Origin of the sequence: Loktanella gaetbuli (genome assembly GCF_020531945.1) — a bacterium.
GTDB lineage: Bacteria > Pseudomonadota > Alphaproteobacteria > Rhodobacterales > Rhodobacteraceae > Loktanella > Loktanella gaetbuli.
Genome location: NZ_JAJATZ010000003.1, coordinates 220,916 through 277,698, shown reverse-complemented (window position 1 = coordinate 277,698; position 56,783 = coordinate 220,916). Strand labels below are relative to the sequence as shown.

Genomic DNA, 56,783 nt, shown 5'->3' with positions numbered 1-56,783 from the left:
CTGTCGATCGGCGGATACGAGGTGGCATTGAGCGCGCTTCAGATGGTCGTTGCCTTGGTGGCGCTGGTCGTGCTGGTCTGGATCGGGCTGAAACTGATCAAGCTCTTGGTTGCCGTGTTCCGTTTCCTTAACGGCGATCAGACCGCAATTTCGCGCCATTTCGATCGTAACCGCGAACGCAAGGGGTTCGAGGCCCTGTCAGAAGGTCTGTTCGCGCTGGCAGGCGGCGAAGGCCACTTGGCGATGACCAAGGCCAAACGTGCGGACAAATACCTGAACCGTCCCGACCTGACCACGCTTCTCAAGGCGCAGGCCGCCGAGATGACAGGTGACACCCGCACCGCAGAAGAAAGCTATCGCGCGCTGGTGGCAAAGGACGAAACCCGGTTTGTCGGTGTGCGCGGGTTGATGCAGCAAAAGCTGGCGGCAGGCGATACCGATACCGCCCTGGGTCTTGCCCGCAAGGCGTTTGAGATCAAACCGCAGCACGAGGGGGTTCAGGACACCCTGCTGAGGTTGCAGGCCGAAAAGGCGGATTGGGCCGGTGCCCGCGAAACGCTGGGGGCCAAACTGAAATCGGGTGCGCTGCCGCGTGATGTGCACAAGCGCCGTGATGCCGTTCTGGCCCTGTCAGAGGCCAAGGACATCATGGACGAAGGCCAGGACATGAAAGCACGTGAGGCGGCGATCGAGGCCAACCGCCTGTCGCCCGATCTGGTGCCCGCTGCGATCATGGCCGCACAGGCGCATCTGGAAAAATCAGAGCCGCGCAAGGCCGCCAAGATCCTGACAAAAACATGGGGTGTGACACCGCATCCCGATATCGCTGCCGCATTTGCCGAAATCGCGCCGGACGAAACACCGCAAGAACGTCTGAAACGTTTCCGTGCCCTGACCAAGCAGAAACCGGATCATCCCGAAACGCGGATGCTGTTGGCCGAGCTGAACATCGCGGCAGAGGATTTTCCGGCCGCCAAGCGCGCCTTGGGCCATCTGGTAACCGATGATCCGACCGGGCGCAGCCTGACACTGATGGCCGCAATCGAACGCGGACAGGGGTCCGACGACGCGGTGGTGCGCGGTTGGCTGACACGTGCGCTGACGGCACCGCGCGGGCCGCAGTGGATTTGCGAAAACTGTCAGCATATCCATGCGTCCTGGGGTCCGGTCTGTGACAACTGCGCCGCCTTTGATACGCTGGCCTGGAAACGCCCGCCAGCGGGCGAGGTCGCCATGCCGACAGGTACGGAAATGCTGCCGCTGATCGTTGGGCAAAAGCCGGCAGAAGCCAACCAGGTCGCGGTCAGCGAAGCAGAAGTGCTCGACCCGTTGCCTGCACCTGCCTCGGACAAAAAATAGGTCTTTCCTGACCGCCCATGGGGTGCTAGATCGCACCCCGGATGCCGCATTAGCTCAGTCGGTAGAGCACATCATTCGTAATGATGGGGTCGGGGGTTCGAATCCCTCATGCGGCACCACATCCCTGCATTTCAGATCGACGGCAACCGCCTTAGACGGTCTTGGCGCTGATGGAACCCTTGCGAAGTAGCTGTGCCGCCCATCTGACGGGTTGCGTCAGCCGCATGGATTTGCTGCGCATGACTGCGATGTATCGGGCGCGCAGTCGGCTGACCTGAGCTTGGCAATTTGATATGGCACCTCCCGGCGACATACGCCTCCTTTGGTCAGCCTGTCTTCATCCAGATATTCACGATTTCAACCCGCCCGTAAAAATGAAAGCGACGGCAAAGTGCATCGCGCCATGCGGGTTGCTGCCGATGTACGCAGATTGCTATCGCATAACTGCAGCCTTGTGATCTAAGAGGTCGGCAGAACCAGCAGGAGCCTTGCGGATGCGTCGGACTGTCATTTCATTCTTGGTGTTCATGTCTGCCACGCCCACGATCGCGGAAACCTACGCGATGATGCTGGGCAGTCGGCAGATCGGGACGCTGGAAACCAATGGGGCCAGCCTGCAGTCAACGCTGAACAACACGCCGCTGGGTGTTGCTGACGGCACGTTTCAGGCGTCGGTGACCAAGGTGCAACTGCCCGACGGCAGTACCGCCGAGCAGTATCTGGGCGTGAACCGTGGTGGCAAGACGCGTGATATCTCTGTCATCCGGCAGAATGGCCGCGTGGCAAATGTAACGATTGTGCCTGCCAATGACGCCACTGACCTGAGCGCGCCTGAAACGGTGCCTGCGGATGTTCTGTTTCCGTCAGAGCTGTTCGCCCGGCTGGAACGGGCAGGTGGCTGTCCTGCCCCGCTACAGATGTATGACGGGCGCCGTCTGGTGGCGATTTCCACGGCAAGTACCGAGACCGAAAACGGCCAGACAGTCTGCGACATGGATTACCGCGTCGCGGCTGGCAAAGGACATTTGTCACCGTTCAACTTCAAATCGCTGAACATGCAGCTGGCGTATGCGGGCGGCACGCTGGCGCGGGTGACGGTGTCGGCAGGTGGGTTCGACGTGTCGATGGTCCGGCAGTAGTTACAGACTGCGGCCGTCCAGATCTTCGACCAGTTCGAAAAATTCGAACACCAGCGGCATGTCGTCGGACCAGCCGCCGTTGCGCTTGAAATAATGGGTCTTTTCCGCGCGCCAGCCGTCCAGGGTGTAGCTGCTGCTTTCGGCCTCGGCCATGTCCAGGGTGACGTCACAGAACCGCACGTGTTCGACCCGAGTGGTGCGCAGGACCAGCGCGGGTGACCCGCCCCAGTTTGCTGCAATGTCGCAACGGCCCACGACGGGCATGGCATCTGGATCGTCCTTGAACTCGCGAAAGGGCGCGCAATTCGCCGATTTCTCGCCGCGTCGGACCAGGTCGATCTGTTGCTGGCATTCCGCCTTGGAATTGCCGAACCGAAACGTGCCCGCACCGGGGTAAATGTCGTTGAGGTCGACAATGGCGTCGTAGTCGTCGTCGGTCATGGCAGTCCTGACTATTTCAAAACGAGGGGAAAGCGCCGGGCAACGCGGATGTCGTTACCGGCTCAACCCGCCCCGCAGGGTCGGCACGTCGAGGGCTGAGAAACCGTAGTGGCGCAGCCAGCGCAGGTCGGAATCAAAGAACGCGCGCAGGTCGGGGATTCCGTATTTCAGCATTGCGATGCGGTCGATTCCCATGCCGAATGCAAAGCCCTGCCACTGGGTCGGGTCGACGCCAGCGGCCTGCAGCACCTTGGGGTGGACCATGCCGGACCCGAGGATTTCAAGCCAGTCATCGCCCTCACCGACCTTGAGCGTGCCGCCTTCCCAAGAGCAGCGGATGTCGACCTCTGCCGAGGGTTCGGTGAACGGAAAGTGCGAGGCGCGGAACCGGATATCGACGTGGTCGACCTCGAAATAGGCCTTCACGAATTCCTCGAGCACCCATTTCAGGTTCGCCATGGAAATGTCCTTGTCGATGGCGAGGCCTTCGATCTGGTGGAACATCGGCGTGTGCGTCTGGTCGTAATCGGCACGGTACACGCGGCCAGGGCAGATGATGCGCGTGGGGGCGCCTGATGCCTCCATGCTGCGGATCTGTACGGGGCTGGTGTGGGTGCGCAGCACGGCGGGCGGGCGGTCATCGCCTTCGGCGCGGGACATATAGAACGTGTCCATTTCGGCGCGGGCGGGGTGATGGCCGGGGATGTTCAGCGCGTCAAAGTTATACCAGTCGGATTCGACCTGCGGACCTTCGGCAACGGCAAAACCCATGTCCGCGAAAATCGCGGTGACCTCTTCGGTGACCTGGCTGATGGGGTGGATGGTGCCCTGGCGCTGGTACCGGGTGGGCAGTGTCACATCCAGCCATTCGGTCTGTAGCCGAGCGTTCAGGGCCGCATCGCCGAGGGCGGCCTTTTTCGCGATCAGGGCGCTGTTGATTTCATCCTTGAGGGCGTTCAGCGCGGGACCAGCTGTCTGGCGTTCCTCTGGCGTCATCTTGCCCAGTTCGCGCATCTGAAGGCTGATTTCACCCTTTTTGCCAAGCGCCTGCACACGCAATGCTTCGAGCGTGGATTCATCACCTGCACCGGAAATAAGGTCCAGGTATTTCGCTTTCAGATCGGTCATGTTCGGTCCTTCCGGTGGTGGGCCTGTGCTATATCCTGCCAAGGCATGACGCAAGGTGGCCGAAAATCACCGGTTGGAAATTGTCGTCGCGCTAGCGCGTGGGCGGTTTGGTCGTTTCCGTGTACCGACTCGACTTGATCCTGCGCAGCGCGCGGGGCCTCGCGTCTGTCGGACGCTTTGGGGTTGGCTTGCACTTGGGCGGGCCGGCCAGAATGTTGCACAAGACGCGCCCTTCGAACGCGCGCAGGCTCGGTAGGCTTGTCTGGTATCCTGTGGGTGCCAGGTCGCTGGACCGAAGTTCCGGAAAAACCAGTGCCATCTCTTGCCGGAGTGCGGGACGCATGCTGGTGGACAAAAGATCGCCCAGAAACAGGCTTTCGGCCTCTACACCGTTTGCCAACAGGGTGATGTGCTCTTTGCACAGGATGTGGTGATAGGTCACCGTCGTCAGGTCGGTCGCAAAGTTTGCCATGTAGCCGACAAGTGAAACGGCAGGAACGAAACAATCGACATGGCCGTACAGCAATTCGGTTGCGGGGTGGCGGATCGCGACGCGATGTTGCTGTGACACGATCAAGTCACGAAACGGGGCCCTGCCGCCCATGGCCTCGCTGCTGATCCGAACGGGCACCAGTTTCTGGTAATGCGCTTCGCACAGGGCGTCGAGGTGAATGGTTTTGGCACCTGTCCACAGCACCGTGTGGTTTCTACCCTGCGTATCCAGAACGGTGTCGCCTGGCTGAATATTCTCGATCGCCCGGTTGCCGCTGGGCGTGGTGATCCGCGTACCCGCTAGGAAGCAGGGCACAAAGTCGGGCAGGATAAGGTCGGCTTCCGGATCGATGTTGAATGAAACATTGACCAGGGAAAGTGGCGGCAATCCTTCGGGTACGTAGAAATAGATCTGCCCATCGACTTCGAAGATCGAAATGGGCCGCGGAAAGAGTTCGATCCCCAGTGCGCTGATCAGTGAGACGCTGCCGCTGCCAATGTAATTGATCGTCGATTCCGTGGTCGATCCGTCCAGGATAAATCGTGCGATGCCATCGTCGGCGGAATTCAGAATGCCGTCTGCATCGTTGATGGTTGCACCCTGTGGTGGTCCGACCCCGTTCAGGACGTTGACGTTGGTGATACCGCCCAGGTTGAGTGATGCCAGAGTCCCGTCGTAGGGACGTACGGTGATTGCAGAAGCACCCATGACCATTCTCCTTACAATGTCGTTGATCACGACCCGGGGGAAGTCTAGCGCGCTTGGGGCAAGGTCTGTCCAGACACAACTTTGACGCGATTAATCCATAAATTTTAACTAATCGTAGAAATCATTGCATGGCGGTTGGTTAGGTCATTGTTTCCCAAATGGAAACTGATCACAATTTGTCGATGACAATTTCCCTGCCTAAAATGAATGCAGAAAAAGCGTCATTCCTTGTTGCCCGGTTGGGAAAACGAATCTTTTGAAAGAATTCCGATTATTGAAATCAGACATCGAAAACGAACAAAGCCGCCCCGATTTGGGGCGGCTTTGTCGCGTGCATCGGATGTATTGGCTTAGGCGGCCAATGCGTCCTTGGCTTTGTTCACGATCGCTTCGAATGCCTGCGGCTCGTTCACGGCCAGATCGGCCAGAACCTTGCGGTCGACTTCGATGCCAGCCAGCGACAGGCCGTTGATGAAACGCGAATAGGTCATCTGTTCGTCGATCGCGCGCACGCCGGCGTTGATACGCTGGATCCACAGGCTGCGGAAATTGCGCTTGCGGTTGTGACGGTCGCGGGTTGCATACTGCTGCGCCTTGTCGACAGCCTGCGTCGCGACCTTGAAGGTCGTGGAACGGCGGTCGTAATAACCCTTGGCTTTATCAAGGATTTTCTTGTGGCGACGGTGGGTGACGGGTCCGGATTTAACGCGCATGGTTGGTCCTCCTGATCAGCGTGCGTAGGGCATCATTGGCTTGATGATCTTTTCATCAGCCTTCGCGAGAACCGTGGTGCCACGGGCGTCGCGGATGAACTTCGTGCTCCGCTTGATCATGCCGTGGCGCTTGCCAGCCTGACCTGCCTTGATCCGGCCAGAGGCCGTGATCTTGAACCGCTTCTTGCAGCTCGATTTCGTCTTCATCTTCGGCATTTCCATCTCCTCATCGGGTGGTTGGACGCGCGACTCGGCATGCCATTCGGGCCGGACGCGCGGTAAGAGCGGGCCTTGTAGGACGGTGTTCAGGGTTTGGCAAGCGGGTTTAGAGGCCGAAACCCGCCAGAACCCGCATCACCACATCAGGCAAGGTTTCAAAGGTGTAGGCCCCGGGGCGATGACGTACCGCGTATCCAATCATGACAGCGGCAAGCATAATGATTATGGCAGGTGCACGCGGCACCCGCCCATCAACCATCGCCGAGATAATTGCCGGGATCGACAAGACTCCGAAAACGACGCCGCCCAGAAAAATCAGGTCGGTATCCATGTTTCATCCTCAATAAAATAACTGCAATGCCGCAGCCTATTCTGTATCGGAGCTGTGAATCAATCTTTCCTGGCAGGGGGCGACGCGCAGGATGTTCGTGGAACCCGGCGTATTGAAGGGCACACCGGCCGTAACGACGATCATGTCGTCTTCGGTTGCCATGCCCTCGCGCAGCGATGCGCGCACCGCTTCGATGACGGCATCCTTGAACCGGTCGACCTGACCGCTCAGCACGCTGTTGATCCCCCACATCAGGCACAGCTGACGCGCGGTGGTGATGTGATTGGTCAGGGCCAGGATCGGGACGCGGGGGCGTTCGCGTGCCACCAATGCTGCCGTGCTGCCCGTCTGCGAATAGCAGCAGATCGCCTTGATGTCGGATTTTTCCGCAATTTCGCGTGCGGCGGCCACGATTCCGTCAGCGACAGAGCTGCCAGAGGTTTTACGGCTGCTTTCGATGATTTCGGTATAGGTGGGGTCGGCCTCGACCTCAATTGCGACGTTGTCCATCGTGGTCACAGCCTCGATCGGGAACGAACCTGCGGCGGATTCGGCGGACAACATGATTGCGTCGGACCCTTCGTAGATGGCCGTTGCCACGTCGGATACCTCGGCGCGGGTCGGCATCGGGGAATCGATCATCGATTCCAGCATCTGCGTCGCGACGATCACCGGCTTGGCTGCGGCGCGGCATTTGCGAACCAGCTGTTTCTGGATCGGCGGCACGTTCTGCACGGGCAGTTCAACCCCCAGATCGCCACGGGCGACCATGATGCCGTCGCTGACGGCAAGGATATCGTCAAAGTTTTTGACGGCAGCGGGCTTTTCGATCTTGGACAGGATCTTGGCCCGGCCCTTGCACAGCGCGCGCGCCTCTTCCACGTCAGAGGGCCGCTGGACGAACGACAGGGCCAGCCAGTCAACGCCCAGATCGCAGACGAATTCCAGATCCTTGCGATCCTTGTCCGACAGCGCGGCCAGAGGCAGCACCACGTCAGGCACGTTCACGCCCTTGCGGTTGGAAATCATACCGCCAACCAGAACCTCGGTATCAGCGAAATCACGGCCACAGTCCTTGACCCGCAGTTTGATCTTGCCGTCGTTGACCAGCAAATGGCTGCCGGGTTCCAGCGCGTCAAAGATTTCCTTGTGCGGCAGCTTTACGCGTGTCGCATCGCCTTCCTCATCCTTGAGATCCAGACGGAAGGATGCGCCGACCTCCAGCATTTCTTCGCCGTTCGCAAAAACGCCGACCCGCAATTTCGGACCCTGAAGGTCAGCGAGGATACCGATGGGGGAGCCCATGTCCTTTTCGATCTTGCGGATCGTGGCGTGACGCACGCGAATCTCGTCGTGGCTGCCGTGCGACATGTTCAGGCGGAACACGTCGGCACCGGCCTCGTGCAGCTTGCGGATCATTTCATAGTCGTCCGACGCAGGCCCGAGGGTGGCGACGATCTTGACGTTGCGATTACGTTTCATGTGTTGGTCCTTTTCACCGGCGGTGAGACGGGCGTTAGCGGTAACGCACTAGTTGGGCCGGTTATTGCGCAATTCCCTTCGCGCTACAACTAGACTAGGTGGGGTGACGAAAAAATGACGGTGCACATGACACAAGAATCCTACGATATCGTCGGTGCGGACCGGCCCGGACGCTGGATCGTGACCTGCGACCACGCAACCAACATCGTCCCCGACTGGATCCATGGCGGTGACCTGGGTCTGCCGGCGGCGGATATGAACCGGCATATCGCCTATGATATCGGGGCCGAAGGCGTCGCGAATGGTCTGGCGGCAGCGCTGGACAGTCCGATGATCGCAACTCGGTTTTCGCGACTGGTCATCGACCCCAACCGGGGCGAACAGGATCCCACGCTGCTGATGCGGCTGTATGACGGGACGGTTATCCCGGCCAACCGTGCCGCGGATAGCGCCGATCTGACCCAGCGGCTGGAACGGCTCTATCGGCCCTATCATGCGGCGGTGGCAGATCTGGTGGCTCAGCGCGACAATCCCGTGTTCTGCGCCATCCACAGTTTCACACCACAGCTCAAGGGGCGCGCGCCGCGACCTTGGGAAGTTGCGATCCTGTATGCCGATGACGCGCGGTTGGCGGCCCCATTGGTGCAGGCCTGCCGCGACGCCGGTTGGGTCACCGGTGACAACCAGCCCTATTCGGGCAATCTGCCGGGCGACAGCGTTGATCGCCATGCCCACCAGCATGGCATTCCCAACATTCTGATCGAGCTGCGGCACGATCTGATTACCACGCCGCAGGATCAGGCGTTGTGGGCCGGACGCCTCGCCCCCATCTTGAAACAGGTATTGGCCGACACCGGCCTATGACAGGAGGATTGATGATGGATGACGCAACCCGCACCGAAATCGAAGCGGCTGCCTTTCGGCGATTGCAGCAACACCTGATGCAGGACCGGCCTGACGCGCAGAACATCGACATGATGAATTTGGCTGGATTTTGCCGAAACTGCCTGTCCCGCTGGTATCAGGAGGCCGCGAACGAACGAGGTATCCCGATGACCAAGGACGAAGGCCGCGAGGCATTTTACGGGATGCCGTTCGATGAGTGGAAAGCGAAACACCAGACAGAGGCAAGCCCGGCGGCGCAGGCGGCCTTTGCAGACAGCCACAAGGACTGAACGTGAAAAGGGCGGCCACTATGGCCGCCCTTTTTTCGCGATGGTCGGGGGATCAGTCCTTGGACTTGTCCGCGCCCTCTTCGTTCTTCAGCTCGTGATGAACCGCCTCTTCGGGGCGTTCCTTCTGACGCTCGGTCGCCTCGACGGCCTTGTTGTCACCGGTCAGGTTGCTGTTCGTCGCACTCATGTCATTCTCCTCTTGTTGTTCGTTGGCTCAACGCAGGGGAACGGTTCAGGGTTCCATCCTGGTCGGACGCGGACCGGCAAATGGTTTGTTTGATTGGTGCTGCGGCGACATTCACGACCCGTGGCAGGGCGACGACATCCGGCATCAGACAGGGACAATCGACTGTCCACTGCAACATGCCATGGTGCGATTGCCTGCAAATTTTATGATCTGGTCGGGCTGAGAGGATTCGAACCTCCGACCCCCTGCTCCCGAAGCAGGTGCGCTACCAGGCTGCGCTACAGCCCGACCGTGGCGGCGTCGTAAACCCGCCACGGCGGTTTGACAAGACTATTCCGTGTCCTTGCGCCGCGGTTCCGCAACGGGCGGAACACGGCCCGGCAATCCGCGCAGATGGGGTTTGGGCCGGGCCGAAGGTGCATTGGGCGGCACCACCCGCGGGGACTCCTGGTGCGGTTCCATCTCGCGCGGGCGCGGTCGCAGGAATGTGCCCGTCTCGAACCGCAGGCGCATCCGCAGGTTCGGCGTTCCGCTGTTGTCGGACCGGCTTTCGCGCAGGACGATATACAGGCCACTGGCAATGATGATCGCCGCACCCAAAACGGTGCCGCCATCCGGCACCTCGTCAAAGAACAGCGCACCGAAAATCGCGGCCCAGATGATCTGGCTATACTGCATGGGGGCGACGATCACGGCCTCGCCTGCCTTGTAGGCCCCGATCACCAGCAGGCCGGCGAAAAAGGCAAAGGCGGATATCACGAACAGCATGCCCATATGTTCGACCGGCATCGGTTCATATACGAAGCCGAGTGCGGCGCCCATGACGACAAAGTTGCCCGCCATCGGATACAGCATCAGCACGACGGGGCGTTCGTCTGCCCCGATCTTGCGCACGATCAGGCCTGTCAGCGCGGCCCCGAATGCACCCAGCAATGCCGCAGCGTGACCCAGTTCCAGCGTCGTGCTGCCGGGCCGCAGCACCACCATCACACCGGCAAGGCCGACCAGAACCGCCATCCAGCGGCGCAGGCGCACCTGTTCGCCCAGAATCGGAATCGCAAGAATGGTAATCAGTAGCGGCGTGGCGAACAGGATCGCATAGACCTGTGCCAGCGGCAGCACGGAAAAGGCGTAGAAGACGCAAAACCCGGTGACGACGGCAGCCGCGGTCCGCAGCGCCATCCAAAAAGGGTGTTTTGGCAAAAGCGTGCCGGGTGTGGCGTCCTGCATCAGCTGAAAGGTCGCCAGCGGGAACGACAAGAGCACTGAAAAGAACACGATCTGGATCGGTGAATAATCCGCGCCAAGGATTTTGATGAAAACATCGTGCGTCGAAAAGATCGCATAGGCTGCCAGCGCCAGCAGCGCGCCTTTTGCATTCGGTGCCATGATAACGTCCTGCCTTGGAATAGCGTCAGTTCGACGGATGCGCGTTGATTTTGCGCGCGTCAAGTCCCGAAGCCGATCCGCGGCAGCCTGTTTTTCGGCTGCTCATTTACGCGCCAGCCGGGGCCGCCTGCGCTGCCACGGGCGCAAAAAAGGATGGCCCCGCTGCAAGAGCGGAGCCATCGGGATCGTTGGTCTGAATTACAGGCTGGCGTCGAGCGCGGCCAGAATCCGGTCACCCATCTGTGTGGTGCTGATGGGCGAACCGCCCTCTGGGCCCAGCAGGTCGGCGGTGCGTGCACCGTCGGCCAGCACGGTCTCGACCGCTGCCTCGAGGCGGTCGGCCTCTGCGCCCGCATCAAAGCTGTAGCGCAGCGCCATGGCGAACGACAGGATGCAGGCGATGGGGTTGGCCTTGCCCTGACCTGCGATGTCGGGGGCTGATCCGTGCACCGGTTCGTACAATGCCTTGGGGCGGCCGTTTGCCATGGGCAGACCCAGCGAGGCAGAGGGCAACATGCCCAGCGAACCGGTCAGCATGGCGGCTGCATCGGACAACAGGTCGCCGAACAGGTTGTCGGTGACGATCACGTCGAACTGCTTGGGGTTCCGCACCAGCTGCATGGCACCGTTGTCGGCATACATGTGCGACAGTTCCACGTCGCTGTATTCCTTTTCGTGGACTTCGGTCACGACCTGACGCCACAGCACGCCGGATTCCATCACATTGGCCTTTTCCATCGAACAGACCTTGTTGCCGCGACGGCGGGCCAGCTCGAACGCGGAACGCGCGACGCGGGCGATCTCGGATTCCGTGTAGCGCTGGGTGTTGATGCCGACGCGTTCGTTACCTTCGGTGTGGATCCCGCGCGGTTCGCCGAAATAGACACCAGAGGTCAGTTCGCGGACGATCATGATGTCGAGACCGGCGACGATATCGCGCTTGAGCGACGAGAAATCCGCCAGCGCATCGAAACACTGCGCGGGGCGCAGGTTGGAAAACAGGTCCATTTCCTTGCGCAGGCGCAGCAGGCCGCGTTCGGGCTTCAGGCTGAAATCCAGATCGTCGTATTTCGGCCCGCCGACGGCACCCAGCAGAACGGCGTCGACCTCTTGGGCGCGGGCCATCGTGTCGTCGTGCAGCGGCGTGCCGTGCTTGTCATAGGCGCACCCGCCCACCAGATCCTCGGACACATCAAACGGCATGTCGCGTTTGTCGCCGTACCAGGTGATGATGCGTTTCACCTCGTCCATGACTTCGGGGCCGATGCCGTCACCGGCGAGGATCAAGAGAGAGGGGTTCGACATGTCAGCGGTCCTTGTGACTAAAGGTTTGCGCGTGGCGTAAACCCAAGGACCGCCGGGATCAAGTCAGCGTGCAATATCGACCCAGACCATCCGGTGCGGTCCGGCGGCCGCGACAGCCTGGGCGAGGGGATCATCGCCCGTTGGCCAGACGACACCAGCACCCGTTACCGACCAGGTCGCGGCGGGCAGAACATAGGACACGCGCAGATTGCCGGGTCCGTCATCTGGCCAGTCGGCGGTGTCCAGCGCAGGATCGCCGGTATGGTCCGGGTTGGCCGCCGCCAGCCCACCGGGACTGTCCGGTGCGGGGTCGATGATGCGCGGATCGGCCAGAAAGGTCTGCATCGCCGCGCGATACCCGGCCCCGTCAGCGGGGTCGAGGTTGGCATTGCCGATGATGATGAAATCCAGCGGTGCATCGTGATCCAGGATATGGGCCCATAACCGCAACTCGTCCCGGTTGCGCAGGCCATTGCGATCCTCGGGCCCGTCGAAAACGGGCGGCGTCGCGCTGTAGGCCATCAGTGTCACAGGCCCGTCGGGTGCTGCGATCGGCACGATCCAGTGAGCTGTCGAGGACAGGCGCTGCACGGCCATGATGTCTGCTGACCCCAGCGGCCCCTCGGGCAGCGTCGCCCCCGGCAGGTCGCGCCACAGCATTGCGGACAGGTCCCGCACTTCACCTGTGATGATCGGATAACGCGACAGAACAGCGAGACCGCTGTCGCCCGGAAACCGGCCATAGCCCTGCGCGTCGCGCGCCTCGCCCAATGTGCCGTTCCCATCAAGGTCCAGACCTGTCGGCAGGCCCGTATTGGGTGCCAGTGCAAAGCGATGCGGGTAGTTCAAGCGCTGGGCGAGTGCTGCGAGGGTCAGACCATCGAGGTCATGGTCCACGTCCGTCAGCAGCAGAATATCGGCATCCGTGTCCAGCACGACTGCAGCCACAGCATCAATCTGTGGGTCGTCGCGTCCGAGGTCGCGAAGCAACAACCCCGGCCCGTCGCGACCCAAGGGCGCGGCAAAGGTGGCGATGCGCAGAGGTTCTGCCTGGGCAACCGTGGCCACCAGCCACAGGATCAGACCGGCAGCAAACCATTGGCAGCAGCGGCGGCGTATGCGCGTTTGCGCTGGGCATGGATCATCTGTGCCACCCGCGACAACGCGATCCCGCGCATCAACAAACTCGAAGGCAAGAATGCCCATGCGGCCACCATCCAGATCAGGGTCTGCGGATCGTTCAGCGCGATCGGAGTGGCATAGATCGTGATCAGCTTGCCAATCGCCGGGATTAGGAATGGCAGCAGAAAACCTAAGATAAGGTTAATCTGGCTGTCACGGTTCAGGCGCACTACCACATCGTCGCCAGCGGTGGGGTCGAACATGGGCAGATTGATCCAGACGTTGAAACTGTCGGTCCGACGCGGCCAGCGTTTGACCCGCAGCATCACGATGAACGTCGCAATCGACAGCAGCGACACGACATAGGCAAGTCCCGCTGCAACGCGCAGCGTTTCCATGACATGGGCGGGTGTGTCGTCGGTCATCATCAGTTGGATCAGGCGCACTGGCGAAAACGGCACGTCCATCGCGTTGCCGACCTGCTGTCCGATGACCTGCAACAGCATTGTCAGCGTGGACGGCGCCTCTTCGCCGCGCATGATCAGCGACAGGGTCAGAACGGTCACGAACAGGGCGGCAAAACGCAGGCGGTTGAACGGGGGGGCGCTGCGGAATTCGATAAAGCTGGGGCTGGCGGAACTGTATTCGACGACCGTGAAAATCGCGGCAAAAATGGCAACGAGGGCGACAACGGCCGAATTGCCGCCTGCGGGCTGCGGTAGAAACAGCGTCGGCGTCGCAATAAGCGCCAACACGCACAAAGCGCGCGCGAACGCCTTTAGCAGGGTCGTGTTCATCGACTGCTCGTCCTTGTTACGGCCAGGGGCGATACGATGCCGACCCTTTGTTCCGTTTTCGTGTCCCGCAAATGTGGCGGGCTGCCTCTTGATTGCCATAATTCTGCCCCTTTCATCCCGGTCGCACAAGCGCCTGAGATATATGAGGAAAGCCGTTGGCCGTTTTGGGGCAGGGGTGGTGCGGCTTTGCAACCCTTTTGTGGCGCTCGTGCGTCAGCCTTGGGTGTGACCACAAAATGATGGGGCCAGCTCGCGCCAGCCCCATACAGACAGTTTTACTCAATCAGTGTTGTTTTCAGACCCAAGGGCGCGACGTGGCGGCCTGTTCCTCGAACGCCTTGATGGATGCGGCCTTTTCCATGGTCAGACCGATGTCATCCAGACCGTTCATCAGGCAATGCTTCTTGAAGCTGTCGACCTCGAAGGTGAACACATCGCCGTCGGACGACGTGATGGTCTGCGCTTCCAGATCGATTTCGATCCGGGCGTTCGACCCTTTTTCGGCGTCTTTCATCAACACGTCGACCTGTTCCTGTGGCAGCACCACGGGCAGGATGCCGTTCTTGAAGCAATTGTTGTAAAAGATATCGGCGTAGCTGGGCGCGATCACGCAGCGGATTCCGAAATCCTTGATCGCCCAAGGTGCGTGTTCACGTGACGACCCACAGCCAAAGTTGTCGCCCGCCACCAGAATTTCGGCGTTGCGATACTGCGGTTTGTTCAGCACGAAATCGGGGATTTCGTCGCCATTGTCGTCATAGCGCATCTCGTCAAACAGGTTCACGCCCAGACCCGACCGCTTGATGGTCTTGAGGAACTGTTTGGGGATGATCATGTCGGTGTCGATGTTCACCAATGGCATGGGTGCCGCGATTCCGCTGAGTTTGTCGAACTTGTCCATTACATCATCTCCCGAACGTCGGTCAGTTTGCCAGTGATCGCGGCGGCGGCGGCCATGGCGGGCGACATCAGGTGTGTGCGTCCGCCGCGACCCTGCCGTCCCTCAAAGTTGCGGTTGGAGGTTGCCGCACAACGTTCGCCCGGTGCCAGCTGGTCCGGGTTCATCGCGAGGCACATGGAACATCCGGCCAGACGCCATTCGAAACCGGCCTCCTTGAAGATATCGGCCAGACCTTCTTCTTCGGCCTGCGCGCGGACCAGACCCGACCCGGGCACGACCATGGCGCGTTTCACAGCAATTTTCTTGCCCTTGAGGATCGCGGCAGCGGCACGCAGGTCCTCGATCCGGCCGTTGGTGCAGGACCCGATGAACACGGTGTCGATGGCGATATCGGACAGTGGTGTACCGGGCGTCAGGCCCATGTAATCAAGCGAGCGCTGCGCCGCGCCGACCTTGCCGCCATTGAAATCGGATGCGGCAGGCACGTTTGCGGTGATCGGCAGTACGTCCTCGGGCGATGTGCCCCAGGTCACAGATGGTGCGATGTCCTCACCCTTGAGTGTCACGACCTTGTCCCAATGGGCATCGTCGTCGGAATACAGGGTTTTCCACCACGCCAGCGCGGCTTCCCACTGTGCGCCCTTGGGGGCATGCGGGCGGCCCTGGCAATATGCGAACGTCTTTTCGTCGGGTGCAATGAGACCCGCGCGCGCGCCGCCTTCGATCGCCATGTTGCAGACGGTCATCCGGCCTTCCATCGACAGGTCGCGGATCGCCTCGCCACAGTATTCGATGACATAGCCCGTGCCGCCGGCGGTGCCCGTGACACCGATGACGGACATCGTGATATCCTTTGCCGTGACACCGGGGCGCAGCTTACCAGTGATTTCGACCTTCATATTCTTGGATTTCTTCTGGATCAGCGTCTGGGTCGCCAGCACGTGTTCCACCTCGGACGTGCCGATGCCGTGGGCCAGCGCGCCGAATGCGCCGTGGGTGGCGGTGTGGCTGTCACCACAGACGACGGTCATGCCGGGCAGGGTCCAGCCCTGCTCGGGCCCCACGATGTGCACGATTCCTTGCCGAACGTCAGACACGGGATAGTAGTGAATGCCGAAATCCTTGGCGTTCTTGTCCAGTGCAGCGACCTGGATACGGCTGTCCTCGGTCATCGTTTCGGCGTTGGCGCGGTCCAGCGTGGTCGGCACGTTGTGATCGGGCACCGCGATGGTCTTGTCGGGGGCATGCACGGTGCGGCCTGTCATGCGCAGACCTTCGAACGCCTGCGGGCTGGTCACTTCGTGAACCAGATGGCGGTCGATATAAAGAAGGCAGGTGCCGTCGTCGGCTTCATGCGCGAGGTGCGCATCCCAGATTTTATCGTAGAGGGTCTTGGGGGACATTGGTCCACTCCCATGTGATTGGCTGTTGGAAGAGATCGGTCTGACGGGCGTCACGCGACGCCGCGCGCATCATAGATGCGCGAGGATCGTCCGGTTCGCGCCGAAGAACCGCCAAGGCAGCCGGGCGCGATCATCCATGTCGAAAAACCTGTTCATGCGGGGCGAGATATACCTCGCCCCGCTTTGTCGCAAGAGGGAAGGCGGGTGCGCGGCTGTTCGCGGCACCCTCATTTTCAGGTTACCAGTGCGGGATCGCTGACCAGGGCGGTGAAATTGTCCTCGGTCAGGTCGGCGGCTGTGACGTTGTTCAGGCGCACGACGATATCGCCGTTCACCGCACCTTCGGGTGCTGGTTCCACGAAACGTACGAGGGTGTAGCGTCCGGTTTCGTCGATAACCTCTTCGAGTGACACCATGACCTCGGATCCCAGACTGTCCTCGGGGGCATCCTCGACCAGCAGAAGCATGCTGATCTGGTCGGTTTCGGGGTCAAAGTCGGTGATCGTGGCGTTGGCCGCGATGTCGACCCGGTCGGCACCGTCGCCCAGCGTGATCTGGTCGGTCCCGTCAAGATCATAGGCGGTGATCAGGTCATTTCCCGCCCCGCCAAACAGATCGTCGCTGCCGGCACCACCAGACAGCACGTCGTCGCCCGCGCCACCAAAGAGCTGATCATCCCCGGCACCGCCGTTGATGACGTCATCGCCCGCGCCGCCATACAGCAGGTCGTCACCGGCAGCACCGCTGATAGTGTCGTTCCCGTCGCCGCCGCTGACATCGTCGTTTCCGTCACCGCCGTCGAGGTCGTCATCGCCGTCATTGCCGCCGATCTTGTCGTTGCCAGCCCCGCCGTCAATCGCGTCGTTTCCGTCACCACCGAACAGGATGTCGTCGGATTGTCCCGCGCTGATGGCATCATCACCGTCACCGCCAAACACGCGGAACGGTCCGGTATCGGCAGTATCCGCGATCGTTACGGTATCGTCGCCCTCGTTGCCGAGGATCAGGCCGCTCCCGCCGGTCGCGTTGATCGTATCGTCGCCCAGACCGCCAAAGGCACGGTTCACACCCGCGACCAGATTGATTTCGTCGTCACCTGTGCCGCCGCTCAGCGTGTCGTCGCCCGCACCATCGAACAGGACGTCGTTGCCCGCGCCACCGAAGACCTGATCGTCGCCTGTGCCGCCGCCGATCAGGTCGTCGCCGAATCCGCCGTCGACGATATCATTGCCAGCATCGCCACGAATTTCGTCATTGCCCAGACGCCCGCGCAGGATGTCGTCGCCGTCACCGCCGCGCAGCGTGTCGTCGCCGTCGTCACCGATCAGCGTGTCATCACCACCGGCACCATTCACGGAATCGTTGCCGGTCAGGGCGCTGTAGCGATTGTCGTTATCGTCGAGGGTCAGAACGTCGTCACCATCGGTCCCCAGCTGAAGGGGCGCGATCGGCGGATCGGTGGGTTCCGGTGTCTCGGGTTCCGGTTGCGGTTCCGCCACCTCGGTCACGCCAAGGGTCAGACCATCGTCCGCCGGCGGGTTATCGTTTTCGTCGTCATCGTCATTGTCATTGGTCAGCGCGTAAATCAGGCCGATCCCCAACAGGGCCGGTATAAGAAAAAGTTCCATCAGATCATCCCCCACGGATTGGTTGCATCGTTAAAGGCGGCAGCAGACCGCTAAGCGTCGAAATCCGGCAAAGTTGGCCTGAAAGTCGCGTCAAGCGTTGCCGTGCGATCCGCCGAGCTGAGCAGCGACAGTGTCACACTATCACGCCGCAGATCGTCCGGGTCGACATTTTTCAAGATCACGACCTGTTCTTCGTTCTGGACCAGACCCGATTGGCCCTCTGGCACGGAAAGGCTGATCTGTGTATCCGCGCCGACGCCCCGGATCATCAATGTCGGTGTCAGCGTCGTGTCAGGGTCCAGCCCGTCGGGGAGTTCGACCTGAAAATCGACGGTTTCTGTCGCCGGATCAAAGTCAAAGATCGTCGTCTTGCCTGTCGTCGTCGCGACAAAGCTGTCGGTCCCCTGATTGCCCGTCAGAAAGGCGTCGCCATCCGCGCTGATCAGGGTGTCGTCGCCAAATCCACCGTTCAGCCGTGATACAGCCTTGCCCGCGTCGGCACCTTCGGGTTCATAAGTGCCCAGGGTATCATCGCCGGTGCCGCCAAACAGGCTGTCGCCGATGCCGGACATCACGTCGTTCCCGGCCCCGCCATCCATGCGCGTGCCGTCCGGGGAAGCAAATTCGTTGATGGCGACCATGACATCGTCACCGTCATCGCCTGACAGCACGCCAGCCTGACCCTGATAGACAATGATGTCGTCGCCGTCGCCGCCGAACACTGTATCTGGATTACGGCCCGAGGCGATGAGGTCGTCACCCGCGCCACCGTAGATGATATCGAACCCCTGTTCGTCGATGATGATGTCGTCGCCGTCGCCACCATCGGTCACGTCACGACCGACGCCCGGCAAGATGAGGTCGTCGCCCGCGCCACCGTCGATATCGTCCGAACCCGATCCACCAACGAGAAGGTCGGGACCTGCGCCGCCACGCAGCACGTCATCACCTGCGGCCCCGTTCAGAATGTCCGACCCTGCACCGCCGATCAGAACATCGTTGCCGCGAAATGCCTCGATCTGGTCATCACCATCCGCGCCGGTCAGCGTGTCATCACCGACTGTCCCGGTGAGGGTCTGATCTGCATCGGGCGATGATACGGGTGTCGGCGCAGACGGCTCGGACACTTCTGTCTGGCCCAGCGTCAGACCCTCGTCGTTTGCAAGATCATCGTCGGAATCATCATCGTCCGTCGTGAATGCGTACAGCAGACCGATCCCAAGCAAAGCTGGCAAGACGAACAGTTCCATCGTCAATCCCTTGACATGCGACGCATTGTTTCCGAAGTGAATACAATATAGAAATCAATGCGTTATAATTGTGGCAACTTGACCTTTGTCGAATGTTGCCGTCGAGTCAATGCCGGCAATGTAGGGCATTTGTCCCATCCATTGCGCGAATGGATAAGTGGCCTCTCCCTTTGGCGGTGCGGCGTTACAATGCGACCTTCCCGCCGTTGTCTTGGACGCCGGTCATTCGCATGCTAGCCTTGCCTTGGTCGCATGGGACACCGGTCGCGATCTGTTGGGGGAAAGTTATGGCCGTTCACGATGACCTGTTGCTGGCAGCAGAGACCCCTGAAACCCCGATCGCGGAAATCGTCGGCGTCGGTCACGATCTGATCCAGCAGGCCGAGGTGTTCATATCGTCGCTGTGGCGTCCGTGGATCCTGTATCAAATCCTGATTTTCGTCGGGATTTTCCTGGCCGCGCATATGGTGCGGCACATCTTTGCGCCGCGTCTGCGCAACTGGATCAAAGAACGCGAAGACTGGCCGATGTGGCGCATCCGCTGGATGCTGGTCGTGCACCGGCGCCTGCGGGGCATCGCATTTGTCGTGATCATCTGGCTGGTGATCTTCGTCATGCAAGAGGTGACGTGGAACAGCCGCAGCTATCTGTTGCAAATCATCGGCAATCTGGCGCTGGCATGGCTGCTGGTTGCCCTGACGACCCGCTTGATCGGCAATCCCTTCATGCGTGGTGTGGCCCGCTATACCCTGTGGGCCTGGATCACACTGCGGATTCTGGGGCTGACGGATGAATTTTCGGCGCTGCTGGACAGCGCGGCATTTCACATCGGCGAGGTCCGGTTTTCGCTGCTGCAACTGGTGCAGGCTGTCCTGATCATCGGTGTGCTGTGGATCGGTGCGCGGTTCTTGTCCCGCACCGCTACGGGACGCATCCGGGGGAACAACGACATCAGCCCGTCCATGCAGGTGCTGGCGGTCAAGGCGATGCAGATCGCGCTGTACAGTGCTGCGGTGTTCATCGGCCTGCGGACCATCGGGATCGACCTGACCGGCCTTGCCGTTCTGTCCGGTGCCATCGGTGTGGGTCTGGGTTTCGGCCTGCAAAAGGTGGTGTCGAACCTCGTGTCCGGCGTCATCATCCTGTTGGACAAGTCGATCAAGCCCGGTGACGTCATCAGTCTGGGCGATACCTTTGGCTGGATCAATTCGCTGGGCGCGCGATACGTCAGCATCACCACACGCGACGGCAAGGAATACCTGATCCCGAACGAGGACCTGATCACCGGTCAGGTGGTGAACTGGTCCCATTCGAACGAATTCGTGCGTCTGGATATCTATTTCGGCACGGCCTACAGCGACAATCCCCACGATGTCCGACGGATCGCCATTGCAGCGGCGCAAAGCGTGGATCGCGTTCTGTCCTCTCGCCCGACGGTCTGCCATATCGTCGGGTTCGGCGACAGTTCCGTTGACTACATCCTGCGGTTCTGGATTTCGGACCCCACCGGCGGTCTGACCAACATCCGCGGAAACGTTTATCTGGCTTTGTGGGACGCCTTTGCCGAAAACGGCATTTCGATCCCCTTCCCGCAACGAGAGGTCAAGGTTCTGGACGATTCTGTCCTTTCGACGCGCCAAATCGACTGAAAGTGTCTAAAACGCACGAAGATAAACAATCTCGTGAAGAATTTGCATGCGTTTTCTCTGGCCACGCGTCAGCGTTGCCTTACCTTGGGGCAAGTAATGATTGCATAGGGATTAGGTAAAATGACGATTTCCAGAAAAACGATGTGGACGGGGGTCGCAACCGCGGCGCTGCTGGTGGGTGCGCAAAGTGTTGCAGCACAGGCCTACGGCGATGGTGGCGGCATCGCCGCAGGGACCGATTCTGTCGCGCTTGGCCCGAATGCCATCGCACTTGGGACCAATTCTGTTTCTGTCGGCAGCATCGCATCCAACGGCGGTGAAGGTGCCACTGCGGTTGGTTCCAATGCTGTCGCGTTTGATGCTGACAATACCGCCGTGGGCTATTTTGCGAATACGTCGGGCCAAGGTGCCGTCGCAGTCGGTGGGCAGAACAATTCTGGCGATGGGATCGGTGCTTCTGCGCAGGGTATCGATGCGGTCGCAGTTGGTGCAGGTTCTGCAGCAACCGGAAATTCGACGACTGCCATCGGCGGTGAATCGGTGGCGACGGGTGCCGGCACGACCGCCATCGGCTGGCAGTCAGCAGCGACGGGAGAGCGTGCGCAGGCCTTTGGTCATCTGGCCGATGCGACGGGTGCATTTTCCACGGCCGTGGGCGAGGATGCGGACGCGCCGGGCGATGGCGGCATCGCGATCGGTTACCAGTCGCGCGCAAACGGTGTCGATTCCATCGCCATCGGCAGCGACGATGCGGGCGGCACCGCGACCACGGCAACCGGCAATTCCACGACAGCAATCGGTGGCGAGGCAACGGCGAACGGTGATGGTGCAACGGCAATCGGCTGGCAGGCCGCGGCAACCGCGGAACGTGCGCAGGCCTTTGGTCATCTGGCGCAGGCCAGTGGCGTGCGATCCACCGCCGTGGGTGAGGCCGCGAATGCATCCGGTGCGACCGCGCTTGCCTTTGGCAACCTGTCGACCGCATCCGGTGACAACTCCATCGCCATCGGCAACGGTGCCACCGCAACCCGTGCGAACCAAGCCGTAATCGGTACGAATGTGCATACCTACACGCTGCCCGGCATCGCATCCGAGGCAAGCCGGGACGCCCAGAGCGGCACCCTGCGGTTGGTCACGTCGGACGAGAATGGCAACCTTGCCACGATCGAATCCGATATCATCGGCCAGATCAACGGTGCCTTTGGTGCCACGAGCCAGCGCCTGAATGACCTGGAGGGTGGTGTCGTCGCCAACAGCGCGGCCATTGCGCAGAACCGCAATGACATCCTGACCAACCGGGACGGCATCGCGATGGCGATGGCGCTGAACACGCCTTATGTCGATCCGAACGCGACCTATGCCGTGTCGGGCGGTCTGGGTTTCTTTGACGGGGCGCAGGCCTTTGCCATGTCGGGGGCCTACCGCGTGGATGCGCGCACGCAACTTGACGCTGGCGTGACCTACGGCTTCGACCAGAGCAAGGTCGGCGGCCGCGTGGGTGTGACATACTCGTGGTAATCACGCGCCTGATGCAAAAAGGTGTGACGCCGTGGCTATATGCTGCGGCGTTCGCCGTTTCGGTGGCGGTGGCCCCCAGCGCCGCACAGGCGCAGGATGTCGAGCAAAGCTTTGCCGTGGCGTTGGTGCGCGATGCGCTGACTGCGGTCGCGCAGGCGAATGTGACAGGCAATTATACTGTCCTGCGTGACTACGGGTCGGCGCAATTCCGGTCGGAAAATGACGCCACCGACCTTGCCATGGCGTTTGCCCGTCTGCGCAGCGAACGGCTGAACCTGCTTCAGGCGTTGGTCGTGGACCCCGTCCTGCAACGCGCCACAAGTGCGCTGAATAACAGTGCCATGCGGCTGACAGGTTATATTCCGGTGGACGACCGGGCCATTTCGTTCGACATGGAATTCGTGAACGAGGGCGGCACCTGGCGTATCTTTGCGCTGCGGGTCGGGGAATACACCGCACCGGCTGCACAGGACTAGGCTGGCGGATGGGCGACACCCTGCCGTCTGCGTCAACCACGGTCGTTGAATTTTTACACGGCCGGGTCTAGATTGGTCGCACGCCAAGTACCGGGGCGGTTGAAACCGGTGCCATTCTTCGGAGGACGATGAACTGTCTTTATCCACCCCGGCAGCACACACTGCCACCCGCGAGGATCGCACTGTGACCGGTGCAACCTACAACGCTGACCAACTGCTTGACGCAATCCTGACATCGCTGGACGACGACAAAGCCGAGGAGGTTGTGAAAATCAACCTGCGCGGCAAGTCCGAAATGGGTGACTGGATGGTCATCGCCAACGGTCGGTCCACCCGTCAGGTGTCTGCCATGGCAGAAAAACTGGTCGCCCGCATGAAGGAAAAATTCGGCGTGCTGTCCAAGGTCGAAGGCAAGGATGTCGGCGACTGGGTCCTGATCGATACCGGTGATGTCATCGTTCACATCTTTCGCCCCGAAGTGCGCGAATTCTACCAGCTCGAAAAGATGTGGATGCCCGGCGCGGACACCGCCGCCGTCTGATGAAGCTGACCGTTTGCGCGGTCGGCCGCCTTGTGTCCCGTTCCGAGGAACGGGCACTGACGGACGATTACATGTCCCGCTTCACCCCCGCCGCGCGCCGGCTGGGGTGGGGACCCCTTAGCGAAATCGAGGTCGAGGACCGCAAATCGCTTGGCATGAGTGCCGAGGCGGAATTGCTGCGCCGCGCCATTCCCAAAGGGGCGGTCATCATCGCGCTGGACGAGCGCGGCAAGCCGATGACATCGCCGGATTTTGCCGAACGGCTGCGCAATTACGGCGATCAGGGGCGCGACGTGGCCTTTGTCATCGGGGGGGCGGATGGCATCGACCCCGGCCTGCGGGCAGAGGCCGACATGCTGCTGTCGTTCGGGTCGATGGTCTGGCCGCACAAGCTGGTGCGGGTCATGCTGGCCGAACAGATCTACCGCGCCGCGACCATCCTCACCGGCTCGCCATACCACCGCGCCTAGGTTAAACCGCAGCTGATGCGACGCGGGGCATTTTCCCTCGCCGTCGGTTACGTTACGTCCTTGTGCAAAAGGAGACCCGCGATGACCCGATCCGTGCCGAAACCCGTAGTGCTGTGCATCCTTGATGGCTGGGGCGACCGCGACGCACGCGAAGGCAATGCGCCCGCGCTTGCGAATACCCCGCATTTTGATCGCATCAGTGCCACCTGTCCGCGTGCGCAACTGACGACCCACGGCCCGGATGTGGGTCTGCCCAGCGGCCAGATGGGCAATTCAGAGGTGGGTCACACCAATATCGGTGCGGGCCGCGTGGTGGCGATGGACCTTGGACAGATCGATTTGTCGATCGAGGACGGCAGCTATCCCACGCAGGACGCGCTGCGCAGCTTTATCGCGACATTGCGGGACAGCGGCGGACGTGCGCACCTGATGGGTGTGGTGTCGGATGGCGGTGTGCATGGTCACATCGCGCATCTGATCGAAACGGTGCGGGTTTTGCACGACGCAGGTGTCCCCGTCGTCGTTCATGCGATCACCGACGGGCGCGACGTCGCCCCAAAATCCGGCGCGGATTTCATGGCGCAACTGCTGGATGCGGTCCCCACCGGCACCCGGATCGGGACTGTCATCGGTCGCTATTATGCCATGGACCGCGACAATCGTTGGGAACGGGTCGAAACTGCCTATGACGCCATGGTGCGCGGACGCGGTGCAACGGCTGAAAATCCGACGGATGCCGTGGCACAGGCCTATGCCGCCGGACAAACCGATGAATTCGTTCCAGCCACCGTGATCGGGGATTATGCAGGCTTTGAACAGCGCGACGGTCTGTTTTGCCTGAATTTCCGGTCAGACCGCGCGCGTGAGATCCTCGAGGCGATCGGCAATCCCGATTTTGACGGCTTCACGCGCGATCTGCCGGAACTGGCAGCGCGGCTGGGCATGGTCGAATATTCGGATCGCCACGTGGCGTGGTATGACGCCGTGTTCCCGAAACGCGATATCGTCAACACCCTGGGGGCCTGGGTGGCACAGCACGGGCTGACCCAGTTCCGGCTGGCCGAGACCGAGAAATATCCGCATGTCACCTTCTTTCTCAATGGCGGCAAGGAAGAGCCGGAGACAGGCGAGGACCGTTTCATGCCGAAATCGCCCAAGGTCGCGACCTATGATCTGCAACCCGAAATGTCCTCGGCCGAGGTGACAGAGGCTTTTGTCGGTGCCATCGAAAAGGGATACGACCTGATCGTCACCAACTACGCCAACCCCGACATGGTGGGGCATACGGGCGATCTGGATGCTGCAATCGCGGCCTGCGAATCCGTTGACCGCGGGCTGGGTCAGGTGCTCGCGGCACTGGATCGCGCCGGTGGTGCGATGATTGTCTGCGCCGACCACGGCAATTGCGAAACCATGGTCGATCCCGAAACGGGCGGGCCGCATACGGCGCATACCATCAATCCGGTGCCGGTCATCATGGTGGGCGGTCCGTCCGGAGCGACGCTGAACGATGGCAAGCTGGCGGATCTGGCCCCCACGTTGCTGGCGCTGATGGGACTGGAACAGCCACCCCAGATGACCGGCCGGTCGTTGATCGACTGATGCGTTGGCTGGCGCTGATCCTGCTGCTGGTGGGCAGCCCTCTGACGGCGCAAACCCCTGCCGACGCGGCAGCACAGGCCGCCGATCGCCTGACGGCAGCACGCGCCCAGCTCGAGGCGGCGATAACCGCACGCAATCAGGTCAGCGCATTGACCGAAACCGTGCAATCCTACGAAGACGGCCTGGTCGCCTTGCGTGACGGCCTGCGCCGTGTCGCGATCCGGGTGGATACGCTGCAAACGCAGCTGGACAGCCGCAGCGTCGAGATCAGTCGCCTGCTGGGTGTGCTCGCGTCGATCGGTGATGCGCCGGCACCGCTGCTGCTGTTGCATCCCACCGGGGCGCTGGGCACGGCACGTGCCGGCATGATGGTCGCAGACGTGACGCCAGCGTTGCAGATCCGGGTCGAGGAGCTGCGCCTGCAACTGGAGGAACTGGCGCTGTTGCAGGCCTTGCAGGAAACTGCGCTCGATACGCTGGCCAGCGGGCTGGAAGGGGCGCAGGCAGCCCGTGCCGCATTGTCAGAGGCCATATCAGACCGGACCGATTTGCCACGGCGGTTCACCGACGACCCGATTCAGACGGCGCTGCTGATCGCCAGCACGGATACGCTGGACAGTTTCGCCGACGGTTTGGCGCAGACATTCGACACCGGCGACGCGGCCCCTGTCGTGCAGCCCGACGGCAGTCTGACCCTGCCGGTGCGCGGCACGCTGCTGCGTGGGTTCAACGCGCCCGATGCAGCCGGGATCAGCCGCCCCGGTGTGATCCTGGCCGCCCGCCCCCGTGCGCTGGTCACCACACCGCTTGCTGCGACGGTGCTGTTCCGGGGGCCGCTGCTGGACTACGGCAATGTCGTGATTCTGGAACCGGCACAGGACGTGATGTTCGTGATCGGGGGCCTGGCCGAGGTTTACACGCAGGTGGGCGAAATCCTGCCAGCCGGCGCGCCTATTGGGCTGTTGGGCGGCGATGCACCCGCGATTGACGACATTTTGAATGAAACGGACCGGTCCGGCGGGCCTGCGGCCTCTGAGACCCTTTATCTCGAAGTCAGAGACGGGCAAAGTCCGGTGAACCCCGCGACATGGTTCGCGCTGGACCGAGGATAGGACACGCTATGAAAAAGTTGATGATGGCAGCGATGGGCGGCACCTTGGTGGGGCTTGTGGCGACGACACAGTTTGCGGGTCCCGTGCTCGCGCAGACATCCAGCAGCGATGGCAGCATCTATCAGCAGCTGGACCTGTTCGGTGATATCTTTGAACGCATCCGGCAGGGGTATGTCGAAGATGTTGACGACAAGGCGCTGATCGAGGCCGCGATCAACGGCATGCTGACCTCGCTGGACCCGCATTCGTCCTATCTGTCCGAGGATGATGCGTCCGACATGCGGGTGCAGACCCGTGGGGAATTTGGCGGTCTGGGCCTTGAGGTCACGCAAGAAGAGGGCTGGGTCAAGGTTGTATCGCCGATGGACGGCACACCGGCCGATGCCGCGGGCATGCAGGCGGGCGATTACATCACGACAGTCGATGGCGAAAGCCTGCTGGGACTGACCCTGGACGAGGCGCTGGAACTGCTGCGCGGTCCCGTCGGGTCCGAAGTCATCATCACCGTTGTCCGCGAGGACGAACCCGAACCCTTTGACGTGTCCATCATCCGCGACACGATCAAACTGACCGCCGTGCGCGCCCGTACCGAAGGCAAGGCCGTCGTTCTGCGCATCACGACGTTCAACAACCAGACCTATCCCAACCTCGAAGAGGGACTGGCCGAACAGATCGAGGCCGCAGGCGGGATCGAGAATGTTGATGGCGTGGTGCTGGACCTGCGCAACAACCCCGGCGGCCTGCTGAATCAGGCCGTGTTCGTGTCGGATGCATTTCTCAATGCGGGTGAAATCGTGTCGACCCGCGGTCGTAGTCTGGCCGACAGTGACAGGTTCAACGCCACGGAGGGTGATCTGGCGGAAGGCCTGCCGATCGTCGTGCTGATTAACGGTGGGTCCGCCAGCGCATCGGAGATCGTGGCCGGTGCGTTGCAGGATCACCGCCGTGCGATCGTCGTCGGCACCAAAAGCTTTGGCAAAGGGTCGGTGCAGACCGTTGTGCCGTTGCAGGGGAACGGCGCCATGCGTCTGACGACGTCGCGCTACTACACACCGTCTGGCCGGTCGATCCAGGCGCTGGGTATCTCGCCCGATATCATCGTGGAACAGCCGCGTCGCGCTGCCGTGGAACCCGAAACCGAAGAAAGCGATCTGCCGCAGCGGACCGAGGCGGGTCTGCGCGGCTCGCTTGATAACGACAGCCTGACTGATGACGAGATCAAACAGATCGAGGCTGATCGCGACCGTGCAGAGGCTGCGGCGCAGCTGCGCGAAGAGGATTATCAGCTCGCTTACGCGATTGATATTCTCAAGGGTTTGAACGCCTTGGGTGGCGAAGAGGTCGGGATGATCTCGCAGGACCAATAGGCAGATTTTTCGCGAAAAATCTGAAGCGCCCAAATTTTCGCGAAAATTTGGAAAGTTGCGTGGCCGCCCCGATGGGCGGCCACTTTTGCATTCAGACGATGGTGTGACCTGCGTCGCGGATCGCATCGGCCAGCGCGGCGATATGGGCCGGGCCGACCTCGCAACACCCGCCGACAATCGTGGCGCCTGCCGCGATCCAGCGCATCGCGTGATCGGCATAGGCCTGAGGCGACAGGTCGCGGCTGGATAGCGCATCGACTGTCGGTTTGTCTTCGAGAAAGGCCGATGTGATCTTTTCAAACCCGTTGGCATAGGCCCCGAACGGAAGCGTCCCATGTGCGAGGACGGCGATGGATTGGTAGATCGCCTCGGGCGAAGAGCAATTGATCAACAATGCCTCGGCACCGCCCGCCACGGCGATGGGCAGAATATCGGCAACAGGTTCGCCTGACCGCAGTTTGGTCCCGTCGCGGTCATCGACTGTGATCGCCATCCATACCGGCAGGCCCGCAACGGCAGCCCCGGCGAGAACTGATTGCGCATGATCAAGTGATGCAACGGTTTCACACAGGATCAGGTCGCAGTCCGCGCTGATCTGGCGTGCGACTTCCGCATACGGCGGAATGGCTTTTTCCGGCAGCGGATGAATGTCCGGGCGATAGCTGGCGATCAGCGGTCCGATCGATCCCGCAATGCGGCCTGATCCATGCGCCTTTCGCGCGGCTTTTGCCTCGGCCAGTGCATTTTGCAACAGCTCGGTGAACTTGCCTTCATGGGCGGTGCCGTCCAGCCTGTCATGGTGGATGGCATATGTGTTTGTGGTGGCAATGGTCGCCCCGGCTGCAAAATAGTCAGCGTGGACCTGCTGCACGAGTCCGGGGTGATTCAGCATCACCTCTGTTCCCCAGAGGGGTGTCGGTTTTTCGGGGGCGCGGTGGGTCAGTTCCTGGCCCATTCCGCCGTCCAGTAGAACGATGTCGGTCATCTGTGAACTCCGTCGATGCAATCGGCCGATCCGGCTGCATCGCCGCCATTACCACAGCGCCGCGCGATCACAATGGACGCGTGGTCGCGGTCAGCGCGCAAATACCGCCGCAAGAAGTGCAGCTATCTGATCCGCATCGGTCTGCGTAAAGGCGTCGGGTTGATCGCTGTCGATGTCGAAAACCCCCAACAACGTGCCGTCACGGTCGTAGACCGGCAGGACCAGTTCTGACCGTGTGGATGATGCGCAGGCGATGTGCCCGTCGAATGCGTCGACATCGGGGACAAGCTGCACTTGCCCTGTCCGCGCAGCAGCACCGCAAACCCCGCGGCTGAACGGGATCACGAGGCAACCATGACCGCCTTGATAGGGTCCAATCTTGAGAAAATCGGGACCCGTCACGCGGTAGAATCCGGTCCAGTCGAACCTGTCGTCGGAATGGTGGACCTCGCAGGCGACAGTGGCCATCAAGGCTACGATGTCGTCTTCGCCCTCGGTCAGGGACGCGACGGTCTGGTGAAGGGCGGCATAATCAACAGTTTTCATTCTGCCGTCCTAGCGCCAATCGCAGGGCGGAAAAAGCCCGCAAACAGCCCAGACGCTGCCATGTCTTTGACATGTTGCCACGGCATCTTTGATACACAAGCTGCATAGCTTCTTGCGGCACCGCACAGCCTAGCCCCCACCCGGTCGTGCGGTGCCGCATCTTTGTCAGATCAGTGATTGCCCCGGCAGGCGAATTGTCTCAGGTTCCTCAGCAGTAAAGAGGGGGAAACCGATGCGCGATTTTCATAAACCGGGCCGATCCGCAGTCTATGCCGAAAACGGGATGTGCGCGACGTCGCATCCTTTGGCGGCAAAGGTTGCCATTCAGATGCTTGAGGCCGGCGGTAATGCGGTTGACGCGGCCATTGCGGGCGCTGTGCTACTGGGGATCTGCGAACCGCAGATGACGGGTATCGGGGGTGACTGCTTTGTCCTGATGACACCGCCCGGCGAGGACAGGATCATCGCGCTGAACGGTTCGGGTCGTGCGCCTGCCGGATTTTCGGCGCAAACCTTGCGTGATCAGGGACATGCGACCGTGCCTGTGGCCAGTGCCCATGCGGTGACCGTGCCAGGTGCCATCGACGCCTTTTGCCGGCTGTCGGCGGATTGGGGCAAATTGGGTATGAAAGCTGCCCTGGCCCCTGCCATTCATTATGCCGAATCGGGTGTTCCCGTCGCCCCGCGTGTGGCGTTCGATTGGGCGCTGGACGCCCCGCGTCTGCAGGGGGTTGCCCGCGACCAATACCTGATCGGCGGTGCGGTTCCGACGGTCGGGCAGATGTTCCGCGCGCCGGGCCAGGCAGAGGTTCTGCGTCGCATCGCGATGGACGGGCGCGCCGGTTTCTACGAAGGCGAGGTCGCCGCGGACATGGTGGCCGCGCTCAACGCCGCAGGCGGGACGCATACACTGGATGATTTCGCGAACAACACGCCTGATTACGGTGACCCGATCCACGGGGCCTACGGCGGGCTGGATCTGTTCGAGCATCCGCCAAACGGTCAGGGTGCGACCGCGATCCTGTTGCTGAACATCCTCGCACAATTCGATCTTGCAGCGATGGACCCATTCGGTGCGCAGCGTGTGCATATCGAAGCCGAGGCGACGAAACTGGCCTATGATGCCCGTAACCGGTTCCTGTCAGACCCCGACCACATGACGCGTCTGGATCATATGCTGTCGATGGACACGGCGCAGAAACTGGCGGCCCAGATCGACCCGAAACGGGCGCAGGCACCCCAGCGCGCGCCCGTCGAGGCGATCCACAAGGACACCATCTATATCACCGTGGTAGACAAGGACCGCATGGCGGTGTCGCTGATCTATTCCGTGTTCCACGGGTTCGGGTCCGGCATCGCGTCCGACAAATTCGGCGTGCTGTTCCAGAACCGCGGTGCGGGTTTCAGCCTGACAGAAGGTCACGCCAACGAGGGTGGTCCGGGCAAGCGTCCGATGCACACGATCATTCCGGGCATCCTGCAACAAAATGGCAAGACGCTGATGCCGTTCGGCGTGATGGGCGGGGCCTATCAATCGACGGGTCATGCGCGGTTCGTCACGAACATCACGGATTACGGTCTGGACGTGCAGACCGCACTGGATGCGCCCCGCGCGTTTTCAGATGTTGACGGGCTCAAGGTCGAGCGCGGCTATTCGGATGCCGTGCGGGCCGAACTGTCGGACATGGGGCACGACGTCAATATTCCCGAAACCGCGATCGGCGGGGCGCAGGCCATCAAGTTGCGCGACGACGGTGTGCTGGAAGGCGCATCGGATCCCCGCAAGGATGGCTGCGCGTTGGGGTATTAATTCAGCTGAACCTGAAGTGGATACGCCCCGTCCTCGAACGGACCGAACAGGTCCGGGACGTCGGGGTGGTCCACGGGTTCGCCGGAATAGTCCGCGACCAGATTTTGTTCTGACACGTAAGCCACGTAAAAGCTGCGGTCGTTTTCGGCCAGAAGATGGTAGTAGGGCTGGTCCTTGGCCGGGCGCGAATCCTCTGGAATCGCCTCGTACCAGGCATCCGTGTTGGAAAAGCTAGCGTCTACGTCAAACACAACGCCCCGAAAGGGGTGTTTGCGGTGACGGACAACCTGTCCCAGATAATATTTTGCGCGTGTTTTATACATAACGAACGCCCCCTAGACGCACAAATACGCCCAAACCGTGGCAAAAGTCCATCGGGGGCCATGCAATTCAACAGAAACAGTCTGTCTATCGTCAGTCGGCGGATCAGCGCGGATGCGGTGATTGTGATCGGTGACGTCGGTTTGAACCGTTCACAGACAGCTGATTTTGGGCTATGCTGTAAAAAAACGAACAAAAGCGAGAGGCGTATGAGCAGTTTCTTTCGCGCACTGGTGCTCTTGGTATTGCTTGGCAGCTGCGGCAGCCGAGAGTTTTCGGCACCGCGCGACCTTGATAACGCGTGTTCCATTCTGTCGGAGCGGCCCGAATATCGCCGCGCCTTCAAGAGGGCAGAGCAGAAATATGGCGTGCCTATGCCGGGCATGATGGCGATGATCTACCAAGAGAGTAAGTTCATCGGCAACAACCGGCCGCCGCATCAATATGCCTTGGGGGTGATTCCCATTGGTCGTCAGTCCTCTGCTCTGGGCTATTCCCAGGCGCTGGATGGCACGTGGGAAGAATACCAGAACGAGGTGGGCGGCCGGCGATCCAAACGTGAGGATATCCACGATGCCGCTGATTTCATGGGATGGTACATGACCAAGACCGTCGCAGAAACCGGTGTGCCGATGTACGACATCCGCAATCAGTATCTAGCCTATCATGATGGCCGGTCAGGGTTCAAACGCGGCACGTGGCGCAGCAAGAGCTGGCTGATTCGCATCGCGGGCGAGGTCGAACAGCGTGCCCTGCTGTACGATCGTCAGCTGCGTTCCTGCGGCAAGAGATAACGAAAACCCCCGCCCTTCACGGGCGGGGGCTGTCCACTGCGGATCAGACGGTGCCGTTGGCCCCGATGAACCACGCATCCTTGTCCAGCGCCCGGCTGATTTCGACGAACAAATCCTCGGTATCGCCATCGCCTGCCTCTTCGGCGGCCGATGCTGCGGCGCGGATCTGCTCACCGACGCTCAGAAACCGGGATTTCAGTTCTGCCACGTGATCCTTCAGTTCGGTCAGTTCGACCGGATAGGCCGTCATCTTGGCCTTGTCGGCGGCGACTTCCAGCGTACCGCGGGCATAGCCGCCCAGAATCACGGTGCGTTCAGCGATGGTGTCGATGCCGTCGCGCAGACGGGCGGCAACATCGTCCAGCAGTTCATGCACGCCGATGAAACCCGGACCCTTGAGGTTCCAGTGCGCCTGCTTGACCGCCATGTTCAGCGCCTGCATCTCGACCAGGTTGTCGTTCAGAATGTTGATGACTTTTTCACGGGTCTGGCCGTCGAGGCCTGCGACAAATGCTTCTGGCATGTCATGCTCCTAAATTGAGTTTTGCGGCGATGCCGCTGTTGACCACTCAATGCGCGGCCCCTGCCGCTGGTTCCATGGTGCGGATAAACGCTGACGGGGTGGCGCTATCGCATGTCAGACCCGATATGGTTTCCAACAGTGACACTGCGACCTATGTCGTGGGCCAAGTCGAATAAAGGTTAAGACCATGAACAGACGCACGCTTCTTTTGTCCGCGACCGCGGCCGCTTTGGTAGGAACGGGGGCACAGGCACAGCAGCTCTCGCTGGCCCAAGTGTCGGCCTATCTGAACCAGCTGACCACAGCCACGGGCGGTTTCACGCAGATCAACGGCGACGGCACGCTGTCGACCGGACAGATCTACATCAAGCGTCCGGGCCGTATCCGGTTTGAATACAACGCACCCGACAACAGTCTGGTGATGGCGGGCGGCGGATCCGTCGCTATCTTTGATCCGCGGTCCAACGGGCCTGCGGAACGCTATCCGCTGAACCAGACGCCGCTGTCGATCATTCTGGCCGACAACGTCGATCTGGGGCGGGCCCGGATGGTGACGGGCCACACCTCTGACGGGACAACCACCACGATTACGGCGCAGGACCCCGACAATCCGCAATACGGCAACATCCAAATGATATTCACCGCCAACCCCATCGAGTTGCGCCAATGGGTAGTCACGGACGAGGTGGGTGAAACCACGACCGTGATCCTGAACGATTTGCGCCCCGGTGCCGCGATTTCCGATCGCCAGTTCAACATCATCGCGGAAAACAACGCGCGCGGAAACTGATCTGGCCTTGCCCCGGTGCGCGGGTGCGACCCGGGGCAACCTGCACGGATTTCTGTTTGCTTCGCTGTGCGGCGTGGCAGAGTATGAAATGCCGCCCCTCAGGAAAGACCGCAGATGACCTACCCCCGCGATATGATCGGCTATGGTGCGCAGACACCCGACCCCAAATGGCCGAATGGGGCCAGGATCGCCATCCAGATCGTCGTCAACTACGAAGAAGGCGGCGAAAACAACATCCTGCACGGCGATCCTGCGTCAGAAGCATTCCTGTCGGAAATTCCCGGTGCAGTGCCTTGGCCCGGGCAACGACACTGGAACATGGAAACGATCTACGAATACGGTGCCCGTGCCGGATTCTGGCGGTTGCATCGCCTGCTGCACGATACGCCCGTGACCGTGTTCGGCGTCGCGACCGCCCTGGCGCGGGGGCCGGAACAGGTTGCCGCCATGCAGGCCTCTGGCTGGGAAATCGCGAGCCACGGGCTCAAGTGGATTGAATACAAGGATACGCACGAGGACACGGAACGCACGCATATCCAGCGCGCCGTCCGCCTGCATACCGAAGTGACGGGCGAACGTCCGCGCGGTTTCTATCAGGGCCGCGCCTCGATGAATTCCATGCGTCTGGCCGCCGAAGAGGGGTTCGACTACCTCGCCGACAGCTATGCCGATGATCTTCCGTTCTGGCAGACTTTTGGCGGCAAGGATCATCTGGTCGTGCCTTACACGCTGGATGCCAACGACATGCGGTTTTCGACCCCCAACGGGTTCAATGCGGGCGATCAGTTTTTCGACTATCTCAAGGCCAGCTTTGACGCGCTTTATCGCGAAGGTGTCGATGGCGCGCCCAAGATGATGTCGATTGGCCTGCATTGCCGGTTGGCGGGGCGTCCGGGCCGGATCGAGGCGCTGCGCAAGTTCATGGATCATGCGCGCAGCCACGATGGTGTCTGGTTTGCGACCCGCGCACAGATTGCCGACCACTGGCGTGCGCATCACCCCGCGCCAACTGGGTTGCGTCCATCGCAGATGGATCAGGCTGAATTCGTCGCCAAATTCGGCGGAGTTTACGAACATTCCCCGTGGGTTGCCGAGGAGGCGTTTAAGCTGGAACGCAGCCCGGCCCATGATACGCCCGCGGGGCTGGCCAACCTGATGGCCCGCGCGTTCCGCCGCGCAACGCCCGAAGCAAGGCTGGACGTGCTGCGTGCGCACCCCGATCTGGCCGGAAAACTGGCGGCGGCCAAACGCCTGACCGCCGACAGCACGTCAGAACAGGCATCAGCGGGGCTGGATGCGCTGACCGACGCCGAACGGTCGCTGTTCCAGCGCGCCAACGAGGCCTACACCAAGAAGTACGGTTTTCCGTTCATCATCGCGGTGCGCGACAATACCAAAGACACGATCCTAGATGCCTTTGAGACACGTTTGAACAACACCAAAGAGCAGGAATTCGTGACCGCCTGCGAACAGGTGAACAGGATCGCCGCGCTGCGGTTGCAGCAAATCCTGGGCTGACAGCAATCGCCCCGCGCATCTGTCTGATGCGCGGGGACATGTGTCTCTGAACCTATGAATAGGGTCTGTTCTAGTGCTGCTCCGGCACCAGGATTTCGCGCTTGCCGACGTGGTTTGCCGCGCTGACCACACCTTCGTCTTCCATCTGTTCAACCAGGCGGGCGGCCTTGTTGTAGCCGATCGCCAACTTGCGCTGGATGTAGCTGGTCGAACACTTGCGGTCCTTGATGACGATGGCCACGGCCGTGTCATAGAGCGCGTTTTCAGCGTCAGATCCGTCGCCCAGACCCAGCACCAGATCAATGCTGCTTTCCGCGTCCTCTGACGGGCCTTCGACCACGCCGGACATGTATTCGGGCGGACCGAACGATTTGAGGTAATTGACGATTTCCTCGACCTCTTCGTCCGAACAGAACGGGCCGTGGACGCGCGTCACCTTGGACCCGCCCGCCATATACAGCATGTCGCCCATGCCCAGCAGTTGTTCGGCACCCATTTCACCCAGGATGGTGCGGCTGTCGATCTTCGACGTGACCTGAAAGGAAATCCGGGTCGGAAAGTTGGCCTTGATCGTGCCGGTGATGACATCGACCGACGGCCGCTGTGTCGCCATGATCAGGTGGATTCCCGAGGCACGCGCCATCTGCGCCAGACGCTGGATGCAGGCTTCGATTTCCTTGCCGGCGACCATCATCAGGTCGGCCATCTCGTCGACGACGACGACGATATAGGGCAGGACCTCTGGTTTGAATTCATCTGTCTCGAACACGGGTTCGCCGGTCTCGTCATCGAATCCGGTCTGCACGGTACGGCTGAACATTTCGTCCTTGGCCAGCGCCTCGCGGACGCGCCCGTTATAGCCGTCGATGTTGCGCACGCCCATTTTCGACATCTTGCGATAGCGTTCTTCCATCTCGCCCACGACCCATTTCAGAGCCACAACAGCCTTTTTAGGGTCTGTTACGACGGGCGACAGCAGATGCGGGATGCCGTCATAGACGCTCAGTTCCAGCATCTTGGGGTCGATCATGATCATCCGGCATTCCTCTGGCGACAGCTTGTACAGCAGCGACAGGATCATGGTGTTGATGGCCACGGATTTACCCGAACCGGTGGTGCCTGCGATCAGCAGGTGGGGCATTTTGGCAAGGTTCGCGACAATGGGCTGACCGCCGATATCCTTGCCCAATGCCAGCGGCAGTTTCATCGCACTGTCGCCAAAATCACGGGCGGACAGGATTTCGCGCAAGACCACTTTTTCGCGGTTCTCGTTGGGCAGTTCGATGCCGATCACGGTGCGGCCGGGCACGGTCGACACACGGGCAGACAGGGCGGACATGCTGCGCGCGATGTCGTCGGCCAGACCGATGACGCGGCTGGCCTTGAGACCCGGTGCCGGTTCCAGTTCGTACATGGTGACGACGGGACCGGGGCGCACGCTGACGATCTCACCCTTGACACCGTAGTCATCCAGCACGTTTTCCAGCATGCGGGCGTTTTCCTCGAGTGCTTCATCAGACAGCACATGGCGCTGCACGCCAGCGGGGTCGGCCAACAGGTTCAGCGGCGGCATCTCGTAGGCGGCGAACTTGTCCTCGAACGCCAGTTCGGGCTGTGCCTCGGCGCGGGCCTGCTTGGACGGGACGACCTTGCGGCTGAGTTCGTGCTGGACCACGGCGCGACGCGGCTCTGCGGGGTTGGCGCGCGGCGCGTCGGGGTCAAACAGCGGTTGGGCGACCAAAGGTGCGGCCTCTTCGCGGGGCAGGGGGCTGCGCTGATAGACGGCCGGGGCCTCGGGTTCGATGACGGTGTCGTCCTCGTCCTCGGTCAGCGTGAACGCGTCCATGGCCGCTTCGGATTGCGTCAGCGGCGGCACCTTGGGCAGAACAAGCGCCTTGGGGCGGCGGCCTTCGGTCAGGGACGGCTCGATCCGCACGCCAGTGACTTCGGGCGACACGACAGGCGCGGGCGGCATGGTGCGGGCGCGCACCGCGTCGGAAATACGGCTGCTGATACGATCCTCTGGCGGGCTGTCGATATCGCCTTCGTAGGCCGTTTCAACCATCTCCGGCTCTGGTGCCTTGCGCCGCAAAAGCGACCCTATTCCGGGCATTTTGCGCGAAGGCTGCGGCACCGTTTCCGCGACATGCATTGTGTCGCCAGTCAGTGGCGGTTCGGCCCGTGTGCCGTCAGCGCGGATGATGGGCGGCATCTTGCGGCTGGTGGCGTGACCGGGATTTGCCCGCACGGCGGCGATGGCGCGCGCGCGCGCATCGTCCTGTGCCGGGGCCTGTGCCGCGCGTTCCTCGCGGCGGGCGGCCATGTTGCTGCGGGCCGCCCCTGCTGCCTGTGCGGCGCGATGGGTGCCGGTGTTCAGCAGTCGGAGTGCCGTATCATACAGCATCACCGTGCCCAGCATGACGAAGCGCAGGCCGTGACGGATTTCGGCCCGCGTGAACCCCAGCGCAAAGGCAAGCAGCGCCACGGTTGCCGCTGCCAAAATCAGTGTCAGGACCTTGATCGAAAACGCGGCGCTGACTGGCAGGATCGTCAGGACCATGCCCAGAACGGTATCGCCCAACAGACCGCCCAGACCGAAATTCGGCGGCCAATTCGCACCGGGTGTCAGGGTGGCGGCATAGAGCGCCGCCACCACGATCACGATCGGTGCGAAAACCACCCGCGTCCCGGCGCGATCAGACCCCGAATGCATCATGAACCGCACGCCCCACGCCAAGAGCGTCATCGGCAGCGCCCAGATGCCCAGACCCACGATCATCATGACCGGTGCTGCAATCGCCGCACCGGGTGCGCCCAGCCAATTGCTGACCGGTGCCTGCGTCGCTGAAATCCAGGACGGATCATCAGGGGAATAGCTGAACAGCATCGCAGCGGTCAGCAGGCCCAGCACGATCAGACCCAATCCCAGCAACTCCTTGCCGCGACGTTCAAGAACGGCTTGGGTTTCACTGTCCAGAAGGGGGTCACGTTGCCGGGTCTGGTAGGATGCCATTCGTTTCGTCCTCACTGGTATAGGCAGTCGCGCAGGCGGGTCAGGCCTGTGGCGACTTCGGTCTTGGGGCCGCACAGGGCGACCCGGATGTAGGGTGCACCGGGGTTTCCGGCGGCTGTATCGCGGCTGAGGTAGGCACCGGGCAGCGTGCGCACGCCGGTGGTCTGCCATAGGTGCAGCGCGGCCGTTTCACCGTCCGCGACGGGTAGCCACAGGAAAAATCCTGCCGGCGGGCTGACGTAACCGGGCACATGCCCCAGGATTTCGTCGGCCACGGCGAATTTTTCAGCATAGAGCGCGCGGCTGGCGGTCACATGATCCTCGTCGTCCCAAACAAGGGCCGAAACCGCCTGAATAGGGCCGGGAAGCGGGGCACCGGCATAGGCGCGCAGCGCACGGATACGGGCGATGTTGCCGGGGCCAGAGGCGCAGAAACCCGACCGCAATCCCGCAAGGTTCGACCGTTTCGACAGCGAATGGAAAATGACGACCCGGTCGGGGTCTGCACCCATGTCGCGGGCGATTTCCAGCGCGCCGGGGGGCGGCGTGTCGCGGTAGATCTCGGAATAGCATTCGTCGGCAAAGATGATGAAATCATGCTTTTCCGCCAGCGCAATCAGGTCGCGCCAGTAGTCCCCACTGGCCACGGCACCCTGCGGGTTGGCAGGCGAACAGATGTAGGCGATGGCCGTGCGATCAAGGATGTCTGCGTCCAGTGCGGCAAAGTCCGGCAGGTGACCGGTGTCAGAGGTCGCGGGCACATAAACAGGCTCTGCACCTGTGCTGAGAGCCGCAACGGCGTAGACCTGATAGAACGGGTTGGGGGTCAGAACGACAGGGCGCTGGCCGTTCTTGGTTTCGGGGCACAGCGCCATTGCCGCGTTGTACAGACCCTCTCGGGTGCCATTCAGCGCCATGATTTCCGGGGCGGCGACGGTCACGCCATAGCGGCGGTGCAGCCAACGGCTGATCGCGTCCAGCAGAACGGGCGTGCCATCGTTATTGGGATACTTGGCAAAGCTTGCCATTTCAGCGGCCAGCGCATCGGGCAGAAACGCCGGAAAGGCGTGCTGCGGTTCTCCGATGGTCATGTTGATCGGTGTGTCGCCCGGCTGGACGGCATCTAGCAGCCCACGCAAACGGGGCCACGTCGCAACCGGAAGGTCTGCAAACCGCATCGGGGGTTTCATGTTACTGCCTCTCATGCGGGATCATGGCGTCCCGCTTATCAGCAGGTTAGCCGCCTGTAATGCCCGCTGTCCAGCGGCAGCGCGGGGCTTTGGGCCAGGATTGTGTCTTTTAGGCCAGCGCGAGTTCTGCGGCGCGTGCAACCCGCAACAATGCATCATCGCGGCCCTTTTGGCCGCACAGCATAATCCCGCAGGATTTTGTTGCCGTTGGCAATGTCACGGCAGGCAGGTCCATCAGGTTCGCGATGCGCGTGTTGCGCAGGGCGGCAAGGTTCTGAACCTTGTAATAATCGTTGTCGGCCATCAGGCGTGCGACCTCTGGTGGCAGGATCGAAGCGGTCGGCATCAGCAGCGCATCATAGGGTGCGGCGGCGGTGGCAAATGCGGTGCGAATGTCGCGCAGGCGGGTCCAGTTTGAAATGTAGTCGGCTGCCGTCACATCGCGCCCTGCGGTGACGCGTTCCTCGATCTGGGCGAACATCACACCGGGGTGGCCAGTGATCAGGTCCCGCCACCACGCCCACGCGTCCGCCGTGTAGAGAGGTCCGGCAAAACCAAAGGCTTCTTCCAATGGGGCGAATTTCAGGTGCGATACGGTTGCACCGGCGCGTTTCAGATCACGGACCGCTGCGTCAAATGCTGTGCGCGGTTCGGGGGCCAGGTCGTGCATGGCGACCGTATCCAGAATGGCAAGGTTCAGATCGCGGCGTGGTGCTGTCAGATCGGGTGCGCGTGACCCTTCCAATGCTGCAACAAGCAGGGCCGCGTCGGTGACCGAGCGGCAAAGCGGCCCGATGGTATCAAACGTCAGGCACAACGGCACGGTGCCGTCCAGCGGCAGGCGCCCATGGGTTGTCTTGAACCCGGTTAGATCGTTCCATGCGGCTGGAATGCGGACCGAACCGCCCGTGTCCGACCCGATGGCTGCCGCAGCCAATCCAAAGGCGACCGAAGCGGCGGCCCCCGACGACGATCCGCCCGGAACCGCGTCGTGGTTGTTCCGATTTGGCGGCGTCGCCGTGATCGGGTTGATGCCCAACCCGGAAAACGCGATTTCGGACATATGCGTCTTGCCCAGACAGACCAGTCCGGCCGCGGTGGCATTTTGCAGGACATGCGCATCACGCTGCGGCACGCGGCCCGCCAGCACGCGGGTGCCGGCCTCTGTCACGGTTCCGGCGCTGTCGAACAGGTCCTTCCAACTGACCGGCACCCCGTCCAGTGGGCCACGCCGCAGCCCGGATGCGGCCCGCGCACTGGCGGCCTTGGCCTCGGCACGCGCACGGTTCTCGGTTACTGTGGTGTAGATGCGTTTCGCATCGGGGTGTTCCGCGATCGCCTTGAGAAAAACCTCGCACAAATCGATCGGGTCTATACCGCCTGCGGCAATGGATTGCCCCAAAGCCTCTGCCGTCATCCAGCGCCAGTCATCCATCACAGCCTCCGTGCGTTGCTGTCAGGCTAGCGGTGCGGTGCCGCATGGACAATCCCGGTCGTGCGCCCATATCTAGTGGCATGAACAATCAGAATGATATCCTCATCGTCGGCGGTGGCCTGAACGGTCCGGCCTTGGCCATTGCTTGCGCGCAGGCGGGTCTGCGCGTCACGATCATCGACGCCATGACGCCTGACGTGCATCGGGACCGCGATTTTGACGGGCGCGCCTATGCGCTGTCGCTGACATCGGTGCGGATGCTGCGGCGATTGGGGCTGTGGGACGCCATCGCGGACAACGCCCAGCCGATGCTGGACATCAAGGTGACGGACGGACGTGCCGGCGAAGGCGCATCGCCCTGGATGATGCATTTCGACCATGCGGAAATCGAAGAAGGCCCGATGGGCTGGCTGGTCGAGGATCGTCACCTGCGCCCGGCATTGCTGGATGCGATGGACCGCGACCGGATCACCCATCTGACCGGCCGTCGGGTTGTGGCGCAGACGGTCGATGCGGCCCGTGCCACAGTCACGCTGGACGACGGTGATGTCTTGTCCGCACAGGTGTTGGTGGGCTGCGATGGCCGCAGCAGCGGGACAGCCTCGCGCGCGGGGATCGGACGCACGGGATGGGATTATGACCAGCTTGCCATGGTCTGCGCCGTGGAACATGAATTGCCGCATGACGGTATCGCGCATCAGTTTTTCATGCCCGGCGGGCCACTGGCGATCCTGCCTTTGACCGGAAACCGGTCGTCCATCGTCTGGTCCGAGGACGCGACTCGCGCCCGTGCGGCGATGGATCTCGATGATGACGCGTTCCTTGACGTGTTGAAACCTGCCTTTGGGTCGTTTCTGGGCAACATCAAGCTGGCGGGCACCCGGTTCACCTATCCGCTGGGCCTGACCATGGCGCATAGCCTGATCGGCGCGCGTGTGGCGCTGGTCGGTGATGCGGCGCACGGGATTCATCCCATTGCGGGGCAAGGTCTGAACGCCGGTCTGCGCGATGTGGCGGCCTTGGCGCAGGTTTTGCAGGACGCGCGCCAGCGCGGGCAGGATATCGGCAGTCCCACCACGCTGGAGGCTTATCAGCATTGGCGCCGGTTCGATACGGTCAAGCTGTCGCTGGCGACTGACGCATTCAACCGGCTGTTTTCAAACGATAACCCGCTGCTCCGTGGGGTGCGCGATCTGGGGATGGGTGTCATCAACGCATTGCCCGGCCTGCGGCGTGGTTTCATCCGCGAGGCAGCCGGCCTGAACGGGACGTTGCCGCGCCTGATGCGCTGACGCTGGACTTGGCCCGCGCTGCGCTATCTCCTGTCCAGAGAATAACGCACAGGAGTTTCCACCGTGAAAACAGCAAAAGACTATCTCGACGCGGCCAACGCCGTCATTACCCGCATGCCGACCGAGGACGCGATCAAGGCGCATGCCTCTGACGACGGTGGTATCTGGATCGACGTCCGCGACAGCGGCGACATCGCGAAAACCGGCACGATCAAGGGCGCCAAACGGCTGCCGCGCGGTTTCATGGAATTCGCCGCCGATCCAGCGTCCCCCTACCACAAGGACTTCATGCAGCCGGATGGGAAATACTACCTCGTCTGTGGTGCCGGTGGTCAGGCCGCACTGGCCGGCAAGACGTTGAAAGAGATGGGATATGCCGACGTGACCAACGTTGGCGGTGTCCCCGACTGGAAAGAGGCCGGCGGCCCGACCGAAGACGCCTAAGCCCACATCTGCCATAGCAGCCGCACGGCAAGCGCCGTTGCGGCTGTGACCAACACCGGCTTGATCAGGCGCGATCCGATCCGCATGGCGAGTTTCGATCCGACCCACGCACCCGCGATCTGGGCCGCGCCCATCGCCAGCCCGACCATCCACCACGGTTCCGCGACCAGCGCATATGTGGCGATGCCGCCAAGGTTGGAGGCAAAGTTCAACAGCTTGGTATGGGCTGTCGCGCGCAGTACGCCATAGCCCGCCAATCCGACAAACCCCAACATGTAGAACGCCCCGGCCCCCGGCCCGATCAGCCCGTCGTAGAATGCGACCAGCGGCACCACGGTCAGCGCGAACAGTCCCGGTGCAATGCGCTGGGCGCGGTCGACGTCATTCAGTCCGGGTTTCAGCGCGAAAAACAGTGCAATTCCGATCAGCAAGACTGGCAGACCAAGGCGGATCACGTCTGTGGGCAGGCGTGACGTCAGCAGCGCACCGATGATCGCCGCGCCAAAGGCAAGGGCTGCGGGCCAAAGCTGCCTGCGCAAATCCACATGCCCGCCCCGTGCATAGGTGATCGTGGCCATACCCGCGCCGAATACGCCCTGCACCTTGTTCGTCGCAATGGCCGTCACCGGCGGCGCACCCGCCAGCACAAGGACCGGCAGCGTGATCAGCCCACCGCCACCGGCGATGGAATCCACGATCCCGGCAACAAAGGCGGCGCATAGCAAAAGGAGCAGGATGTCGCCCGTGACCTCGAACACGTCAGGCCACGAAATCCGCGTCGGTGTAACCCTGAAAATAAAGCAACGCCGTCAGGTCACCGTGGTTGATCCGCACGTCGCATTCCGCCTGCACGCTGGGTTTGGCATGCAATGCGACACCCGTACCGGCACGCCCCAGCATTCCCAGATCGTTCGCGCCGTCACCGACGGCGATGACCTCGGCCTCTGTTATCCCCAATCGTGTGGTGATTTCCTCCAGTGCCGTGACCTTGGCCGCGCGCCCCAGGATCGGGCGACCCACCTCGCCCGTCAGCGTGCCGTCTTTCACCATCAGTGTGTTGGCGCGGTTTTCGTCAAACCCGAGCGTTTCCGCAATTTTCGCGGTAAACGCGGTAAAGCCACCCGACACGAGTGCCGCATGTCCGCCCTGCGATTTCATCGTTTGCACCAGCGTGCGACCGCCCGGCATCAGGGTGATGCGGGTATCGACGACCTGTTGGATGATGGTTTCAGGCAGACCGCGTAGCAGACCGACCCGTTCGATCAGCGCTGCTTCGAAATCCAGTTCTCCGTTCATGGCGCGGGCGGTGATATCGGCGACGCGGGGACCGACACCGGCCTCTGCCGCCAGTTCGTCAATGCATTCCTGCTGGATCATCGTGCTGTCCATGTCCGCCAGAAGCAGGCGTTTGCGTCGTCCCGCGCTGGGCTGGACCACCAGGTCAATGCGCATGGCCTGCATGTCGTCCCAGACGGACCACAGGTTGTCCGGCTTTTGCGCCATCGGGAATTCAGCCGCCGTATTGCCGGATAACCAGACGGCATCGCCGCCGCCCCAGGCGTTGCGCAGGTTTTCGACCAACACGGTGTCCAACTGGCCGGGACCGGCGATCAGTGTCGTGATGAACATGGGCGACCTCTCTGTCTTTGCAGCACGGATTAACGTTGATAGCGTCCAAGGGAAAGTGGAGGCATGCATGACAGATCTGACATGGTGGCAACGCGGGATCATCTACCAGATTTATCCACGCAGTTTTCAGGACAGTGACGGCGACGGGATCGGCGACCTGCGCGGCATCACGCAGCGGTTGGATCATATCGTTGATCTGGGTGCTGATATCGTCTGGATCTCGCCGATCTTTCCCTCTCCGATGAAGGATTTCGGCTACGACATCAGTGACTATCGCGGCATCGATCCGATGTTCGGGACCCTGGCCGATTTTGATGCGATGATTGATGCCGCCCATGCACGCGGGTTGCGCGTACTGTTGGATTTCGTGCCCAGCCATACGTCGGATCAGCACCCGTGGTTCGTCGAATCGCGCAGCGCGCGCAATAGCGATAAACGCGATTGGTATATCTGGCGCGACGCAGGCCCGGACGGTGGGCCGCCGACCAACTGGATCAGCGAATTCGGGCCAAGTACATGGGCATGGGACGACCAGACGCAGCAATACTATCTGCATATCTTTCTGACCGAACAGCCAGCACTGAACTGGCGGAACCCCGCGGTGCAAGCCGAAATGCTGGATACGATGCGATTCTGGTACGATCGCGGTGTCGATGGGTTCCGCGTCGATGCCATCACCCACGCCGCCCCCGACGTGGACAAGGGTGACCATCCCGTGAACCCTGACTGGCACGACGACATGAATCCATCGCTGCGCCTGCTGAAGGTGCATTCCAAGAATCAGCCGATGAATTACGACATCGTGCGGATGATGCGTGCGGTCACGCAGGAATACCCGGACCGCCTGCTGCTGGGTGAAACCGATGGCACGCTGGCCGAGGTGACCAGCTACTACGGCACGCAGGGTGACGGGTTTCAATTGCCGTTCAACTTTGCCCTGCTGGATATCCCCTGGACCGTGCCAGAGATTGTCCGCACGGTTGAGGCCTATGAGGCCGCATTGCCCGACACCGGCTGGCCGACATGGGTGGTCGGAAACCATGATTGCATTCGGATCGCGTCGCGCGTGGGACCTGACCTTGCGCGTGTTGCAATGACTTTGCTGCTGACCTTGCGCGGCACGCCGACGATCTATCAGGGTGACGAACTGGGGATGCAAAGTGCTGAAATCCCGCCAGAGCTGGTGCAGGACCCGTGGGAAAAACAGGTGCCGGGCAAGGGGTTGGGGCGCGATCCCGCACGCACGCCGATGCCGTGGGATGACAGCGCGCAGGCCGGGTTTACGAACGGGACCCCGTGGTTGCCCGTGTTCACGCCGCCCGACGGGACCGTTGCCGGGCAGGCGGCAGGCGACACCATGCTGGCCTATGTGAAACGCCTGACGGCACTGCGGCAAACGACGCCTGCATTGCTGTCGGGGGAATATCGCACGATCAGCGCCGCCGATGATCTGCTGGTCTATGCACGCGGCAGCGGTGACGATGCGATCATCATTTGCCTGAATTTCGCGGATGCGCCGCGCGATCCGGGTCTGTCGGGCCATACGCTCTTGTCATCGGCCAACGCCGCTGACGGTCCCCTGCATCCGTTCGAGGCGCGTTTGATCCGCCAGACCTGACGCTGCGCAAAACGATTCATTGCCAAACCCATTGCCGCGGCATATGTCCGGCGGTGGGACACCCTTCCCCAACGAAGGGCGCATATCTGTGAGGATACCAGCAATGGTTATGACTACCCCGGCGACGCGGCCGGCTAATCCGCGTTTTTCCAGTGGCCCCTGTGCCAAACCCCCTGTTTTTGATCTGGCCAAACTGTCCGACGCCCCCCTGGGTCGGTCGCACCGTGCTGCCGTCGGCAAGGCCAAACTGGCCGAGGCCATCGATCTGACCCGCGAGATCCTGGGCGTGCCGGATGATTACAAGATCGGGATCGTGCCCGCATCCGACACCGGTGCCTATGAAATGGCGATGTGGACCATGCTGGGCGAACGCCCTGCCGAAATGGTCGCTTGGGAAAGCTTTGGCGCGGGCTGGGTGACCGACGTGGTCAAGCAGCTGAAAATCGAGGCCACAGTGCACACCGCCGAATACGGCGAGATCGTGGATATGGCCGCGCTGAACTACGACAACGACGTCTGTTTCACCTGGAACGGTACGACGTCCGGCGTGAAGATGCCCCATGGCGACATGATCCCCGCCGACCGCAAGGGTCTGACGATGGCCGATGCGACCTCTGCCGCGTTCGCGCAACCGCTGCCTTGGGACAAGCTGGATGTGACCACCTTCAGCTGGCAAAAGGTTATGGGTGGCGAGGCCGCGCATGGCATGCTGATCCTGTCGCCCCGCGCTGTCGAGCGTCTGGAAAACTATACCCCCGCATGGCCGCTGCCCAAGATTTTCCGCCTGACCAAGGGCGGCAAGCTGATCGAGGGCATCTTCAAGGGTGAAACGATCAATACGCCGTCGATGCTGTGCGTCGAGGATTACCTGCTGGCGCTGAAATGGGCGCAGTCCATCGGTGGTCTGGACGCCTTGCACGCGCGCTGCGACGCCAACGCCCGGGTCGTGTGGGATTTCTGCGATGCGAACGACTGGATTGCGAACCTGGCCGTTGATCCGGCGACACGGTCCAACACGTCGGTCTGTGTGAAATTCACCGACGACCGCATCACCGACGGCCCCGCATTCGCCAAGGCCGTGGCCAAGCGGTTGGAGGCCGAAGGCGTCGCACTTGACGTCGGTGCCTACCGTGACGCCCCCGCCGGTCTGCGGATCTGGTGCGGTGCCACGGTGGAAACCTCCGACGTGGCCGCGCTGATGCCGTGGATCGCCCATGCCTTTGAGGCAGAGATCAACGCCTGATTTGAACGGGGCCACCCCCGCGTGGCCCCGCCCCATCCCCACATTCCAGAGGAGTGCCTGACATGGCCCCCAAAGTTCTGATTTCCGACGCCCTGTCCGAAGCCGCCGTCCAGATTTTCCGCGATCGCGGAATCGACGTCACGTTTGAGCCCAAGCTGGGCAAGGACAAGGAAAAGCTGCTGTCGATGATCCACGAATTCGACGGTCTGGCGATCCGGTCCGCGACCAAAGCCACCGAAAAACTGATCGAGCAGGCGACCAACCTCAAGGTCATCGGCCGTGCGGGTATCGGGGTCGACAACGTCGACATTCCCGCCGCGTCGAAAAAGGGCATCATCGTGATGAACACGCCCTTCGGCAACTCGATCACCACCGCCGAACACGCGATTTCGCTGATGATGGCCGTCGCCCGTCAGATCCCCGAGGCGAACGAAAGCACCCACGCCGGCAAGTGGGAAAAGTCCAAGTTCATGGGTGTCGAGCTGACCGGCAAGACGCTGGGAGTTATCGGTGCCGGCAACATCGGGTCCATCGTGATCGATCGTGCCCGCGGCCTGCGCATGAAGGTCGTGGCCTATGACCCGTTCCTGTCCGAGGAACGCGCGATCGAGATCGGCGTCGAAAAGCTGGAACTGGACGAACTGCTGGGCCGTGCCGATTTCATCACCTTCCACGTGCCGCTGACCGACCAGACCCGCAACATCCTTTCGGCCGAGGCAATCGCCAAACTGAAACCCGGCGTGCGCATCATCAACTGCGCCCGTGGCGGTCTGGTTGACGAAGAGGCGCTGGCCGAGGCGATCAAATCCGGCCACGTCGCCGGTGCTGCGTTCGACGTCTTTGCCGAAGAGCCTGCGACGAACAGCCCGCTGTTCAACCTGCCCAACGTTGTCGTCACGCCGCACCTCGGCGCTGCCACGACCGAAGCACAGGAAAACGTGGCCCTGCAGGTTGCCGAACAGATGTCCGATTATCTGCTGTCGGGGGCTGTCACCAACGCGATCAACATGCCGTCCATCACGGCAGAGGAATCCAAGGTCATGGGGCCCTGGATCGAACTGTCCAAGCATCTTGGCAACTTTGTCGGGCAAATGACCGACGAGCCGATCCAGTCGATCAACATCCTGTTTGATGGTGAAGTGTCGGGGATGAACCTCAAGGCGCTGACGGCATCGACCATCGCGGGCATCATGCGCAAGCGGAACCCCGACGTGAACATGGTCAGCGCACCCGTGATCGCCAAGGACAACGGCATCAAGGTCAGCACGACCAAGCAGGACCAGTCCGGCGTTTTCGAAGGCTATATCAAGGTGACAGTCACCACGGCAGAGCGCGAGCGTTCGGTCGCGGGCACCGTGTTCAGCGACGGCAAGCCGCGTTTCATCCAGATCAAGGGCATCAACGTCGATGCAGAGGTCGGCGCGAACATGCTGTACACCACCAACGAGGACGTGCCCGGTATCATCGGCACGCTGGGCTCCACGCTGGGCGATCACGGTGTGAACATCGCGAACTTTACCCTCGGGCGGTCCGTGGCCAAGGGCGAGGCGATTGCGCTTCTTTATATCGACGACGAGGTGCCGGAAGCCGCGATCAAGGCGTTGCATGGCACTGGCCGGTTCAAACAGGTCAAGACGCTCACCTTTGACGTCGCCTGATCGACCGCTGATCTGAATGCCAGCCCGCCCCGAAATGATCGGGGCGGGCTTTTTCGTGGGCGGGGTTGATCTGTTCATTCCCCGCCGCTCTGCTACATCTGCGGTGAAACAGACGGAGACGGACGCATGATCTATGCCATCGGGGATATCCACGGTCAGAAACAGATGATGGACCACGCGCTGGACCTGATCGCGCAGGACGGCGGGGATGATGCGCATATCGTGTTTCTGGGCGACTACACAGACCGGGGACCGGACAGCGCCGGCGTGATCGACGCGCTGATCGCAGGGCGTGACGCGGGGCGTAACTGGACCATTATCCGTGGCAATCACGACCGGATGTTCGAATACTTTGTCGCGGACGGCACCTGCCACGATCCGGCGATCAAATCCGGTTTGTCCTGGTTGAACACGCGACTGGGCGGGCCACAGACCCTTGCGTCATACGGCATCGTTCCCACCGGCCCCGCCGTGTTCGACATCGACGACAACGGTCTGGAAATCCTGCGCCATCTGCCGACGCAGGACGGTGACCTGACGCTGGAGCAACTGGTTACGGCCGCACAAAAGGTGGTTCCGCAGGCGCATCTGGATTTTCTGCGGGACAATCCCCTGATGCACCGGGTCGATGATCTGTTGTTCGTGCACGCAGGTATCCGCCCCGGTGTGCCGCTGGATCAACAGGCCGAGGATGACCTGATCTGGATACGTGACGGCTGGCTGGACAACAGCGACGACCACGGCGTGCTGGTGGTGCACGGTCATACGATCGTGGATCAGCCCACCCATTTCGGCAACCGGATCGATCTGGACAATGGCGCGGGCAAGGGGCATCCGCTGATCCCCGCGGTTTGCGACAATGGTGAATGGTTCATCCTGACAGACGCGGGCCGTGCCCCGATCCACCGGGAATGAAACGCAGCTTTGACACGCTGGATGCGATCCTGACGCATGATTTCGACACTGTCATCGACGTGCGCAGCCCTGCCGAATTTGCCGAGGACCACGTGCCCGGCGCGATCAATCTGCCTGCGCTGACGAACGATCAGCGTGCCGAGGTCGGCACGATCTATACGCAGGTCAGCGCCTTTACCGCGCGCAAGTTGGGGGCGGCCATGGTTGCCCGCAACGTGGCGGATTACGTGGACGGTCCGTTGAACGGGTTCGATGGTGCGTGGCGGCCGCTGGTCTATTGCTGGCGTGGCGGTCAGCGGTCCGGGTCGGTTGCCACGATCCTGCAACAGATCGGTTGGCGGGCCGAGGTGGTCACGGGGGGGTATCAGTCCTACAGGCGGTTGGTGCATCAATCATTGTATGACGATCCGGTCCGGCACCGGCTGATCCTACTGGATGGCTACACCGGCACTGCGAAAACCGCCTTGCTGCATCTTCTGGCGGCGCGCGGTGTCCAGACCCTCGACCTCGAGGGTTTGGCCGCGCATCGCGGGTCACTCTTGGGACGTGTCGAAGGCGGTCAGCCCGCGCAAAAGGGATTCGAGAGCGCGCTGGCCGCGCGATTGGCCCGCCTTGACCCCGACCGCCCCACACTCGTCGAAGCCGAAAGCAGCAAGATCGGGCGCATCGTGCTGCCCAAGCAACTGTGGCTGAACATGACGCAGGCCCCCCGGATCGAAGTGACGGCCACGCTGCCCGTGCGTGCGGCGTTTCTGACAGAGGCCTATCAGGACATCATAGCGGACCCCGCCCGGTTGCGCGACCGGTTGCAACCGCTGCGCAACATCCGCGGCCATGCCGTCGTCGATGACTGGGAGGCATTGCTGGCGGCGGGTGATTTCCCGGCGCTGGCCACCGCCCTGATGGATCAGCACTACGACGCGGCCTATGCCCGGTCACGCAAGACCGCGACACGTGACTGGCTGGGGCAGGTGCACGCCGATGCGCTGGACTCGGCGGGACGCGAGGTGGTGGCAGATCAGCTCGCCGACCTGATCGCCACGCTCTAGCGCAGGCGGATGGTATTGCCTGTGGTCACGGTCCCGATGCGCGCGGCCTGAGTGTAACCTGCACTGCGAAGCGCTTCGATGATGTGCTCGACTTGTTCAGGATCGACGGCCGCCAGCAGCCCGCCAGCGGTCTGGGGGTCGAACATCAGCGCCTGTCGTGGGCCTGTTGGCCCCTCGATCGCACCGGCCCCGGCAATGTTGTCATCGAACAGGCTGGACCGCGTGCCGTCCGTCGCCAGTTCCAGCGCACCGGGCAGCAACGGCACATCAGCCAACGCGACCTCTGCCCCCGAACCGCTGGCGTCGCACATCCCGCGCAGATGGCCGGTCAGGCCGAACCCGGTCACATCGGTCATTGCACGGGCATCGCGCAGGATGTCGCTGGCGGTGGCCTGGCTCTGGCACATCGCCTGCAACGCCTGCGCCACGTCGGCACCGCGTGCCTTGCCCGCCATTTCTGCCGCCATGATGGTGCCGCTGCCGATGGGTTTCGTCAGGATCAACGCATCGCCGGGTTGCGCACCCTGCAATGTGATGGGCGCGCGGTCGCACAGCCCGGTGACAGTGAAACCGATGGTCATTTCCGCACCCAGTGATGTGTGCCCGCCGACGATATCGGCCCCGGCGGCACCCAGGTCCTGCCGGGCCGTCGACACGATCTCTTGCAATGTGCGGGACTGAAGGTCGGGCGACAGGCGCGGCAGGATGAGGTTGACGGTTGCTGCCTGGGGTCTGGCACCCATCGCCCAGATGTCGCCCAGCGCATGGTTCAGCGCGATGCGGGTCATAATCACCGGGTCATCCCAGAACGCGCGCAGGTGGTCGGTGCTGATGACCTGCCGGGTATCACCCATCGTCAACAGGCCAGCATCATCGCCTGCAATCAACGTCACATCGGGCCGGGTCGGCGCGGGCGAGCCGCCCAGTGCATCCATCAGCGCAGCGCGTCCCACCTTGGCGCCGCAGCCGCCGCACATCGGTTTGTCCCCCATCGCCTGACGCAGGCCCAATGCATGGACCTTTGGCAGCTGGGGGGGGTCCATCGCGGGCAGGTCGCTGAACTGCCGCATGAAGGTCTGGTCGATGTGGTCCTTCCATCGCCATAGCAGGGGGCCGGAAAACGCGGTGCCGAACCGTTCGGCCAGCGCTGACTTGCCCCCCAGCGACACCAGTTTGAGGTAGTCCTTTTGCGGGGTGTAGGTCGTCAGCGTGCCACCCGACAGCACGGCGCGCAGGTTGTCGAACAGGACCGGTGCCTCGCGCACGGCAAAGACACCGGCCTTGGGTCGTGGCGCATGGGACAGATGCGCGCAATCGCCGACCGCAAACAGCGCGGGATCACTGGATTGCAGCGTTGGCCCGACCGTGATGAACCCGTCGTGCAGGTCCACGCCGATCTGTGCGATCCAGTCGTGGGGTCTGGCACCGGCGGCACCCGTGGTAAAATCCGACCGGATACGGCGACCGTCGGTCAGCAGGACGGCATCGGCCTGCACCGTCGCGACCGTGGCATCCTCGATGACCGTCACGCCATTTCCGGCGAGGGCTGTCGTGACGCGCCGCCGGGCGGTTGCGTTCAGTGCAGACAACGCGCGGCTGCGGTCGATCAGATGGACGGTGGGTTGCAGGTCCCGGTCCCGCAGCGCATGGGCCATCGCCATCGCAAGCTCTGCCCCGGCGACACCCCCGCCGATGATCGCGATATGCGGATCGGTGGCGCTGTCGCGGAACATATCCCAGCGGCTGGCGAACTGGCCCAGCGGTTTGGCGGGCACCCCGTGGTCGCCAAATCCGTCCAGAGCCGGCATGTCAGAGGTGATGCCCACATCCACGCTGACCGCGTCATAGGCGATGGGCGCACGGCCTGGCACGGTGATCAGGCGAGCGGCGCTGTCGATCCGCGTCACCGCACCATCGATCACCCGCGCACCGGCAAAACGCGCCAGCTGCACCAGGTCGATATCCAGATCGTCGCGGCTGTAATGCCCCGCGACAAAGCCCGGCAGCATCCCGGAATAGGGCGCAGTCGGACCGGGCGAGATCAGCGTCACACGCACGCCGGCCAATGGGTTCATGCCCCATTTGCGCAGCACCAGCGCATGGGTATGGCCGCCGCCGATCAGCACGAGGTCACGGGTCAGGGGAAGTGTCGCTTGCATGTCAGTGGTTCTAGCGACGCGTCAGGGCGAAAGCCACTGTCCTTGCCAGCCGTCAGCGCGGGCATAGGCCGCGCGACGATGGTCGTCGCCCAGATGCACGAGATCGATGCGCTGGATCGCGCAGGACAGCACGGCAAAGGTCGCAAAGTCGGGGTCCTTGTCATAGGCCAGCGCGTCATCGCCCAAGGGTGTGCCGGGCGCAGGGGTGACACCATAGGACATGCGGCCCCGTTCGGGGATCGGGTTCCAGCGGTCGCGCACAGCATCCCCTGTCAGGATCGTGACGGCGCATTGCAGACGGATTTGCAGGTGCTGCTTGTCCTCCCAGATGTGCAGGGCGGCGCGCGGGGTGGTGCGCAGGCTGGTGATCTTGTCCGAATGCAGATCGGTATAGACTTCGAGCGTTGCGGTGTCGCGCTGGGCTGTGCGCAGAACCACGGTGCGGGCCTCTGGCCAGCCGTCCGCACTGACGGTGGCAAACGTGGGCTGCCGCGCGGGCGATTTGCGGTCTGCGACACCACGCGACAGGCGTTGCCACATGCGGTCGTGCAGACCGTCCAGCGTTTTGAACCAGTCACTCATATCCTGTCATCTCCAGATAGCCTTGGCCGCCGTGGCTGCCGGTTACGGTGACCGGACCTTCCCAGTAGGGGACACTGGTGTCCATCCAGGCCTGCGGGTTGATCGCGGCAACGGTGACGTCGATGCCGCGGTCCGGCAATGTCACCTGCCACTGCGTCGGGACATCGCGCCCCGCCACGGTCGTTGTCGCCAGCGGTGCCGCGTTGAACGCCCCGTCGCTGTAGGGTGTGGCGGTCCCATCCGCGTCGATCCATGTCGCAGAGGTAAAGTTCTGGTCGTCGGTCTGGCGCAGGCGAAACCCCATCATCTTGGCCCCGTCGTCGAACGACAGGGAAAACCAGTCCCAGCCGGTCTGGTTGTCGCCCAGCGGTTGGCTGGACCATTCACGGTCCAGCCATGCGGTGCCGGTCACGGGCACATCGCCGTCTGGCAGCGTCAGCGTGCCGGACAATTCATAGAACGGTTGCGAGTAGTAGTAGGATGCCTGACCGGCGGCGGATTTGACCGAATAGCCGTCGATCCCCTGAAACACCAAGGGTCCGGTCGCCGTCAGGTTCACATCATAGGCAAAGTCGGGGCCAGAGGCGGTCAGACGCGCATCATCGAACCCGGTCATCTGCCAATCGTCGATCCATGCGGCAAAGGGGTCGGCGGTCACGCCCGCCTGACCGATCCCGCCCCGTGCCAGTCGTTCGGTCACGAAATGCGCATCTGGCGTTGTCACCGCGGCATGACCCATCCACAGTTGCGGATCGTCCCAGCCCGCCCGCGTTTCGGGTGCCATGGCGCTGCGGAACAGCGTCCATTGCAGCCCGTAGGGCGTGCCGTCCGGTCCGGTCATGTTGGCCGTGATGTACCACCATTCGATCCGGTAATCGGGGTGCGCGCCGTGGTCCGCGGGAAAGCTGAACTGTGGGTTCGGCTGCGGCACGGCGAAACCTTCGGCATCGGTGCCAAGACCCGCGAAGCCCTGGGCCGATGCAGCGAAGGGCAGCAACAGGGCGAGCAACAGAGCCTTAACGTTCATTGGAAAACACCTTGAGCAGATCAGCAGGGGGTGTGCGGGCCAAACGCCACGCAGGCCAGAGTGCTGCAAGCGCTGCCGCCACCAGCGCAAACAGGCCCAGCCGCGCATAATCGGCGGGAAACAGAAACATGGGCAGTTTCCAGCCAAAGGCTGCGACATTGACCACCGACAGCAGCGCCCAGGCCAGGGCAAGCCCCAGCGGCAATGCAATTGCCGCCGTAAAGACCGCAAGGATCACGGCGCGGATCAGTTCGACCACGCCCAGACTACGGCGGGTCATGCCCATCGCCCAGGCGGGTGCGAGTTGCGGCACGCGCAGCGCGGCCAGCGTCAGGAGGCTCATGAGAATGGCAAAGCCCGCAACCGCCAGCGTCAGCACGTTCAGTGCTGTTGTCACCGTGAATGTCCGGTCAAATACATCAAGCGAGAATTGCTTGATCCCCGCCTGATTGATCATCGCGCCCTCTGATATGCCCAGATCGCGGGTCAGATCAGCGCGAAAGGCGACCACGTCGTCTGGCGGCAACCGCAACCCGAATTGCAGCGCTGTCACGTCGGGATAGAGCGTGGCAAAGACGTCCTCTGACAAAATTGCCTGACCGATGGGATTGCCATAGTCACCGTAAATGCCGGCAACGGTGAATGTCGTATCCATGATGGGCACGGTGTCGCGCAGCGCTAACCCGGTGCGCCGCGCCAGTTGTTCATTTATCAAGATGCCACCGCCGTCCGCGACACGCTGCCAAGGCGCGTCGGTCGCAGTTAGAAACGTCCAGTTGTCGGTATATGTCGGTCCAATCCGTGCGCCGAAAACTTCTGTCGGCAGATCCCGCACCTGGGTGTCAGCGGACTGGATCGGCAGGATCGCGTCCACGCGGTCGGCTGCATAGGCCGTCAGAGCATCGGCCTGTGCTGCATCCTCTGCCGTGACGTACAGCTCTGACGCGAGCCGCTGGTCAAGAAATCCGACAAACGTCAGGCGAAAGCTGCTGACCATCGTGGACACGCCCACATTCGCCGCCATCGCCAGCAGCAAGGCCGCCAGTGCCAGCGACAGGCCGGGCAATTGCTGCCGCGTATCGGCCCAGAACCACTGTGCGCGGATGCCGCGTGACAGCCATGCCGCCAGTGCCAGCACCCGATCCAGGATCAGCGGAAGCGCCAGCGCAGCCCCGATCAGCAATGTTCCCAGCAGGGCAAAGCCGGTCACCATCCCGTCGGCGACCGAGGCAAGCCCCGCGGCGCAAATCAGCAGAATTGCGGCCAGCACGCCCTGGACCTGCGCCGTGCGTCCTGCGGCCATCGACAAGGCGCGGCGCGACCCGCCGGCCAGCAAGGGCATCTGTGCCAACCGCCAAAAGGCCGATGCCGCCGCCAGGGCCGTGCCGCCCAGTGCAATCGCCAATCCTGACAGCCACCAGACGGGGCGCAGTTGCAATGTGCCGGACACTGTCTGGCCGTAAAGACCTTGCAAGGTTGCAGCCACATCCGGCAGCAACAGAGACGCGATGACATAACCAAGCGCCACACCGATGGCACCAGCGACCAACGCCATGACCGCCAGCTCTGCCGCCATCAGGATCATCAAGCTGCGCAGCGGTACGCCCAGCGCGCGCAACGTCCGCACCACGGACCGGCGCTGTTCGAACGCCAACCCGATGGCACCGTTCACGATGAAAATGCCGACCGCGAAACTCAGCAGGCCAAAGGCTGTCAGGTTCAGGTGGAAACTGTCTGTCAGCCGGCCCAGGTCATTGCTGCCTTGCGCGACCTGCCGTGTCAGATCAGGGGACACCTCTGCCAGTGACGGACGGCCCAGCGGTTGTTCCGGTGCCACGATCAGCCGTGTGATCACGCCATCGCGGCCCAGCAATCCTTGGGCAAGGCCGATATCGGTCAGCACGGTGCCGGGTGCGACATCTGGCGCTGACACGGGTTGCGCCCCGATGTCCGGCAATCGGTCCAACATCTCTGCGCGACCAAACACCTGACCGCCGCCGGACAGAAACGTGTTGATCTCGACCCCGTCCGATACCGTGATGGGGCCCAACCCGCCCGGTGCGGTCAGCGGGTCGAGGCCGACGATCCGGACGCCGTTCAGCCGCCCTTCGACCACCGGTGACACCTGCCAGCCCGCACGGCGCAGTGCCACATAAGTCGCCTGCGGGATCGTGCCGCCGTCGCGCGCGGTCAGTTGATCGAATTGCCCCTCGCCCAGTGTTGCAGCCGCCGCGTCATAGCTTGCGGATGCCTCTGCGTTGATCGCCTGAACCCCCGACCAAAGTGCCGTTGCCAGCGCCAGTCCGGCCAGCAAGGTGAACAACTGCAATGGGTTGC

Annotated in this window: 52 protein-coding genes and 2 tRNA genes (2 of these 54 running past the window's edge); 24 read left to right on the top strand and 30 right to left on the bottom strand. The window is 62.1% G+C overall.

Annotated elements, in window-relative coordinates:
- From LGQ03_RS07960 to LGQ03_RS07950, 3 genes are all read left to right on the top strand, one after another.
- Window positions 1-1,359, top strand: the 3' portion of a protein-coding gene (locus tag LGQ03_RS07960; protein ID WP_090158144.1) for a heme biosynthesis protein HemY. 99 nt of this gene lie to the left of the window's left edge; 1,359 of the gene's 1,458 nt are visible here — the last part of the coding sequence; the start codon falls outside the window, past its left edge; it ends in the stop codon at window positions 1,357-1,359.
- 43 nt (window positions 1,360-1,402) lie between these two features.
- A tRNA-Thr gene (locus tag LGQ03_RS07955) sits at window positions 1,403-1,478 on the top strand.
- Window positions 1,479-1,853: 375 nt separating this feature from the next.
- Window positions 1,854-2,498, top strand: a complete 645-nt coding sequence (locus LGQ03_RS07950; protein ID WP_226747976.1) for a hypothetical protein — start codon at window positions 1,854-1,856, stop codon at window positions 2,496-2,498.
- On the opposite strand, the gene LGQ03_RS07945 is transcribed toward LGQ03_RS07950, so the two are convergent.
- The 7 genes from LGQ03_RS07945 to pyk form a co-directional block, all read right to left on the bottom strand.
- Window positions 2,499-2,939 (bottom strand): ASCH domain-containing protein, encoded by a 441-nt coding sequence (locus LGQ03_RS07945; protein WP_226747975.1) that lies wholly within the window; start codon window positions 2,937-2,939, stop codon window positions 2,499-2,501.
- A gap of 54 nt (window positions 2,940-2,993) precedes the next feature.
- Window positions 2,994-4,067: a phenylalanine--tRNA ligase subunit alpha gene (gene pheS, locus LGQ03_RS07940; RefSeq protein ID WP_226747974.1), complete on the bottom strand. Its 1,074-nt coding sequence runs from the start codon at window positions 4,065-4,067 to the stop codon at window positions 2,994-2,996.
- A 91-nt stretch (window positions 4,068-4,158) separates the two neighbouring features.
- The gene (locus LGQ03_RS07935) at window positions 4,159-5,268 is read right to left on the bottom strand and encodes a Hint domain-containing protein (RefSeq protein ID WP_226747973.1); all 1,110 of its coding nucleotides are present in this window, start codon (window positions 5,266-5,268) and stop codon (window positions 4,159-4,161) included.
- A gap of 350 nt (window positions 5,269-5,618) precedes the next feature.
- Complete coding sequence (rplT, locus tag LGQ03_RS07930) at window positions 5,619-5,981, bottom strand: 50S ribosomal protein L20 (RefSeq protein ID WP_056029998.1); 363 nt, start codon at window positions 5,979-5,981, stop codon at window positions 5,619-5,621.
- Window positions 5,982-5,996: 15 nt separating this feature from the next.
- Window positions 5,997-6,197, bottom strand: coding sequence for a 50S ribosomal protein L35 (gene rpmI, locus LGQ03_RS07925; RefSeq protein ID WP_056030690.1), 201 nt, complete (start codon window positions 6,195-6,197; stop codon window positions 5,997-5,999).
- Between the two features lie 109 nt (window positions 6,198-6,306).
- Window positions 6,307-6,531, bottom strand: coding sequence for a hypothetical protein (locus LGQ03_RS07920; protein WP_226747972.1), 225 nt, complete (start codon window positions 6,529-6,531; stop codon window positions 6,307-6,309).
- A gap of 36 nt (window positions 6,532-6,567) precedes the next feature.
- Window positions 6,568-8,013 (bottom strand): pyruvate kinase, encoded by a 1,446-nt coding sequence (pyk, locus tag LGQ03_RS07915; RefSeq protein WP_090158150.1) that lies wholly within the window; start codon window positions 8,011-8,013, stop codon window positions 6,568-6,570.
- Window positions 8,014-8,139: 126 nt separating this feature from the next.
- On the opposite strand from pyk, the gene LGQ03_RS07910 reads away from it, so the two are divergent.
- Window positions 8,140-8,877, top strand: coding sequence for an N-formylglutamate amidohydrolase (locus tag LGQ03_RS07910; RefSeq protein WP_090158151.1), 738 nt, complete (start codon window positions 8,140-8,142; stop codon window positions 8,875-8,877).
- A 14-nt stretch (window positions 8,878-8,891) separates the two neighbouring features.
- Window positions 8,892-9,188 carry a DUF1244 domain-containing protein gene (locus LGQ03_RS07905; RefSeq protein WP_226748187.1) on the top strand — a complete coding sequence of 99 codons (297 nt, stop codon included), beginning with the start codon at window positions 8,892-8,894 and terminating at the stop codon, window positions 9,186-9,188.
- A 52-nt stretch (window positions 9,189-9,240) separates the two neighbouring features.
- Here LGQ03_RS07905 and LGQ03_RS16650 read toward each other — a convergent pair whose 3' ends face one another.
- The 10 genes from LGQ03_RS16650 to LGQ03_RS07860 form a co-directional block, all read right to left on the bottom strand.
- Complete coding sequence (locus tag LGQ03_RS16650) at window positions 9,241-9,375, bottom strand: hypothetical protein (protein ID WP_256212353.1); 135 nt, start codon at window positions 9,373-9,375, stop codon at window positions 9,241-9,243.
- Window positions 9,376-9,586: 211 nt separating this feature from the next.
- Window positions 9,587-9,663: transfer RNA gene (locus LGQ03_RS07900), tRNA-Pro, on the bottom strand.
- Window positions 9,664-9,705: 42 nt separating this feature from the next.
- On the bottom strand, window positions 9,706-10,764 hold the full coding sequence (locus LGQ03_RS07895) for a DMT family transporter (protein ID WP_226747971.1): 1,059 nt from the start codon (window positions 10,762-10,764) through the stop codon (window positions 9,706-9,708).
- A gap of 198 nt (window positions 10,765-10,962) precedes the next feature.
- The gene (gene leuB / locus LGQ03_RS07890; RefSeq protein WP_226747970.1) at window positions 10,963-12,069 is read right to left on the bottom strand and encodes a 3-isopropylmalate dehydrogenase; all 1,107 of its coding nucleotides are present in this window, start codon (window positions 12,067-12,069) and stop codon (window positions 10,963-10,965) included.
- A 63-nt stretch (window positions 12,070-12,132) separates the two neighbouring features.
- A complete protein-coding gene (locus LGQ03_RS07885) occupies window positions 12,133-13,137 on the bottom strand; it encodes an endonuclease/exonuclease/phosphatase family protein (protein WP_226747969.1) in 1,005 nt (334 codons plus the stop codon).
- Between the two features lie 11 nt (window positions 13,138-13,148).
- A complete protein-coding gene (locus LGQ03_RS07880; RefSeq protein ID WP_226747968.1) occupies window positions 13,149-14,087 on the bottom strand; it encodes a hypothetical protein in 939 nt (312 codons plus the stop codon).
- Between the two features lie 196 nt (window positions 14,088-14,283).
- A complete protein-coding gene (leuD, locus tag LGQ03_RS07875) occupies window positions 14,284-14,889 on the bottom strand; it encodes a 3-isopropylmalate dehydratase small subunit (protein WP_090158154.1) in 606 nt (201 codons plus the stop codon).
- Window positions 14,889-16,292, bottom strand: coding sequence for a 3-isopropylmalate dehydratase large subunit (gene leuC, locus LGQ03_RS07870; protein ID WP_226747967.1), 1,404 nt, complete (start codon window positions 16,290-16,292; stop codon window positions 14,889-14,891). Before leuC ends, leuD begins: the two co-directional genes overlap by 1 nt.
- A 233-nt stretch (window positions 16,293-16,525) precedes the next feature.
- Window positions 16,526-17,920, bottom strand: coding sequence for a calcium-binding protein (locus LGQ03_RS07865; protein WP_226747966.1), 1,395 nt, complete (start codon window positions 17,918-17,920; stop codon window positions 16,526-16,528).
- A 50-nt stretch (window positions 17,921-17,970) separates the two neighbouring features.
- Window positions 17,971-19,170 carry a calcium-binding protein gene (locus LGQ03_RS07860; protein ID WP_226747965.1) on the bottom strand — a complete coding sequence of 400 codons (1,200 nt, stop codon included), beginning with the start codon at window positions 19,168-19,170 and terminating at the stop codon, window positions 17,971-17,973.
- 287 nt (window positions 19,171-19,457) lie between these two features.
- On the opposite strand from LGQ03_RS07860, the gene LGQ03_RS07855 reads away from it, so the two are divergent.
- The 8 genes from LGQ03_RS07855 to LGQ03_RS07820 all read left to right on the top strand — a co-directional run bounded on the left by LGQ03_RS07855 (window position 19,458) and on the right by LGQ03_RS07820 (window position 27,905).
- Entirely contained in the window at window positions 19,458-20,819 is a 1,362-nt protein-coding gene (locus LGQ03_RS07855; RefSeq protein WP_226747964.1) for a mechanosensitive ion channel family protein, read from the top strand.
- Between the two features lie 120 nt (window positions 20,820-20,939).
- The gene (locus tag LGQ03_RS07850; protein WP_226747963.1) at window positions 20,940-22,337 is read left to right on the top strand and encodes a YadA C-terminal domain-containing protein; all 1,398 of its coding nucleotides are present in this window, start codon (window positions 20,940-20,942) and stop codon (window positions 22,335-22,337) included.
- Window positions 22,331-22,813, top strand: coding sequence for a hypothetical protein (locus tag LGQ03_RS07845; RefSeq protein ID WP_226747962.1), 483 nt, complete (start codon window positions 22,331-22,333; stop codon window positions 22,811-22,813). The genes LGQ03_RS07850 and LGQ03_RS07845 overlap by 7 nt, the downstream gene beginning before the upstream one ends.
- Before the next feature lie 133 nt (window positions 22,814-22,946).
- Entirely contained in the window at window positions 22,947-23,354 is a 408-nt protein-coding gene (gene rsfS / locus LGQ03_RS07840; protein ID WP_083484202.1) for a ribosome silencing factor, read from the top strand.
- A complete protein-coding gene (gene rlmH / locus LGQ03_RS07835) occupies window positions 23,354-23,824 on the top strand; it encodes a 23S rRNA (pseudouridine(1915)-N(3))-methyltransferase RlmH (protein ID WP_226747961.1) in 471 nt (156 codons plus the stop codon). Before rsfS ends, rlmH begins: the two co-directional genes overlap by 1 nt.
- A gap of 81 nt (window positions 23,825-23,905) precedes the next feature.
- Window positions 23,906-25,426, top strand: a complete 1,521-nt coding sequence (gpmI, locus tag LGQ03_RS07830; protein ID WP_226747960.1) for a 2,3-bisphosphoglycerate-independent phosphoglycerate mutase — start codon at window positions 23,906-23,908, stop codon at window positions 25,424-25,426.
- Window positions 25,426-26,538, top strand: coding sequence for a murein hydrolase activator EnvC family protein (locus LGQ03_RS07825; protein ID WP_226747959.1), 1,113 nt, complete (start codon window positions 25,426-25,428; stop codon window positions 26,536-26,538). Before gpmI ends, LGQ03_RS07825 begins: the two co-directional genes overlap by 1 nt.
- Window positions 26,539-26,546: 8 nt before the next feature.
- Window positions 26,547-27,905, top strand: coding sequence for a S41 family peptidase (locus tag LGQ03_RS07820; protein WP_090158162.1), 1,359 nt, complete (start codon window positions 26,547-26,549; stop codon window positions 27,903-27,905).
- A gap of 91 nt (window positions 27,906-27,996) precedes the next feature.
- On the opposite strand, the gene LGQ03_RS07815 is transcribed toward LGQ03_RS07820, so the two are convergent.
- Together LGQ03_RS07815 and LGQ03_RS07810 are read right to left on the bottom strand one after the other, a co-directional pair.
- Complete coding sequence (locus LGQ03_RS07815; RefSeq protein WP_226747958.1) at window positions 27,997-28,890, bottom strand: homocysteine S-methyltransferase family protein; 894 nt, start codon at window positions 28,888-28,890, stop codon at window positions 27,997-27,999.
- Window positions 28,891-28,980: 90 nt separating this feature from the next.
- Window positions 28,981-29,436, bottom strand: a complete 456-nt coding sequence (locus LGQ03_RS07810; protein WP_226747957.1) for a GAF domain-containing protein — start codon at window positions 29,434-29,436, stop codon at window positions 28,981-28,983.
- Window positions 29,437-29,668: 232 nt separating this feature from the next.
- Between LGQ03_RS07810 and LGQ03_RS07805 the strand changes: the two genes are divergently transcribed.
- On the top strand, window positions 29,669-31,246 hold the full coding sequence (locus LGQ03_RS07805) for a gamma-glutamyltransferase family protein (protein ID WP_226747956.1): 1,578 nt from the start codon (window positions 29,669-29,671) through the stop codon (window positions 31,244-31,246).
- On the opposite strand, the gene hspQ is transcribed toward LGQ03_RS07805, so the two are convergent.
- The gene (gene hspQ / locus LGQ03_RS07800; protein WP_056030061.1) at window positions 31,243-31,569 is read right to left on the bottom strand and encodes a heat shock protein HspQ; all 327 of its coding nucleotides are present in this window, start codon (window positions 31,567-31,569) and stop codon (window positions 31,243-31,245) included. The genes LGQ03_RS07805 and hspQ overlap by 4 nt on opposite strands.
- 207 nt (window positions 31,570-31,776) lie before the next feature.
- On the opposite strand from hspQ, the gene LGQ03_RS07795 reads away from it, so the two are divergent.
- On the top strand, window positions 31,777-32,361 hold the full coding sequence (locus tag LGQ03_RS07795) for a transglycosylase SLT domain-containing protein (protein ID WP_090158166.1): 585 nt from the start codon (window positions 31,777-31,779) through the stop codon (window positions 32,359-32,361).
- Window positions 32,362-32,404: 43 nt separating this feature from the next.
- Here LGQ03_RS07795 and dps read toward each other — a convergent pair whose 3' ends face one another.
- Window positions 32,405-32,884 carry a DNA starvation/stationary phase protection protein Dps gene (gene dps / locus LGQ03_RS07790; protein WP_226747955.1) on the bottom strand — a complete coding sequence of 160 codons (480 nt, stop codon included), beginning with the start codon at window positions 32,882-32,884 and terminating at the stop codon, window positions 32,405-32,407.
- 187 nt (window positions 32,885-33,071) lie between these two features.
- On the opposite strand from dps, the gene LGQ03_RS07785 reads away from it, so the two are divergent.
- Together LGQ03_RS07785 and puuE are read left to right on the top strand one after the other, a co-directional pair.
- Window positions 33,072-33,674 carry a LolA family protein gene (locus tag LGQ03_RS07785; RefSeq protein ID WP_226747954.1) on the top strand — a complete coding sequence of 201 codons (603 nt, stop codon included), beginning with the start codon at window positions 33,072-33,074 and terminating at the stop codon, window positions 33,672-33,674.
- A 114-nt stretch (window positions 33,675-33,788) separates the two neighbouring features.
- Window positions 33,789-35,192: an allantoinase PuuE gene (puuE, locus tag LGQ03_RS07780; protein WP_226747953.1), complete on the top strand. Its 1,404-nt coding sequence runs from the start codon at window positions 33,789-33,791 to the stop codon at window positions 35,190-35,192.
- Window positions 35,193-35,262: 70 nt separating this feature from the next.
- On the opposite strand, the gene LGQ03_RS07775 is transcribed toward puuE, so the two are convergent.
- The 3 genes from LGQ03_RS07775 to LGQ03_RS07765 form a co-directional block, all read right to left on the bottom strand.
- Window positions 35,263-38,205, bottom strand: coding sequence for a DNA translocase FtsK (locus LGQ03_RS07775; protein WP_226747952.1), 2,943 nt, complete (start codon window positions 38,203-38,205; stop codon window positions 35,263-35,265).
- Between the two features lie 11 nt (window positions 38,206-38,216).
- Window positions 38,217-39,395 carry an aminotransferase class I/II-fold pyridoxal phosphate-dependent enzyme gene (locus LGQ03_RS07770; RefSeq protein WP_226747951.1) on the bottom strand — a complete coding sequence of 393 codons (1,179 nt, stop codon included), beginning with the start codon at window positions 39,393-39,395 and terminating at the stop codon, window positions 38,217-38,219.
- Between the two features lie 109 nt (window positions 39,396-39,504).
- Window positions 39,505-40,830, bottom strand: coding sequence for an amidase (locus LGQ03_RS07765; protein ID WP_226747950.1), 1,326 nt, complete (start codon window positions 40,828-40,830; stop codon window positions 39,505-39,507).
- An 80-nt stretch (window positions 40,831-40,910) separates the two neighbouring features.
- Between LGQ03_RS07765 and LGQ03_RS07760 the strand changes: the two genes are divergently transcribed.
- A complete protein-coding gene (locus LGQ03_RS07760; RefSeq protein WP_226747949.1) occupies window positions 40,911-42,122 on the top strand; it encodes a UbiH/UbiF/VisC/COQ6 family ubiquinone biosynthesis hydroxylase in 1,212 nt (403 codons plus the stop codon).
- A gap of 63 nt (window positions 42,123-42,185) precedes the next feature.
- Entirely contained in the window at window positions 42,186-42,566 is a 381-nt protein-coding gene (locus LGQ03_RS07755) for a rhodanese-like domain-containing protein (RefSeq protein ID WP_056030085.1), read from the top strand.
- On the opposite strand, the gene LGQ03_RS07750 is transcribed toward LGQ03_RS07755, so the two are convergent.
- Window positions 42,563-43,324 (bottom strand): TSUP family transporter, encoded by a 762-nt coding sequence (locus tag LGQ03_RS07750; RefSeq protein ID WP_226747948.1) that lies wholly within the window; start codon window positions 43,322-43,324, stop codon window positions 42,563-42,565. The two genes, LGQ03_RS07755 and LGQ03_RS07750, sit on opposite strands and share 4 nt — an antisense overlap.
- A 1-nt stretch (window position 43,325) precedes the next feature.
- Window positions 43,326-44,195 carry a phosphoserine phosphatase SerB gene (serB, locus tag LGQ03_RS07745; RefSeq protein ID WP_226747947.1) on the bottom strand — a complete coding sequence of 290 codons (870 nt, stop codon included), beginning with the start codon at window positions 44,193-44,195 and terminating at the stop codon, window positions 43,326-43,328.
- Between the two features lie 67 nt (window positions 44,196-44,262).
- Here serB and LGQ03_RS07740 point away from each other — a divergent pair, with 67 nt between their 5' ends.
- The 5 genes from LGQ03_RS07740 (at window position 44,263) to mnmH (ending at window position 50,678) form a co-directional block, all read left to right on the top strand.
- On the top strand, window positions 44,263-45,813 hold the full coding sequence (locus tag LGQ03_RS07740) for an alpha-amylase family glycosyl hydrolase (RefSeq protein ID WP_226747946.1): 1,551 nt from the start codon (window positions 44,263-44,265) through the stop codon (window positions 45,811-45,813).
- Between the two features lie 103 nt (window positions 45,814-45,916).
- The gene (locus LGQ03_RS07735; protein WP_226747945.1) at window positions 45,917-47,056 is read left to right on the top strand and encodes a phosphoserine transaminase; all 1,140 of its coding nucleotides are present in this window, start codon (window positions 45,917-45,919) and stop codon (window positions 47,054-47,056) included.
- 62 nt (window positions 47,057-47,118) lie between these two features.
- Window positions 47,119-48,714, top strand: a complete 1,596-nt coding sequence (serA, locus tag LGQ03_RS07730; protein ID WP_056030099.1) for a phosphoglycerate dehydrogenase — start codon at window positions 47,119-47,121, stop codon at window positions 48,712-48,714.
- 126 nt (window positions 48,715-48,840) lie between these two features.
- Window positions 48,841-49,629, top strand: a complete 789-nt coding sequence (locus LGQ03_RS07725) for a metallophosphoesterase (protein WP_226747944.1) — start codon at window positions 48,841-48,843, stop codon at window positions 49,627-49,629.
- On the top strand, window positions 49,626-50,678 hold the full coding sequence (mnmH, locus tag LGQ03_RS07720; RefSeq protein ID WP_226747943.1) for a tRNA 2-selenouridine(34) synthase MnmH: 1,053 nt from the start codon (window positions 49,626-49,628) through the stop codon (window positions 50,676-50,678). The genes LGQ03_RS07725 and mnmH overlap by 4 nt, the downstream gene beginning before the upstream one ends.
- On the opposite strand, the gene selD is transcribed toward mnmH, so the two are convergent.
- The 4 genes in view from selD to LGQ03_RS07700 are tightly spaced (at most 21 nt apart) and all read right to left on the bottom strand, a layout consistent with a single transcriptional unit that may run on beyond the window.
- Window positions 50,675-52,837 carry a selenide, water dikinase SelD gene (gene selD, locus LGQ03_RS07715; protein WP_226747942.1) on the bottom strand — a complete coding sequence of 721 codons (2,163 nt, stop codon included), beginning with the start codon at window positions 52,835-52,837 and terminating at the stop codon, window positions 50,675-50,677. The genes mnmH and selD overlap by 4 nt on opposite strands.
- Before the next feature lie 21 nt (window positions 52,838-52,858).
- Window positions 52,859-53,419, bottom strand: a complete 561-nt coding sequence (locus LGQ03_RS07710; RefSeq protein WP_226747941.1) for a pyridoxamine 5'-phosphate oxidase family protein — start codon at window positions 53,417-53,419, stop codon at window positions 52,859-52,861.
- Window positions 53,412-54,446 (bottom strand): lipocalin-like domain-containing protein, encoded by a 1,035-nt coding sequence (locus tag LGQ03_RS07705; RefSeq protein WP_226747940.1) that lies wholly within the window; start codon window positions 54,444-54,446, stop codon window positions 53,412-53,414. The genes LGQ03_RS07710 and LGQ03_RS07705 overlap by 8 nt, the downstream gene beginning before the upstream one ends.
- A protein-coding gene (locus LGQ03_RS07700) for an FtsX-like permease family protein (protein WP_226747939.1) crosses the window boundary here: on the bottom strand, window positions 54,436-56,783 show its 3' portion. Its footprint extends 43 nt past the window's final position; 2,348 of the gene's 2,391 nt are visible here — the last part of the coding sequence; the start codon falls outside the window, past its right edge — the gene reads right to left on this strand; the stop codon is at window positions 54,436-54,438. The genes LGQ03_RS07705 and LGQ03_RS07700 overlap by 11 nt, the downstream gene beginning before the upstream one ends.

What these genes read in the sequence shown, in the direction of transcription:
- selD (WP_226747942.1), bottom strand. Translation starts at nt 52,837, where the DNA reads ATGCAAGCGACACTTCCCCTGACCCGTGACCTCGTGCTGATCGGCGGC.
- LGQ03_RS07935 (WP_226747973.1), bottom strand. Translation starts at nt 5,268, where the DNA reads ATGGGTGCTTCTGCAATCACCGTACGTCCCTACGACGGGACTCTGGCA.
- LGQ03_RS07945 (WP_226747975.1), bottom strand. Translation starts at nt 2,939, where the DNA reads ATGACCGACGACGACTACGACGCCATTGTCGACCTCAACGACATTTAC.
- LGQ03_RS07950 (WP_226747976.1), top strand. Translation starts at nt 1,854, where the DNA reads ATGCGTCGGACTGTCATTTCATTCTTGGTGTTCATGTCTGCCACGCCC.
- leuB (WP_226747970.1), bottom strand. Translation starts at nt 12,069, where the DNA reads ATGTCGAACCCCTCTCTCTTGATCCTCGCCGGTGACGGCATCGGCCCC.
- dps (WP_226747955.1), bottom strand. Translation starts at nt 32,884, where the DNA reads ATGCCAGAAGCATTTGTCGCAGGCCTCGACGGCCAGACCCGTGAAAAA.
- LGQ03_RS07785 (WP_226747954.1), top strand. Translation starts at nt 33,072, where the DNA reads ATGAACAGACGCACGCTTCTTTTGTCCGCGACCGCGGCCGCTTTGGTA.
- LGQ03_RS07820 (WP_090158162.1), top strand. Translation starts at nt 26,547, where the DNA reads ATGAAAAAGTTGATGATGGCAGCGATGGGCGGCACCTTGGTGGGGCTT.
- LGQ03_RS07760 (WP_226747949.1), top strand. Translation starts at nt 40,911, where the DNA reads ATGAACAATCAGAATGATATCCTCATCGTCGGCGGTGGCCTGAACGGT.
- LGQ03_RS07770 (WP_226747951.1), bottom strand. Translation starts at nt 39,395, where the DNA reads ATGAAACCCCCGATGCGGTTTGCAGACCTTCCGGTTGCGACGTGGCCC.
- LGQ03_RS07910 (WP_090158151.1), top strand. Translation starts at nt 8,140, where the DNA reads ATGACACAAGAATCCTACGATATCGTCGGTGCGGACCGGCCCGGACGC.
- rplT (WP_056029998.1), bottom strand. Translation starts at nt 5,981, where the DNA reads ATGCGCGTTAAATCCGGACCCGTCACCCACCGTCGCCACAAGAAAATC.
- LGQ03_RS07850 (WP_226747963.1), top strand. Translation starts at nt 20,940, where the DNA reads ATGACGATTTCCAGAAAAACGATGTGGACGGGGGTCGCAACCGCGGCG.
- LGQ03_RS07705 (WP_226747940.1), bottom strand. Translation starts at nt 54,446, where the DNA reads ATGAACGTTAAGGCTCTGTTGCTCGCCCTGTTGCTGCCCTTCGCTGCA.
- serA (WP_056030099.1), top strand. Translation starts at nt 47,119, where the DNA reads ATGGCCCCCAAAGTTCTGATTTCCGACGCCCTGTCCGAAGCCGCCGTC.
- LGQ03_RS07880 (WP_226747968.1), bottom strand. Translation starts at nt 14,087, where the DNA reads ATGGCAATCAAGAGGCAGCCCGCCACATTTGCGGGACACGAAAACGGA.
- hspQ (WP_056030061.1), bottom strand. Translation starts at nt 31,569, where the DNA reads ATGTATAAAACACGCGCAAAATATTATCTGGGACAGGTTGTCCGTCAC.
- LGQ03_RS07865 (WP_226747966.1), bottom strand. Translation starts at nt 17,920, where the DNA reads ATGGAACTTTTTCTTATACCGGCCCTGTTGGGGATCGGCCTGATTTAC.
- gpmI (WP_226747960.1), top strand. Translation starts at nt 23,906, where the DNA reads ATGACCCGATCCGTGCCGAAACCCGTAGTGCTGTGCATCCTTGATGGC.
- mnmH (WP_226747943.1), top strand. Translation starts at nt 49,626, where the DNA reads ATGAAACGCAGCTTTGACACGCTGGATGCGATCCTGACGCATGATTTC.
- rpmI (WP_056030690.1), bottom strand. Translation starts at nt 6,197, where the DNA reads ATGCCGAAGATGAAGACGAAATCGAGCTGCAAGAAGCGGTTCAAGATC.
- LGQ03_RS07710 (WP_226747941.1), bottom strand. Translation starts at nt 53,419, where the DNA reads ATGAGTGACTGGTTCAAAACGCTGGACGGTCTGCACGACCGCATGTGG.
- leuD (WP_090158154.1), bottom strand. Translation starts at nt 14,889, where the DNA reads ATGGACAAGTTCGACAAACTCAGCGGAATCGCGGCACCCATGCCATTG.
- puuE (WP_226747953.1), top strand. Translation starts at nt 33,789, where the DNA reads ATGACCTACCCCCGCGATATGATCGGCTATGGTGCGCAGACACCCGAC.
- LGQ03_RS07735 (WP_226747945.1), top strand. Translation starts at nt 45,917, where the DNA reads ATGGTTATGACTACCCCGGCGACGCGGCCGGCTAATCCGCGTTTTTCC.
- LGQ03_RS07765 (WP_226747950.1), bottom strand. Translation starts at nt 40,830, where the DNA reads ATGGATGACTGGCGCTGGATGACGGCAGAGGCTTTGGGGCAATCCATT.
- serB (WP_226747947.1), bottom strand. Translation starts at nt 44,195, where the DNA reads ATGTTCATCACGACACTGATCGCCGGTCCCGGCCAGTTGGACACCGTG.
- LGQ03_RS07740 (WP_226747946.1), top strand. Translation starts at nt 44,263, where the DNA reads ATGACAGATCTGACATGGTGGCAACGCGGGATCATCTACCAGATTTAT.
- LGQ03_RS07895 (WP_226747971.1), bottom strand. Translation starts at nt 10,764, where the DNA reads ATGGCACCGAATGCAAAAGGCGCGCTGCTGGCGCTGGCAGCCTATGCG.
- LGQ03_RS07860 (WP_226747965.1), bottom strand. Translation starts at nt 19,170, where the DNA reads ATGGAACTGTTCGTCTTGCCAGCTTTGCTTGGGATCGGTCTGCTGTAC.
- LGQ03_RS07725 (WP_226747944.1), top strand. Translation starts at nt 48,841, where the DNA reads ATGATCTATGCCATCGGGGATATCCACGGTCAGAAACAGATGATGGAC.
- LGQ03_RS07775 (WP_226747952.1), bottom strand. Translation starts at nt 38,205, where the DNA reads ATGGCATCCTACCAGACCCGGCAACGTGACCCCCTTCTGGACAGTGAA.
- pheS (WP_226747974.1), bottom strand. Translation starts at nt 4,067, where the DNA reads ATGACCGATCTGAAAGCGAAATACCTGGACCTTATTTCCGGTGCAGGT.
- LGQ03_RS07855 (WP_226747964.1), top strand. Translation starts at nt 19,458, where the DNA reads ATGGCCGTTCACGATGACCTGTTGCTGGCAGCAGAGACCCCTGAAACC.
- LGQ03_RS16650 (WP_256212353.1), bottom strand. Translation starts at nt 9,375, where the DNA reads ATGAGTGCGACGAACAGCAACCTGACCGGTGACAACAAGGCCGTCGAG.
- leuC (WP_226747967.1), bottom strand. Translation starts at nt 16,292, where the DNA reads ATGTCCCCCAAGACCCTCTACGATAAAATCTGGGATGCGCACCTCGCG.
- pyk (WP_090158150.1), bottom strand. Translation starts at nt 8,013, where the DNA reads ATGAAACGTAATCGCAACGTCAAGATCGTCGCCACCCTCGGGCCTGCG.
- LGQ03_RS07905 (WP_226748187.1), top strand. Translation starts at nt 8,892, where the DNA reads ATGGATGACGCAACCCGCACCGAAATCGAAGCGGCTGCCTTTCGGCGA.
- LGQ03_RS07825 (WP_226747959.1), top strand. Translation starts at nt 25,426, where the DNA reads ATGCGTTGGCTGGCGCTGATCCTGCTGCTGGTGGGCAGCCCTCTGACG.
- rlmH (WP_226747961.1), top strand. Translation starts at nt 23,354, where the DNA reads ATGAAGCTGACCGTTTGCGCGGTCGGCCGCCTTGTGTCCCGTTCCGAG.
- LGQ03_RS07805 (WP_226747956.1), top strand. Translation starts at nt 29,669, where the DNA reads ATGCGCGATTTTCATAAACCGGGCCGATCCGCAGTCTATGCCGAAAAC.
- LGQ03_RS07815 (WP_226747958.1), bottom strand. Translation starts at nt 28,890, where the DNA reads ATGACCGACATCGTTCTACTGGACGGCGGAATGGGCCAGGAACTGACC.
- LGQ03_RS07810 (WP_226747957.1), bottom strand. Translation starts at nt 29,436, where the DNA reads ATGAAAACTGTTGATTATGCCGCCCTTCACCAGACCGTCGCGTCCCTG.
- LGQ03_RS07795 (WP_090158166.1), top strand. Translation starts at nt 31,777, where the DNA reads ATGAGCAGTTTCTTTCGCGCACTGGTGCTCTTGGTATTGCTTGGCAGC.
- LGQ03_RS07920 (WP_226747972.1), bottom strand. Translation starts at nt 6,531, where the DNA reads ATGGATACCGACCTGATTTTTCTGGGCGGCGTCGTTTTCGGAGTCTTG.